Genomic DNA, 57,671 nt, shown 5'->3' with positions numbered 1-57,671 from the left:
AGCATTTTTCTTTATTTGAATATTAGCTATATCATTTTCTGGCATAACTATATATTTATCTTTAAAATCAGAACTTATATATGCATCACATACTTTTTCATAAAATAATTTAGCATCAGGAAAGCTCATCCTAAATTCACTATTATCTATAATTAGTATTAAATTACTTGAGTCCATTGACTTAATAGTTTTTTGGAAAAGTTCAAGATAATCTTCCGCATCATTTTTAGAAAATAGCCCTTCTCCCTTGATTATAAATTTATCATCTTTTACTCTCATACTGTATTTACATAATACATTTATTTTTTCTATTTTCATAATTTCCCCCTACTAATTAAAGATAAATTTTCTATTGTTAATTTCTTTTAAGTTGATAAAAAAATAAACTTTTATTATGTTCCATTTTTGTTTTTATTGAATCAAATTAAATCTTATCCACTAATCTTTACTACATATACTTAATTAATAATTTACTTTTAAAGAAATAATAACATATTTTCTTATAATTTTCCATCTTTTTTAATTTTCTACATACAAATTCTGATTAAAATTTCACATTATTATAAAAACTGCGAATTGGAATAATTTGTTATTTTATTATGTTTATAATTTTATTATTAATAAGGTATATGTTATAATTCTCTAAGGAAATAACTTATAAAATATATTTTAAAGGAGGATTTTATTAATGAAATGTTCTTACTGCAATAAAGAGTTAGACAAAGATAATATTTGTAACAATTTATTCTGTCCTAATTACAAAAGAAAAGTATATGAAAACACTTCTTTTTATAAAAATAATGATACTGAAAATGAATCTACTGAAAGTATAAATGATAATAGTAATGCTAAAATTAATATTGATTATTTAAATTCTGATATAAATGATGAAGAATTTACATCTTTTGTTGGAAAAAGAAAATCTTCATATTATATAGAATACTTTAATAGATATAAAATAAATAATAAATTTATTTCATGGAACTGGGCTGCATTTTTTTTCGGTTCATATTGGTTACTATATAGGAAGCTTTTTTTGATTTTCTTCCTATTTATTCTTATAACCACTAGCCTTGTAAGTCTTTTAGGACCACTTGCTGGTTTTACTGGAGTTATTATTTCTTTAGTTTTAGGCATGTTTGGAAACAATATTTATATTAGATTTGTTGAACATAAAATTTTTTCACTTCGAGACTTTTCTTCAAACATAACTAAAAACATATCTCCAAATTTAACTTATAATGATTATATTAAATTCCTTACTTCAAAAGGAGGAACTAATTCAGTTTTAGCATTTATGATAATACTATTTATTAACTTCTTAATGATAGCTTTATTATATTAGCTTAATAACTTATTCTATTTTATTTTAATAAAATAATACAACTTGCATTATTTAACTTTTTATAATTGCTTAAAATAAAAATACCATATGTTAGTGATTGAATCGTTTTAACATATGGTATTCAATTTATAATCTAAAATCAATACTAATTTTAACTCTGAATCTTACTAAGTTTAGTACTTAATTTATCTATATTTTTATATGTATTAGATATACCCTCTATATTATTATTAAGTTCACTAATATTAGCTGATATTTCTTCCATAGCCGACGCTGTAGTTTCAACATTTTCACTTATACTATCTATTTCTATTGCTGTTTTTGAAAATACAGTAACTAAGCCTTTAATTTGCTGATTTACATTATCAGAATGATTTAATACATTTCCTGTATTATTATTTATATTTTTAAATAAATCTTTTACTATATTTGTATGTTCATTACATATTTCTATTGATTTCTTTTCCTTTACTATTTCATCTGATACAGCATTAGTTCTTTCGGATATACTATTTAATATAGATATTATTTGGTTTGTTGATTCCTTAGAGTTTTCCGCTAGTTTTTTAACTTCATCTGCAACAACTGCAAAACCTTTACCATGCTCTCCTGCTCTCGCTGCTTCTATTGATGCATTAAGTGCTAAAAGATTTGTTTGCCCCGCTATTTCGCTTACCGTATCTATAATTTTTACTATCTTTGAATTTTCTTCATTTAAATTATTAATTAACGTTACAGTACTTATAATATTATCTTTTACTTTGGTCATTTCACTTGATAAATCATCAACTTTGCTAGCTCCTTGTAAAACAACATCCTTTGTAGAAGATGATAATTCCGACATAATTTCTACTGCACTTGTTACTTCTTCTAACCCTTGTTCTCCAATATGCATAAATGATTGGATATTATTCATCGTTTCAACTTCTCTTGTTGCTTTGTTTGCGACTTCATTTGAAGCAACTGATATTTGTTCTGATACTTCTGCTGTTGTATTAATTCCTTCACTAATAGTACAGCTCGCTTCATTTAAGGATTCTATTGTTTCACTAAGCTTACCTAATAAAAGCTCAGTCTTAGATTTTGCTTCATTGCTTTCTTTAATTTTTTCTTCTAATACAACATAAGTACGTTTTGTTATTATACATAATAATGTACATATAAATAATCCGCTTCCTATATAAAGAATTAAAAATATTAATTGATCATACCCTATATTAGAAAATATTGTTTCTTTGTTTTTTATGAAAAAATAGCTCATAAAAACGGCACTAGATATACATTGAAGAACTATTGGAATTGTCTCTTGATATAATATAATTAAAAAAATTGCTGAATAAAATATCATTAAATTAGATATTGTTGGTGATGTGCTCATTAATATTACACCAATTGTGGATATTGAAAATACCATGAAATACATTGATGCATTAATACATTTTTTCTTTATTAAAATAAACTGTATAATACTTAATACTATACCAGAACCTACTATTGCTACAACTGACATTATAGGCGCTTTTAAATAATAATCAAAAATACCTCTTAGAAATACTGAACTTAAAAATAGTACAAGCAAAATTTGATTTTTCATGTTGATAATTTTTTTATTATCCATTTACTTTTCCCCCTATGTAAAATTACTGTTCTTAGATTTTAAAATACTATTTGTAAATTTATGAATAAATTTTGATTTTTATACACTTAAAGTAATATCCCTTACGTGTATAATATTAACATATTTTATTATATTTGTATATGATTTTACATTTAATTATATTTTATTTACATAATTTATACATAAAATTACACAATACTTCAATTAATGTAAATTCTTAAAAAACAAACAAAGCCGATAAACAACAAGTATTTTTCTACTTATCCTTTATCAGCTATATTCATAATTATACAACTTTTATTCTAAATTTTTTTCGTTCTTTTTATATAAAATTTATATACTACTCTATATACTTTTTCTTTATCAATTACAACAAAGTTTAAAGTACTTTAGACAAAAAGTCTATTGTTCTTGGATTTTTAGGATTCTTAAATACTTCTTCCGGAGTGCCTTCTTCTACTATATTTCCATCATCCATAAAAAGTATTCTGTCCCCAACTTCTCTTGCAAATCCCATTTCATGAGTTACAACCACCATAGTCATACCTTCTTTTGCAAGATTTTTCATAACACTTAAAACTTCACCTACCATTTCTGGATCTAATGCTGATGTTGGTTCGTCAAATAGCATAACATCTGGTTCCATTGCCAATGCTCTTGCAATAGCTATTCTTTGTTTTTGTCCTCCAGATAATGATGCTGGATAGTCATTTGCTTTATCTTTAAGCCCTACTTTATCTAATAAATCCATTGCTTTATTTTCTGCTTTTTGCCTTGATAATTTTTTTATTTTCATAGGTGCCAATGCTATATTATTTATTACAGTTTTATGTGGAAATAAATTAAATTGTTGAAAAACCATCCCCATTTTTTCTCTTATCTTATTTATATCCACAACTTTTGATGTTATATCTTTCCCTTCAAATTCAACTACTCCAGAGCTTGGATCTTCTAATAAATTAAGACATCTTAAAAATGTACTTTTTCCAGATCCTGAAGGTCCAATTACAACAACCACTTCACCTTTTTTTATATGATAATCTATTCCTTTAAGAACTTCATGCTCTCCAAAACTTTTGTGTAAATCTTTAACGTATATCACTTACCTTCATTCTCCTTTCCACATATCCTAATGCCCTTGTTAGAGTAAATGTAATTATAAAGTATACAATTGCTGCTACTATTACAGGTTCTAAACCTAATGCTGTATTTCCTTTTACAGTATTCGCATTATACATAAGTTCAGCTACTCCAATTACTGAAACCATTGAAGATTCCTTAATTACTGATATAAATTCATTTCCTAAAGCAGGTAATATATTTTTAAATGCTTGAGGTATTATTATATTAAACATAGCTGTTTTTTGATTCATACCTAAACTTCTAGCTGCCTCCATTTGCCCCTTATCAACAGCTTCAATACCAGCTCTAATTATTTCAGAAACATATGCTGAAGAATTAAGTGCCAATGCTATTGCCCCTGTAGTTATATCAGATAAATCTATTCCTATTAATTTAGGTAGTCCAATATATATTATATATATTTGAACTAGAAGGGGAGTTCCCCTAACAAATTCTACATAAGCTGTACCTATAATTCTTAATATTTTAAATTTTGAACGTCTTAAAAATGTTAATCCTAGCCCCATAATCGTTCCAAAAAGTACTGCAAAGAATGCCAATACTATTGTAATTTCTGCCCCACTTAAAAAATATCCATAGTATTTTTCTAAAAATGTAAAATTCAAAATTTCTCCCCCCTAGTCATATTCTTTCTATTTCCACCCCTGGGTCCAATAAATTCCAAATGGAATTTATTGGACCCAGGGGTGGAAAAATAATTTACTCTACCATTTCATTTGCTTCTATTACAAATTTATCTATTTTACCTTCATCTTTTAATTTTTGTATTGTTTTATTTATTTCACTCTTTAAATCATCTGAACCCTTATTCATTGCTATTGCTGATCCACCTTCTGAATCTTCTAATATAACATCTGTTAAAGCTATATCTGAATTCTTTTCACAGTTAAATTCTGCAACTGGTAATTCAACTAATATTGCATCTACTTTATTGTTTTTTAAATCTAATACTAGATCAGTAACCTTTCCTAATGCCTTCTTTTCAGCATCTGGAAGTTTATCATTAGCTAGTCCTTCTTGAATTGATCCTTTTTGTACACCAATCTTCTTATCTTTTAAATCATCAATTGATTTTATATTTCCTTCTTCACCTTTTCTAACTATAAATCCATGTTGTGCTGTATAATATATATCTGAAAAATCTGCATTTTCCTTTCTTTCATCAGTAGGTGTCATACCTGCAAATACCATGTCTACTTTTCCAGCTTGAAGAGCTATAAGTAATCCATCAAAATCCATATCATTTATTTGTAGTTCTACACCTAAGTCTTCTGCTAATGATTTTGCTATACTAATATCAAATCCTACTATTTGATCTTTTCCATTTACCTGTTTATGAAATTCATATGGTGGATAATCTGCACTTGTTCCAACTACAAGTTTACCTTTTTGTTTTATTGATTCAAGCACTGAAGCTGTTTCTTTTCCATTTTTGCTTCCTGCTGTATTTTTATTTCCTGCACATCCAACTATGCTTATTGCCATTGCTCCAATTGCTACAACTAATCCTAATTTTTTTAATAAACCCTTATTCATTACTAATTCCCCCTAATTATTCACAGAACTTATTTACTTCTTGGTATAATTATACACCCAATACTTATATTTATGCAATAGCAAATGTATAATTATTTAATTTTTATTTATACTAATTAAATTTATCATTTACAATACACCATTTTAATTGTCTTTTATTTGATAATAAACAAAAATAAAGAGCTATAAGTTATTATTTTAATCTATAGCTCTACTTTACAATTATATATTATGTATTTTTATTCTTATTTTATTCATAAGCAATGACTATCATCATATCTACCTTGCATAAATAACTACAGTCACTAGCTTGTCTATTCTACTCTCTAACTTATTAATATTAAAATAGCAGCTACCATGTTTATTGGCAACTGCTATAATTTATCACTGCTTTATTGTTTCTTAATTAATGAAAGTCTGTGTAGTGCTCTTGTACACATAATATATTTTACTAATGGATCAATTTCATGATTTTCTATTACTATAACTCCATCAAATTCTAATCCTTTCGCTAAATATGCTGGAATTAAAACTTTCCCACCTTTATAAAGTATATCTTCTCTATCAAAACTTTGAATACTAACTTTTTCTTTAATAATATGAGAAAACTTAGCAAGGTCCTTATTTCCATTAAATATAATAGCTATATTTTCAAGTCCCTCATCTTCATAATCTTCAATTATTGAAAGAATAGTTTCTACAAATTCATCATCTGAAGATACTTCTTCCTCTATTACTTTTTCCCCATGTCTAACTAATGGAATTATTCTATTATCATCTAAAAACTTAGTTGCATATTCCATTATTTCTTGAGTAGATCTATAACTCTTATTTAATGCATACTCTTGTACTTGTACATGCATCTTTTCCTCATTAAATAAAGGTTGTAAATTCAACATAGCTGGTTCTTCATTATTATTTATTAATCTTTGATTAGAATCTCCAACTATTGTATAACTTTTGCATCCTGTAAGCCCTTTTATTATTTCAAATTGTATAACGCTATAATCTTGAGCTTCATCTATTACGATATGCTTAATTTCTTCTTTCATTCTTTTGCCATCTAATTTAATCATTAAATATAATATTCCACTTAAGTCCATGTATCCAAGTTGCTTAATATCTGTTATATTTTTATAAATATTTATTATATCTTCATGATTTATCCAAGAATCTAATTCTTTTCTTGAGTTAATTACACTTCTTACAATTTCTCTAATTTTCATTCTCTTTAGATACTCTAAATTATTCTTTTCTATTTCTAAATCATTACTTGATAAAGAAGCTAATTTTTCTTTCATTTCTTGATTTAGTTTATATACTTCTGCATCTCTTTTATCTTTTATTTTAGATATAAGAACTCTTTTTATTTTTTCACTTCTTCTAAATAACGGCATGTATTTATAATGTATATCAAATAATTCTTTAATCTCTTTAATTCCTACTATTTCTTCACCATTAAAAATTATTGGTTTAATATCAAAGTAATTTTGACTTAATTTATTAATTTCATGATTTAATAAATCTAAGAATTTTTTAGAACTTTTATATTGGTATTCTTCAAGAGCTGTTCTATTTCCGCTCATAGCTTCTTCTATATATTTACTAAAACTTTTTATATATAAATTATCTATTCCTAATTGTTTTATAGCAAAGTTTTCAAATGTCATTTGCTTTATTCCCTCTTCACCTAACGAAGGAAGAACTTGAGCAATATAATCCATAAATATATCATTTGGTCCAAAAATAAGAACTTTATCTCCAAATTGTTTTCTATAATTATAAAGAAGATAAGATATTCTATGTAATGCAATAGTTGTTTTTCCTGAGCCTGCAACTCCGTTTACAACTATAACTTTATTCTTATCACTTCTTATTATTTCATCTTGCTCAGATTGTATTGACATTACTATATCCTTAAGTTTATCTGATGAATTTTCAGTAAGAACCATTTGAAGTATTTCATCTTTAACATCTACTTCTGAATCAAATATACCTTTAAGCTCACCTTTTTTTATTATTATTTGTCTTCTAGAAAGTATATCTGTATCAATTTCACCTGTCGGACACGTATAACTAGATTTTCCTAATATACCTTTATAAAATAATGATGCAATAGGAGCTCTCCAGTCTACAATTATAGATTCATAAGTTTTTTCTACAGTCAAACCATATCTACCTATATAAAGTTCTTCTGGTAAATTTCCTTCTTCCATAAAAGTTACTTTACCGAAATAAGGTGCTTCCTTTAAACTAGTAAATTCTTTTAATCTTTTATCTATTGTCTTATAAGATTCTTCTTTTACATAATTTTCATGATCAAAGTAATCTATAACTTGGTCTTCATCATCTTTATATTCTTCAATAAATTTTTTTCTTGATTGAAGAATTTGACTAGTTATGTTTTTTCTTTTGTCTAGATAATTAAGTATTTCACTGCTTAAAATCTTTTCAACTTCTTCTAGTTTATTTTGTTCCATTAAAAAATCTAAATTTTGATTCAAATTAGTTTTCCCCTTTGCTTCTTAAAAATAATATCAACACTATTTGAAAACATAAGGTTCAGATAATCTAACTTATTTTTTAAGCTAAACTAATCTAAACCTTACTATTAAACACTAGGTTTTTTCTTTTAATTATTATTTAAAGATGTTATTAGTATTACAACATAACTTTCTTGATATAAATATTTTAACTTAAATATTTATTTCTCAGATTATTTTTCATCTTCTAATTGCTCTGCATCTTCAGATATTTCCCTAGTTAAATTATCTTGAATTTCAGTTGAATCATTAATTTCTTTATTTACATTTATTCCAACTGTTTTAAAAAACTCTGATTTTTCTTTTTCTTCATTTTCTTTTTTTATTTTCTCAAAATCTTCCTGTCTCTTTTTTTGTTTTTCCTTTTGTTCTTTATCTTTCAACTCTTTTTCTTTTAATTCTTTTTCTTTCTTTTCTTTCATTTCTGGATATTTTTCATAAACCATTTCCATGAATTCTTCACCAAAAAGAGTTTCTTTATCTAATAAAATATTTGAAATTTCATCTAATAGATCTCTATTATCTCTAAGTATTTTTCTAGCTTTTTCATGAGCTTCTCTTATTATCTTTAATGTTTCTTCATCTAACATTGTTGATGTTTCTTCACTACAATGTCTAACTGCTCTTCCATCTAGATATCTATTTTGCACTGATTCAAGTGCCATCATATCAAATCTATCACTCATACCATATATTGAAACCATGCTTCTAGCTGATTGAGTTGCTCTTTCAATGTCATTTGAAGCACCTGTTGAAACAACATTAAATACTTCTTCTTCAGCAGATCTACCACCTAACATAACTGTAATTTGGTTCATTAAATCTTCTTTAGAAATAAGATATTTTTCTTCTTCAGGAAGTTGCATAGTATAACCTAATGCTCCCATTGTTCTAGGAACTATTGTTATTTTATGAACAGGATCAGAGCCTTCTATTAATGCTGCCACAAGTGCATGACCTACCTCATGGAATGCTACTAATTCCTTTTCCTTCTTAGATAATATTCTATCTTTCTTTTCTTTACCTGCAATTATAACTTCTACTGCATCTCTTAAATCTTCTTGAAGTACAAGTTTTCTTCTATTTTTTACAGCTCTTAAAGCTGCTTCATTAACAATATTAGCAAGATCTGCTCCTACAGCACCTGGAGTTCCTTTTGCTATCTCATCAAGATCAACATCATCTCCTAGGTTAACATTCTTAGCATGAACTCTAAGAATAGCTTCTCTACCTTTAAAATCAGGTCTATCAACTATTACTCTTCTATCGAATCTACCTGGTCTAAGAAGAGCTTTATCTAATATTTCTGGCCTATTTGTAGCTGCAAGTATAACTATTCCCTTTGAAGAATCAAATCCATCCATTTCAGAAAGTAACTGATTTAATGTTTGTTCTCTTTCATCATTGCTTTGCATTTGATTATCTCTACTTTTACCAATAGCATCTATTTCATCTATAAAGATTATACATGGTGCTTTAGCTACTGCTTCTTTAAATAATTCTCTAACTCTTGAAGCTCCAACCCCAACAAACATTTCAACAAAACTTGAACCTGAAAGTGAGAAAAATGGAACTTTAGCTTCTCCTGCAACTGCCTTTGCAATAAGTGTTTTACCTGTTCCTGGAGGTCCTACAAGTAAAGCTCCTTTAGGTAATTTTGCACCTATTTCTGTATATCTCTTAGGACAGTTTAAGAAATCTATTACTTCTTTTAATGATTCTTTTGCTTCTTCTTGCCCTGCAACATCATCAAATGTTACTCCAATTTCATTTTCCACATAAACTTTGGCGTTACTTTTTCCAATTCCCATGATTCCGCCGCCGCCGCCCATGCCGCCGCCTCCCATTCTAGAGAATAAGAATTTCCACATAAAGAAGAAAAGTAACATTGGTAAAACCCAGCTAAGTGCAAAATCCATAATTGGACTTTGTTTTGGATTTTTGCCTGTAAATTTTATTTTAGGGTTTGCATCTCTTAATTTATTTATTAAATTTTCATCCTTAATATTAGCTGTATATAAAGTCTTTCCTTTAAATTCACTACTATCTGTTGGAGTAATTATTAAATTTTCTCCTGTTATAACTACCTGTGATATTTTACTTTGATCTATCATTTCATAAAATTCATCATATGATATTTGTTTTGTAGTTGCTGCTTCCCTAATATAGTTTGCAGTACTTATAAACATAAAAACTAGTAAAAAATATATTACCATTGTAATATATCCATTTTTCTTCTTTTTATTGTTGCCTTGCATTGTATCACCCTTTCCGTGTAATTTGCGAAAATATCTAAAAAGCTTATTTCCACATATTTTTCATCATATTGTTTATTGCTTGTTTTCTTTTTAAGGTTTCTTCAACATCTATAATAAATATATCTCCATTTTTAATCAAAACATCTCCATTTTTTATGTCACCCTTAGTCTTAGAACGCATAATATCTAGCATATCGCCATTGAATGATTCAAGTATGACATGGTTTTCTTCTATTCTATCAACTATATACTTATTCCCCATATTAATACCCTCACTTTTATTTTACCCATATATTAAAATTGAGCATTTCTTATATAAAATATTCATTTAAAATGTAACTTTAATTTAAATAAAATATCTTAACAACTAGTATACCATATTATTATAAAATAAGTACTATTAATTCAAGCGACCAAAGTCTTTAAAGGGCCAAACCTTAACTTGTGCCTTTCCTTTTATATCATCTCCATCTATGTACGGATTAATCCATCTTCTAGCATCATTTGATCTTGCTCTATTATCCCCTAAAAAGAAGTATTTTCCTTCTGGAACATCAAATGTTCCATCATAGTCTTCATTATTTTTAACATAATTTTCAACTAGCTCTTCTCCATTTACACTTACGACTCCATCCTTTATCTCTATATGATCTCCAGGAAGTCCTATAACTCTTTTTATCACTGTTTCTTGAAGTTCATTTGAGTAAAATACAACTATATCTTCATGTTCTATCTTATCTAAATTATAAATTTTAGTTACGAATAACTTATCACCTATATTTAATGTTGGAACCATTGATTCACTTGGAATATATACATTATAAACTAAAAATTTATTCACTAAAAATGCTATAACTACTGCTGTAAATATTGGCATTATCCATTCAGTAAAAAAATTTTCTTTTTTTATCTTATTACTTTTCTCCATAAACATATTCTCCTTTAAGGACACAAACAATTAGAGTCCCTTTATAATTAATTAGCAATTTATCAACTATTTATACACTTTGAAGTCACTTATAGGATATATTTTCACTTTAGCTTTTCCTTGTATTTTTTCGCTTTTTATATACGGATTTTTCCAGTATCTAGAATCATCTGAATTTGCTCTATTATCTCCTAAAAAGAAATATTCTCCTTCTGGAACATCAAATATTCCATCATAGTCTTCATTATTTTTAACATAATCTTCTGCTAATTGTTCTCCATTTACACTTACTATTCCATTTTTTATTTCTATATGATCTCCTGGAAGCCCTATAAGTCTTTTTATAAGAATCTCTTTAAGCTCATCAGAATCAAATATAACAATATCGCCTCTATTTAGATTTTCAGGATTATGAACTCTTGTTGCAACAAGTCTATCCTTAACTTCTAATGTAGGTATCATTGATCCACTTGTAATCCATACAGTATAAATTAAAAATTTCCATAATAATAAACCTATTACTACGGCACTTATAATGGTTAAACCCCATTCTTTTATAAAACTATTTTTACTGCTATCTTCCATATAAATTCCACCTTTCTGAAATTCCATATACTACTATACTTTTAAAATATAATAACTAACTACATTAATTTTATAAATATGCTATGTACTATTATAATTATTTTATTTTATCTTAATAGTATAACATAAAGTATTATATTGAAGCATTAAGGATTTATAACAAATTTATTACTTTAAAATAAGGCTAACAATGCGTTGATATATGCATAACAAAGTGGACTGAGTAAATATGAATTAAAAGAGGAAACTCGACTCCTTCATAGTCGCTGAGTAAGTTCGAGAAACATAGCCTAAAATAATAAAAAATCAACAAAATTCCTTGTAAAATAAAAAATGTGTATCAAAATTAATAAATCAATTTGATACACACTAAGATATATATATTATCTTGGGAAAGAATATTAATAAAAAGCTAATTCATAAAAAGATAATTATTAGATAACTTCATTTTGTATAAGATCTTCGTATGTTTCTCTTCTACATATAAGTCTTTCTTTATTATCTTTTACCATTACTACTGGTGGTTTTGGAATCCTATTATAATTATTAGACATTGAATACCCATATGCACCTGTTGTCATAACTGATAAAATATCATTTGACTGTGGTACTGAAATATTAACATCATTTAATAATATATCTCCTGATTCACAACATTTTCCACAAATAGTTACCGTTTCTTTTAGGTCTTTTTCAACTTTATTCGCTAACATACATTCATATTCAGCATGATATAAAGCTGGCCTTATATTATCTGACATACCACCATCTACTGATACATACTTTCTTACTCCAGGAATATTTTTTATTGATCCTACAGTATATAAAGTTATACCTGAATTTCCAACTATGCTTCTACCTGGCTCTATTATTAACGATGGCTTTGATTGACCTGTTCTAGAGCAAACCTCATCAACCTTATTTAGTATTGCTTCACAATACTCTTTAGTTGTTTTTGGTTTATCTCCTCTATTATAGTATATACCAAACCCACCACCTAAATCCAGTTCTTTTATTAAATAACCTGTATTTTGTTGAATCTTTTTTATTAAACCTAACATAATTTCTACTGCATCCTCATATGGTTCAATTTCAAATATTTGAGATCCTATATGACAATGTAGCCCTGATAGCTCAATATTAGGAAGATCTATTGATTTATTTATAGCATCTTCTATCATATTTCCAATAGGCGCAAAACCAAATTTTGAATCAACTTGACCAGTTTTTATATACTCATGAGTATGTGCTTCTATACCAGGTGTTATTCGCAAAAATATTTTTTGAACTTTATTATAACTTGCTGCGGTTCTATTTAAGGCTTCCATTTCATAATAGTTATCCACAACAAATCTTCCTACCCCCAGTTTAACTCCTAGCTCAATTTCATCTAATGTTTTATTATTTCCATGAAACATTACTTTATCTAAAGGAAAACCAGACTTGTGCGCTGTAAAAAGTTCCCCTCCAGACACAACATCTAATGATAAATTTTCTTCATTTATTATCTTACACATCTCAAGAGTTAAAAATGCTTTACCTGCATATGCAACTCTATTTGATGAATTATCACATTTAAAATATTTATAGTACTCATTACAATTTTGTCTTATTAGTCCCTCATCCATAACATATAATGGCGTACCATATTCCTTTACTAATTCAGTAGATTTAATGCCCCCAATTGTTAATTCATTGTCTTTAATTTTCATAGTTCCAAATAATTTCATCTTTCTACCTCCAAAAATTTGTCTAAAAACAAAAGTCACAGATATTAATCTGCGACAGGTAGAGTCTACTTACATTAGGATTTTTGTTGCTTACTGCTTATTGCTAAAGTCGTTAAATAGCATTTTTTAATACTATCATTATTATAACTAATATAAACTAAATCTAAAAATATAGATCTTAATTTAACTTTACTAATCATATCGCAACTATTTGACCTTGTAGCTCTCCACGTTTAGTGACAGTTATGTACATCTTTTATACATCCCCAGAAATAATCTCCTGCATAAAAAATTATCTCTTCGGCCATAATGCCTTTCTTTATAAATCATCACCTGCCGATTCCTTATAAATACTCATCATTAGAGCACCTCTACCATAGGTTGTTCTATATTTCATTATATTAAATTTTATTATTTTTGTTAAAGATATCATATCATAAATTTAATCTATTTCAACACTTTTTAACCCATATTTTTTAACTTTATCAATTCATTAAAAATTTTGTAATAATTATCAAATATTTTGCTAAATTCGTTAATTCTAAATCACGAATCTCATTTTATAGTATAAAAAAAGCGCCAAGGCTACTGTGGAACCGTCGATTTTTTTTAGCCATGCACCCTTTCCAAATGCAATGCAGGAATAATGGTGCGGCATATGATTATTTTAAAGCATAACTTTTTATTCGTTTCTATATTTGTCCATCAAATCTCCCATTATACTTGCGGATGATGGCGGAGTATAAGTTATAGCATTTGCTCCTGCTTCTATAGTTTCCCTTATTGACGCAATTGTCGGTCCACCAGTTGCAATAATCGGAAATTCAGGATATCTGCTTCTTATGTTTCTCACTATTTGAGCTGTATTTTTACCTCCAGAGACATTTAATATCGTTGCTCCCGCCTCTATTCTTTCAGTAATATTTTCATCTTCTGATACTACAGTTACTACAACTGGTATATCAATGGTAGCTCGTATCCTTCTTATTATTTCATTTGAAGTAGGTGCATTTACTACAACGCCCATTGCACCTTTAAACTCTGCATCCATGGCTAAATTTACAACTCTTTTGCCTTGTGTTATTCCACCACCAACTCCACAAAAAACTGGTACATCAGCGGCCATTACAAGTGCTTGTGTTATTAGTGGTTGAGGTGTAAATGGGTATACAGCAATAATTGCATCTGCATTAGTATTTCTAATTACAGCAACATCTGTACTAAATAACAATGATTTTATTCTTTTACCAAAAATTTTGATTCCACCACAATCTCGAATTACAGAAGGAACTTCAACTACATGATTTCTTAATGTCCCTTTTATTTCTGGAACTAATTTTGGCTCTTTTGACGCCATTTTTATTCCCCCTCTATTAAGAATTACAAAAGTTATAAATAAGATTACAATTTAAAACTATCTATTAATTTATATAAATTAAAGTAATCCTCTTTAAGCTAATCCTATATTAACTTTTTTATTAAATATATTATACTCTTTATCATATAATTTCTTAAAGATATTTTTACTACTTAAATTAAATAAATTTAATACTTTTTGTTTGTAGCTTTGAATTCCTTCCACATTTTATACGATATTCACAGTTTACTTAATAACTTATACACATTATCCACACATTTTATCCACACTTCGGTGGATATTGTTAATAAATATTTATTATTCATATTTTTTATCATTATATCTAAATTTTAATAATATGATATCGTATTAATTTTTACACATTTCTATATATAGTTACATTTTATTTGGTACATGCTATATATTGAGGTATCTATATTTTGCCCACTTTTACTTATCCACATATTTATCAACAGCCAATTATTTAATCCCCAAAATGTGTACACCTGTGTTTTAGCTAGACTTTACGGGGTTTTATCTATGTACATCAAAATATTTAATCCACAAAGTTATACACAGATTTCTTTCATTTATACAATTGAAAAAATTTAAGATTTTTGTTGTATTTTAAATTAAATTGATTATTTTCATTCGACATATTATAGTTTTACTAGTTAAATAAAAACCGTACGAGACATTTTTAGGATAAAAATATCCCTAAATGTCATATTGGACTTTAATCAAATATGACACTAGGAATACGTATCCATATATTTAAAACTATCCTATCATTATAAGTAACATTTTAATATTATAAATTTTATCTATTAGACAACTCATTTATTTCACCTGTTATTGCTTCTTTTACACTTTCCATAGGAAAATTTTCTCCTGGACATAAAGTATCATAAGTATCTCCATGTCCTTGTACACCAGAAATATTATATTTTATTATTAGATATGTCGATAACTTTTCTAATGCTTCAATTTCTTGTTCCGTTGGTTCTTCTTCTTCTAAATTTCCTTCTATACATATTCCAAGAGTATTTTTATTTTGACCTTTTATATGTGCTCCTATTGTTTCTTCTGGCCTTCCCCTATATATAGTTCCATCTTTTCTTATATAAAAGTGATATCCTATTCCTGACCATTTTTTAGCCATATGCATTTCATGTATTTTAGCTGGTGTTAAATTACTAGATGCTGCATGATGAAATACAAGCAATGTTGGTTTATTATTATATTCTAAATCTCCAGACCATTTATAATCTATTTCCCTTATACCTAATTCCTTATTTAAACTAGGCAATTTTCTTTGTAAAGTACTTATTCTAATCTTATTTCCTTCATAATAAGGATTATCATTTAAAAATCTTACATATCTGCTTTTTCCTAAATATCCTGTTACAACTGATAAAATCACTACTCCTATTAATAAAAATATAAGCTTATTTTTAAAACTTTCTTTGTTTATATTTCGCTCTATTTCCTTGGGTCTTATCTTATATTTTATTTGTGATTTATTTCTATGCCTGATCCTATACTTATTTTTATAATCGCTTTTTTCAGTTATGCTTGTCATAATATATCCACCCCTCTTTTTCATAGGTTACATAATATATTATAAATCATTTTTAATAATTTTCCAAATATTGGTTAAGTATTTTAATATTAAAATACTTATCCATACTTATTTATACTTCTATTGTATAAAATTAATTATAATTTAAATTCTTTTACTAATTCACTTAAATCCTTTTAATTATGTCACTTTATTTCCAAAATTATATATTTATCTAATATGCCACATCATTAACCATTTAATTACAATTTTATATTATTTTAGATATAGTTCACCACTTATTTTTAACAGTAATAGACACTAATTCAAAATTTATGTTAAGATATTTATATGAGCAATTTATTTAAGGAGTGAAAAATATGATTTCAGATAAGATGAAAAACTTAGTAGCAAATAATTCTGCTATAAGAGCTATGTTTGAAGAGGGGAAACGACTTGCAAGTATTTATGGCGAAGAAAAGGTCTTTGACTATAGTCTTGGAAATCCAAATGTTGAACCTCCTGAAAATATTAAAGATATTATAAACGAAATATTAAGTGAGGAATCTCCAAACCTTGTTCATGGATATATGAACAATTCAGGTTATGAAGATGTTAGAGATGAAATAAGCAAATTTTTAAATAATAAATATAAATTAGACCTTTCTAATGAAAATATTATTATGACTTGTGGTGCTGCTGGTGGCTTAAACATTATGTTAAAAACTCTATTAAATCCAGGAGATGAAGTTATTACTTTTGCTCCATATTTTGGTGAATATAAACATTATGCTAATAATTATGACGGAAATTTAGTTGTTGTTGAACCAGATACATCTACATTTGAACCTAATATGGATGCACTAAGAGAAAAAATCACAGCTAAAACTAAGGTTGTAATAATAAATACACCTAATAATCCAACTGGTGTTATCTATTCAGATGAAGCACTAAAAAAATTATCTTCTATACTTGAAGAAAAACAAAAAGAATTCAATACTAATATTTACTTAATTTCAGATGAACCCTATAGAGAAATAGTTTATGATAATGCTAAAGTTCCTTGTATATTGAAATATTACAAAAATTCATTTATTGGATATTCATATAGTAAATCTTTATCATTACCAGGAGAACGTATTGGATATGTTGTTATAAATAATAAAATGGAAGATTTCTCTGATGTAAAATCTTCATTAAATATAGCAAATAGAGTTCTTGGATTTGTTAATGCACCATCATTATTCCAAAGAGTTATTGCAAGATCTTTAGATGCTGAAGTTGATGTAAATATATATAAAAGAAACAGAGATCTTTTATATAATCATTTAACTAATTTAGGATTTGAATGTTTAAAACCTCAAGGAGCGTTTTACTTATTCCCTAAAACTCCAATTGAAGATGATAAAAAATTCTGTGAAGATGCTAAACAATTTAATTTATTATTAGTTCCTGGTTCAAGCTTTGGCTGTCCCGGCTATATAAGATTATCATACTGCATATCTTATGAGAAAATCAAAAACTCATTACCTGCATTTGATAAATTAATGGCATTATATAAATAAAAGTTTATATAATAATTTTTTCCACAAAAAAAGTGACTAACAAGCTGTAGTCACTTTTTTAATATTTTACTTTAAAATAATTCTGGCATTTCCATATTTTTTACGTGTATATTTCCTGGCACTTCATTTCCTTGTTCTACTTTAATATTATTAATATATATTGCTTCATTTCCATTTATATTTTCTGGAACTTTAACTGTATATCTGACTAATACATTATTTGAGGATATCTCATTTAATGCTTTAGTAAAATTCTTTTGATCAATACTGTCCATTTTTATTGCATCTTTACTTATGGTTCCATCATTATTAATTGTAAATATAGATACATCTCCTATGACTTCTAATCCATCAGCAATTTCAAGATTGATAGAATCTCTTTGTAAATAATTTTCAATATATGCGCCCATAGTAACATGAGCACCTTTAGGAAATTTTATATTGTTACTATTATTTATTATAGGTTTACCATTTTTTATACCATTATAAATGCCATGGGTTATTTCAGTATTATTAATCCCTAGTTTAATAATTATTTGAATTTTAGGATTAGTATAGTTCATTTTAAAAGAACTTGGTGTCTGATCTAGTATAATTTTCCCATCTCTTGATATTTCATATTTACATTTATCCATCTCATAATCATCTAAAGAAACACTGTACTCATCTGATGATACTATTTTTTTATCATTTGAATCTTTTGGCCACATATATTCTGAAACTAACTTTTCAATAGTTACCTTAGAGTTAAATCCTTCTTTGTTGCTTAATGTTGCTTTTACATCATTCTTTAATGGATCACCTCGAGAATCTTGAAGTATTAAATTAATTTCTCCATCCTTACTATCAGCTACAACATTAATATTACAAACTTTAGGATTCTTACTACTATTATAATTAATTTTTATATTTATTGGTTCTCCAGTAAGTTGTCTAAGTGGTTTTAATTTACCAACTAAATAATACTTTTCATCACTATATTCTATTTTCATATTATTTAAACTAATGTTTTGATCACTATATTCTATTTCTCCAAGCTTAACATCTTCAATCTTGCTTGGTGTATAATCATCATTTTTTCTTTCTAATGGTATATTTAATTCTATATTATCTTCTGTTAAAGCTTGAACTTTTTGTTCTTTTGCTACTAATAATGCTTCCAATGTTGGAACTACTGTATATTCTTTTATACGCTTAGCACCTTTTTCATCTTCTGCCTCTATCAAAATTATTATGTCCTTATTGATTCTGTTCTCAAAATAACTACTAGGAATTTTTAAATCAAAAGATGATCCTTGTGATTTTAACTTACTCGGTAAACTATTGTAATTACTTACATCTTCATATTTATCATCATTGTCTTTTTCGAGTTTTACTTTAATACTATTTATTTTAATCTTATCTCCATCAACATCTTTTACTACAGCTTTAAATTCTAATTCCTTATTACTAGGTATCTCATTTACATTTTCTAAAGCTGTAATTGTAGGTTTATGATTAGCACCTCTTTCAGCTTTTACTATTGTGTTTACAAAAAGCTTTAATTCTGATATTGGATATGGACAATTTTCTCTAGTATTTTCTCCAGTTCCTGAAAATGTTATATTTCCTTTAGAATAAGTGTAAAAGTTATTTCTAGGATCATATTTATTAGCAATATGTCCTGAATTAGTTCCTCCATATGGTGTATTTTCATCATTATTATTTTTATTATTATCAGTCAAAGTAAACCATGGAATTACATTTTCATCTTCTAAATTCAATTGTAGATATTGTCCATGAGTTCTTCTAACTCTTATATTTTCACCTAATTCAAAAGGATAGTTAGTTATTAATGATTTATTTACTCTATACACCTCAGTACTGTTACTATTATTAACATCCTCAGCTTTTCTTCTAGCCCATAAAGTACTTCCTATTGCTTCTTTGCTATCTCCATTCGGCTTATCTATATCATGAGGTATTTTATTCTTTCCATCAATATCTATTTCATCTTTATTGACCCATTGATCTTTATATCTAGATTGTCCAACATAATCTCTAAATTGTTTCATTATTTTCTTATCAGAATATTGCATTTGCTCTAATGTATACCATAAAGTATCATGAGTAAGCATTAATCCTTGTCCAACTTTTATATAGTCTTTAATTTGATCTAATGCATATTGATTTATTTTATCGCTATAACAATCTGAAAATCCTGCTATGACAATATCATACTTGCTTTCTTTAAGTGAATCTTCACCTGGACCTTTAAAATCTCCTTGATAAAAATCTTGATAGCTAATTACATCCACTTTAATATCGTAGTCTTTTAGCTCTTTTAATAAATTTTGAAAATCAGTATTTTGTTTTAAATTTAAATTTTTACTTTGATTATCACCTAATTCATTTCTACCATATGGTGACACTTGCAAAACATTTATAAGTCTTTTTTCTTTTTTCACTCTTCTAAATAGTACATTTCCATCATAATAAGAAACAATAGAATTACTATATCCATACACATTTTGCTTTACAACTTCTATTCTCCAATCTAAATAACCTATAAATTCAGGATAATCATTGTGAAAATTATATTCAAAACTATAACTTCCATCTACAAATTTAGCATTTTTAATAGTCTTTACTGCTTCTTCTTTTTTAAACAACCCATCTCCATTAATATCTAAATATAAATTTATAGTTGAATCTTCATCCAAAATTTCATTTAGCTTAATATCAAATTTCATTTTTCTTCTATCAGCATTACCTAATTCATCATTTTTATTATCACTAATTGGTTTTCCTGGTACATTTAAATTTGGCCTCTTTAAATTTGGATTTTCGGTGATTCTATCTATATATTTATTTATAACTTTTTCAAGTGTAATTTCGTTATCATAATAATCATTTACACTCATATATTTAATTAAATTATCGGTTGTTTGGTTCCAATATCCATTTCGTTCATTATAATGTCTATTTAATTTTACAGCATTTGTATTATACAAATAACTGTCTAAATAAACCAATTGACCTGAATCAATAAACTCTGTAATTTCCTTAGCCTTTAAATCAGTAATATCATTTTCTAGACCTTTATAGTCTCTAAACTGGTATTCATTTTCAATACACTTATTATCTACATAATTTCCAATAACTATAGCATCATACTTACCATTTAATTCATTAGTTTTACCAATAAATTCTGGCATAGTCATATGCTCTACTATTACATCATAACCCTGTTTTTGAGTTTTACTTATCCCCGTTTTATTTTCATTGTAATTAGGATTTAATTTAAAACTATCTGCTGGTTCTATCTCTAAAATTCTTATTTCTTTATCTGTTGCTTCGTTAAGTAATATTGTAATTTTAGGATTCTCTATATTGGTATGTGTAACTGGAATGCCATTTATATCTGTATATGATATATTACTTCCATCTTTAAGTAATGGAATTTCTCCATCCTTATTTGCCCTAACAGTAAATTCAATTGTTTGAGATGGTGCAGTATATTGATTATTTTTACTTTTTGTATATATTATTGGATTTATTTTTATTGTCCCGTTATTTTCCTCTTTAAGTTCAATTCCACTTACGGCAGTTATATTGTCCCCTAAATTAAGATTTAACTTAACATCATCAAATGAAGTTTTTATTATTGTATCCGCAATCTGTTGAAATACCTTATCTATAGCACCTTCATCACTTGCAAAAAAAGTACTACTTTCTCCAGAACTAATTCCACCAATTGATTCATGAATTTGTTTCATCTTTTTATTAGATGCACTATTTTCATCTCCAAGTCCATATCCTACAGAAAATATATTATAATTTTTATCCTTTATTAAATTACCTATAATTGTTGCATATTCTAAACAGTATCCATTTGAATCTGAATAACCTGTTCCTTGTAAATAAGCTCCATAATCAAATATACCAGTTGTTCCTGGATTTTTAGTATCTAATATTTTATAATAATCATTTCCTCTTCTATCACTACTAGAATAATATGTTGGTTCTCCATCCCCCATAAATATCACTGTCTTATTAGCTTCATTTTCTTCATTTAATAAATAAGCAGCTTTTCTTAATCCATCTCCAGTATTTGTTCCACCATCTGCTCTTAAATTCTCTATGGTATCTTTTAATTCATTTATATTATCATTATTTTTTCTATCTGAATCAGTTACTTGTACTAAACCTTCATCAATATATCCACTATTATTATAAGATACTATTCCAATCTTTAGATTCTTCACATCAGGAGTTTGTCCATCTATTTTTGTATCTGTTAATGAATCAATAAAGTTTTCTGCTGCTTTTTTCAATTCATCTATTTTAGTTGTAGAGACATAATGGTCTTCATACATATTATGTTCTGTACAATATTTTTCAGATCCAAATAAATGATCTATATATGGTTTTTCATTTTTATGTTCTTCTCCAGTTGTTTCTAACCATTTATTACAGTCACGACAATAATATTTTTTATCCCAACCTATGCTATGATTAATATAAGGTTTTTCATTCCTATGCTCTTCATTAGTTTTATCTACCCATTTACCACAATCTTCACAATAAAACTGATCATAATTTTTACACAATTGCTTTATTTCTTGTCCCATACTTCCAGAGGTATCCAAAGCCAAAACTATTTCTCTTTGCTTTGAGTCTTCATAATAAAATGGCTGGGGATTTATTTTATATTTAACTTTGAAATCTTCACCGACCTTAGGATTTGATGGCTCTAGCCCTTCATAAGTTATCTTAATCTCTGGTATTGTACTATAATTATTTACTGCATTTGCACTAATAGGCGCTATTGTACTTATTATGAATAATATTGTTAATAAAGCGCTCAATATTCTAATTTTTTTCTTTCTATTATCAGCCTTATTTTTTATATTATCTTTAAATTTAAATCTTCTCATAACATCACCTCTTTTACGCATTTATGTACCCTATCTACGCTTTTCAGTTAAAAGAGTATAAATAATAGTTTGCAGTTTTAATTTAAATTCTAATATAGAATTTTTTTCATTCATTCTACGCTTTACAACCTTTATTTAATTTTCTTTGTTCCTAAATGTGAATTTAACATTCACTGGATATTCTATTGGCTCATCTTTCTTATATGCCCTATCTCTAAATAGAATAATTTCTATTTGAGCACATGAGGCATCTGATGATACATTAATTGCCTTTAAATTATCAGTAAATAATTTTTTACTTTTCAAAACCTCTCCAGCCTCATTATTATTAGCTTTATATTCACTTATATAAAGATTATTGGTTTCATTTTTGCTTCCTTCTTTTTTTTCCGATTCTATCTTAAACTCACATCTTTCACCTGATTCATTTAACGAATCTATGATTAATAATTTCACATCTTTTTCTCCATCACATTCTATTCTACTTGCTTGCATACCAATTTTACTTAAATTCTCTTGTATTACTTGTCCATCAGATTGTAAGGTGGATTTAATGCCTACATCAGACATAATTCTATTATTAGTATTAAACATTTGAAATATCATGCCTAATATAACAAGCGTCAATGCCATAACTATTATAAGTTCTACCAAAGTAAATCCTTTTTTCTTTATCTTAAACATCAAATCCACCTCCAACTCTATTAATTACCTTATTATTTTCCATAACTTATTGCTTAAAAATTTATTAATATCATATTCTACATTTAAAAATGTTTTTTCCATACCATCATTATCTTTGTATGAAAATACAGCATTAAATAACTCTATGTTTTCTTCATATATTTTATCTATTACTGATTGATTATATTTTATTATCTTTTTTCCATTACCTTTAACAATTAAATTTCCTTCTGTAATTATATTTCCTTCTAACTCAACCTCACCATCAATAATAACGTCACCACTTGTAGCAATAAAAACATTTAGTTTTCCATCTTTAGCATCAATCTTATATGAACTAGCTTCATTTGATTTTGCTCCTTTACCCTTAATAACTATAATTTTGCTATCATCATTATTAAATATGGCTTTATTGTTTTTTGATTTTTCTTCATTTAATTTATAAGTTGTAGGTATATTATAAAGCTTCATTATAGTATCAACTGGATTTTCATTATTACCATTATTGTCATATAATTTTTTAAAGTAATCAGTTTCTCCTTTTGGTTCTTGGCGATTTAAATTATATACTTTTTTAGCATATTCTAACCTTTTACTTTTAACATTATTATCAACATCTATAGTATATGTTCCCTTTTTAACATGTGGATTATTGTTTTTATCTCTATATACTATTGCACCTACAGTATGAATATTATCTGGTAATTCTATTCCACCTGTATTTATCATTTCAAGCTTATCTTCCCAATAATCATTAAAGAACTTTTCCTTATCATTAAGATTTCCCATTCTATATTTGCTTACATCATATAACTCATTAGATTCGTTTGCATATGCTATATAATTTCCTTTTACTGCTGTTGATTCACCTGTTGTATATTCAGTATTCTCACCTTCTATATGGGCTACCCCCATAATATATGCGTTATCTGTTATTTGTATATTAGATTTTTTGTTTCCATTAACTATAATGCTACTAGAGGTTCTTTCTAACTTTCCTTCCTTTTCATTTCCATTAATATTTTTATCATTTAATCCATAGAAATCTTTAATTTTCATGTCAGTATTATAAGCTTTAATGGCTAAATCATTATCTACTACTACACTTCCATTGCTTATATCTAAACTAGAACTTCCACCCATTTCATTAGAATATTTTCCTTTTTCTATTTTTCCTGCATATACATTTAATGCATATAAACTTTTATCAATTTTTACATTAGAATTATCTTGAATAAAAAAAGTACTTGCAGTATATACGTCTCCATAAAAATTAACATCACTGTTATTAATATTTATTCCACCCTTATATTTATCATAAACTCTGCTAGTAATATACTCTCTGTTACCCTGAACAAATATATCTCCATCAATATTAAGATTTACTTTAGAATCATCATGGACTTCCATGTTACCGCCAACTATGATTTGATTATGCTTTACACTATCAGGATTAATAATAATTTTACTTTCTTTAAATGTAACATCATCATACTTAGGAACTGTTATTATATAAGTAGCTTGCAATACTCTAAGATTATTTTTAGCTATATCATTATTATTTTTACCTTTATCAACAAATCTTGACGTTACCTTTACTTGAAATTCCTTATTATTATTGTCTGAGTAATAACGAATTCCATCAAAATCATTTTTTATATCTGTAAGTGTTGAATCTTCTTCTGTTATTTTTTTAAGTTCTTCTATTTTTCCCTCTTCACATACAAAGAGTTTTGGTATAGACTTTTCATCATTAAACTCTACTGTATTAATTTTTGAAAAATCACTAACTAGTTCTTTCTCTACATCTTTTTCTTCTAATCTCATATCACTATAATAATTGTTACATATAGATTCACCTAAAATATTGTCCGGAATGCCTTCATCAGAATCTACTTCATCAGAATCTTTCTTTATAAACACTTTGAAGCATCTTTCAAATTCAGCTTTTTTAAGCATTTCTATCTCTTTATCAAAGTCTTCTTGTGCCTTTTTTCTTTCCTTGCTACAATTACATTTACCTTTATGATCTTTATGCTTATTATCTATTGCATTTAATGTATTAGCTAAATTATCTTCTTCTTCTTTATAATGCTTTGCATTAGGTCCTTCTCTATTATCCTTTACATTTAACTGTCTAGCCTTAAAATCTCCAAATTTTACTGCTTCATCAAATGTTTTAACGACAATATCATATGCAACATCTAATCCAGAATCCGCTAAATATAGATTTTCTATTTTCCTACTTTCTTTTATTCTCATCTTGTAGTCTCCAACTGTCATTGATAATAACGCTGTACCTACCGTAATTAAAATGGCAAAAATTATAACTACAGTAATTAAACTAGATCCTCGTGTCTTTTTTCTCATTTAATCACCGCCTAATTAAAGTTTATATTTTGACTAGCTTTTCTAATAAATTCAATTTCATCTTTATTTTTTATTTCTACAGTAACATCATATAATTCACCGCTCTTAATTCCATCAAATTCATCCGGTAAATTAGAAAAAGGTTTTACAACTCCACTTTCTGCTACTATTTTCACATCTAATTCTTCTTTTTTCTTTATAGATACATATACTGGATTCTCATCTTCATTAGATACATGAATCTTTATATCTTTATATTTTGCATAACTTGCTGTAGAATTATATTCCGAACAATTAAGAGTTAATTTAATTACTCCATCTTTCTTTAATTCCTGATTAGCAATTAAAGAATTATTATCAGTTTTTATTTTGACTATTTTCTTACTGTCTTTTGTAACAGTTTCTATATAAAATTCAGTAGAATTCTTTTCAATATTGTTTAACTTAATAGAATCATTATCATTTTCTATTGTAATTTTTGCTCCATCAGATTTTATATCAAACTTAAAATTATAAATTTTATATTTATATTCATTAGAAGAACCATCTTCTGAATTTTCTTCATCACTATTAGATGTGTAGTCTTTATCCAAAATAATATCTGTATTTCTTTCTATATTAACTATTGCTTTATACCCGCTTTCAAATTCATATTTAGCTATAAACTTATTTGCACTTTCTTTAGTTAAATTAATGTCACCTATCTTATAATTTCCGTCTATATTTTTTGGACCACTTTTAATATCCTCAAATATCTTTTGCCCATACAATGCAGCTTTCTGTTTTACTTCTCCATCTTTATTAGTATTCATAGCTGAAATTACAATTCCATATATTCCGACCATCATTATTCCAAAAAGTGCAAATGCTATTATTATTTCAATTAATGTGAACCCCTTATTTTTATTGATTATTTTTAACATAGGTATCTGATGTTTTTTACAAATATTTTTCATAAATCATCCTTACTTATTAGTTACACTTATATTTTTGTTATCACCATTTATCGTTACTCTTGCATTTTGTGAATCATCACTATCTATTTCTACATTAACTAATTTGTCAGTTTTATTTGTAACATTTATTCTTAATCCTGATTTATCATCTGAATTAACTCTATTTTCACTTAAAATCTTTATATTTATATTGTCTAAACTTGGTGTGAATTCTTGTCCTACTCCTACATAACTAGAAGGATAGCTTCCATTTGCTGTTTTATATTTATAATAGTATTTATCATCACTTTTTGTTATTATAAATTCTGCTTCTTCTACATCGTTATTATTTGCATATACATAGGTAGCTTTTGATTTATCATTGCTTTTTCCCATTATAATGCTTGGCAATTCTGAAGTTATTGATTTTACTGAAGCTAGGAAATCACTATCAGGCTTTTCAGCATCTGATATCACATTTCCAACTGAACCATCTAAACTAAATGGTGATAATTTACCGTAAGTATTATTTAAAGTCCAATTTAAATACTTCCCTAAATCATCATTTACCTTAGGCATAGCATATACTTCCAAACCTATTGTTCCTGTTATTTCATCTATAGTTTTTTGAGAAATAGTTATAGTATTAACTACTATCTTTCTTTCATAATTTCTAATAGAATTTAAAAAAGTATCTAATGCTACATATGATCCTGAAAAATTCAATTCAAGTTTTACTTGCTCCACATCTCTCTTGTTTTCATTTGAATTTCCATTATCACTTATTGAAGATTCCTTTGAATTTGATACTTCTGATGAATTACTTTTTGAACTTTCATTTTTGGATGAAGATTCATTGTTTTCAATAACATCATTAACCTCATCATTGTATTTTTCAGTCATTTGTGTAATTGTGCTTTCCTTTAGGTTTTCTTGGCTTTTCTCTGTTTTAGGTACTTCTGCTACCTCTATTTTATTAAATATAAATCCACCTTCAAGACCACTATCTTTTAATAATTTATCCAATTCTAAAATTAAATGTTCTTGACTTATAGTTGGATAAAATGAATCTGATTTATCTGACACTTTAGTATTTAAAATCTTTATTTCACTTTTTCTGTCCTCTAATGAATTTATAGTTTCCATGGTATTATTATATTTTTGTTCTAATTCATTTTTACTTTTTGTCTTCTCTGATATCTTTGAGGTTTGATTTAAGTATATAAATTGATAATAAATAAATCCTACAAATACAATAGCAAGCATACTTAACATCATCTTTTCTTTTTTACTTATTTTCATCTTAGATTAACCTCCTTCAATATACATTTAATATCAAAGGAATATTGTCCTTCTAATGATCCATCCACATCTATTGAATTAACAAATACTTGATTCATAATTGATAATTCTTTTAAATTGTGTTGAAATTCACCTACAGCATCCCTACTTGATGATACTCCTTGAATTATTAAAACATCATTATTAATTTGTAAAGTTTTAAATGAAATTTGAGATGGTATTGTTGAATTTATAGAAGTTAATACTAAATCAGATACATTATTTCTATTGTTTACTTTCCCTAATATATCATTTAAAGCTGAATCATATTTTGTTAGAATATTTATTTCATTATTTACTTTTTCAGCTTCTGCATATTTTTGTTTAATTTCTGGAGTATTTAATTTTTCATTATAATTTGATATGCTTCTATTTAACAGTAATATTCTTGTAGTATTAACAATCAACGTTATAATTATTAAAGCTCCAACTACTCCCATAGCTCCATAAATATAAATCATTGCACTCTTTTTTTCTTGCTTATTTCCTTGATAAGGACTAAAAAAGTTTACATCTCTCATCTTAAACCATCCCCCTATAACCTTATAAGTGAACCAATAACATTAATAAAGTTATCTATATTTTCATCAATCTCAATATTAGAGTCATTGATTATTTCTGGAATGTTTTTTATCTTTATTGTTTCTATTCCAATTTTAGATGTAATGTACTGCTCTAAATTCTTAATTCTAGATGTTCTACCGTATATAAATATTTTATTAATATCATCATCAAAATTTTTACTCTTATAAAATTGTATTATTTTTTCTATTTTATCTACCCATTCATCTAATGTATCTATAATTATTTGATTTTGAAATTTCAATTCTTCTTCTTTTAAATCTATATCCTCTGATTTAAACTTTTCAATTCCCTCTTTTGGAATATTCATATTTTCATACAAGATTTCATCAAGATATTTTCCGCCTGCCTTTATTATTCTTGTAAATTTTAATACTCCATTATTATATATGTTTACATCTAAACTATTTGATCCCATATCAATAAATACTACTGATTCTTCAACATTAAGTTTATGATTATTTATAACTTCAATATAATTAAGCAATTTATTTAATGCATTGTAATTAACATCTAGTGCAAGTGGTTTTAAATTTAAAGCAGTTAAGATATCATAGTATCCTCTAGCCATTTTTTCTGGATAAGCAATAGCTCTGATTTCTAATTTCTTTCCTTCATCAGAAAATTCTTCGCCAATCTTAGTAATTTGTAATACATAGTCATCTAAATTTATAGGTAAGTATTGTTGTATCTCATATCTTACAACAGTATCTAATTCTTCCTCTTTTACATCTGGAATAAGAATTTCTCTATTTATGATCAAAGACGAATTGTTTGTACATATTCCTTCCTTTGCATTTATTCCGTTCTCATTTAATGCTTTTTTCAAAATTGATACAAGTAATTCTTTCTTTTCTATGTTTCCATCTACAATAGCTTCTGCTGGTGTAGAAATGTCTATAAGCTTTTCAATTGATAATATTCCTTTATAATATGTTCCTTCTGCAATCTTTATATTAGTGCTTCCAATATCAAAAGCTACAACTTTTCTCTTTTTTTCTCTCTTAACTTTAATAGATTTACTCTTTTCATTTACCTTAATTAATTTATCCTTTAAATCATTTATGTCAAGATTCATAAAATCTTTTACCTTACTAAAATCAAAATTTATCTTTTTCATTAATTACAATTCACCCCTTATTAAAAGTGATATTTTAGTGTTTATATATGAATAAATAAAATGGACTAAGTAATTGAACTTAAGAATACTAAAATGAGTATAGTCCCATTTTAGCTTGCTCCCAATATAAAATCGTGACAAGCAGTAAATGTGACAATACTCATTAAGAATTCTAAAAGTCCAATTACAATGCCACTTTACCTATTTCATATATCAACACACAATTAAAATAACGACAAATATAGAAACTATAAAATCGAAGGTTTACATATTCTGTGAAATTATCTTTTTAAATTTTAATAAACATTGTTCCCCTCAACTATCAATTCTCCACTCTTCACTCTCAACTTAATTCCCATTATAGAGTAAAGTGTAAAGCCTAAAAATTAAGCTTTACACTTTGATGTAGATTATTTAATTATTTAACTTGAAAATCATCATCTTGTGTAGGATATACTTTTTTAGTACCTACTTTTATTACTATATTCCCATCTTCATCTACATCTGCTGTAAAATTAGTTCCTGATTTCACTTTAGATGGTGAATATGCATCTAATCTATCCTTAACAGCTTTAGCATTTCCATCTGTTCCAGAAAGATCTATACTTGTTACTCCATTTGTTAATGTCAACTTTTCATCAACTAATGCTCCAGCTACAGCAGTATGAACATTTTTAGCATTAGCTATATCTGCTTTAATGTTTGCATTTCCTTTTACAGTTCCCATCTTAGGAATAGCAATTGCTGCTAGTACTGCAATAATTGCAATAACGATGATAAGTTCTACTAATGTAAACCCCTTTTTCTTTTTCTTTGAAATTTGATTTGACATTGATTTGATTGATAATTTATTCATAGAAAATCCCCCTTATAAATTATTGATCTTGTTTTAAATTATTATTAATATTTAGTATAATGGCGAGTTGGCATTGAAATTTGCTTTTTAGAATCCTTAATAAAAGTTTGTTGAATTAATTGCTTGTCCAAATATTTCATTTGGAACACGCATTAATTAGACTAATCTTTATTCTAGTATTCTTAAAGTAAATTTCTCAGTCCAATGAGCTATATACTATAATATTAAAACACTTTAAAACTAACTAAATTATTAAATTTGATTATAAGTATCAAACATTGGAATCATTATTGAAATTATCATAAATCCGATTACAAGTCCCATCACAACTATTAAAGCTGGTTCCATTAAAGAAACTGTTGCTTGAATTGTTGCTTCCAATTCCTCATCATAAAAATCAGCGGTTTTATTTAAAATATCATCCAACAATCCTGTTTCTTCACCAATTTTAATCATTGAATACAACATTTGTGGAAAGACCCCAGTTTCTTTTAGTGAATAGTTTAAACTTTCTCCTCTTACCACTTTTTCTTTAACTTTTAATATTGCATCTTCAGCTATTTTATTATCAATAACTCCAATAACAATGTCTAAAGCTTGCACTAGTGGTAATCCACTTGAAAGTAATGTTGATAAAGTTCTTGTAAATCTAGATACTATAATCATTTCATTAAGTCTTCTAATGATTGGTAGTTTAATCTTCAATTTGCTTGCTGCAATTGAGCCTTGTTCTGTTTTTAAATAATATTTTATTGCAATAGTAATTCCTACTATTGCAAGTAAAATCATTGCCCAATGTTCTTTAAGTGATGTGCTTGACCAAAGTAAAAATCTAGTACTCCAAGGAAGCGATATTCCCGTTTGGTCAAAAATTCCTACAAATGTTGGCATAACGTATGTTAGTATAAATACAACAGCTGTAATTGCTACTAAACCTAAAATTATAGGGTATATCATCGCATTGTTAACTTTATTATTTACCTTATTTTCCTTTTCATAATGATTAGCCATTCTAAGCATTATGCTATCTAAGTTACCACTTGCTTCTCCTGCTGCAACTAAACTTACTAAAAGTCCTGGAAAAACTTCTGTATGTTTCCTCATTGCATTAGATAGTACTCCACCTTTTTCTACATCATCTTCAACTTCTTTTAACGTTTCTTTTAGCTTTGTATTTGTAGTTTGACTTGTTAATATATTTAAACAAGTAAGTATTGGTACACCCGCATCCAACATCGTATAAAATTGTCTACAAAATATTGAAAGATCTTTAAGTTTTACTTTATTATTAAATTTAAATTCAATTTGTTTACTTTCAATTATTTCTTCTACCATTAAGGGGTAATATCCATTGGATGAGATACATTCTATAACCTCTCCCTTAGAATCAGCTTCATGATTTCCATCAATTTTTTCTCCATCCGTATTCATTGCTCTATATTTAAAGTTAGGCACAGCTTATTCATCCCCTTTATAATAAAATAATCTTCTATAAGTTAAACTTCTTCTTTAATTTATGTTTATTTAAATTTTATTTAATCTTTATAAAATATATGATTTAATTAATCTTTCAATTAATCTTTCAATAAACTTATTGTTGCAAGTTCTGTTATAGTAGTTACCCCTTTAACAACTAATTCTCTACATTCCATCCCTAATGTTGACATTCCATTTTTTAATGAAATGTCTTTTAATATATCAGAATTAGCTCCAGCATTTATGGCTTCTCTATGACTTCTTGTCATTTCCATAACTTCATAAACACCAATTCTACCTGAATAACCTGTATTGTTGCAGTAGCCACACCCTGATGCCTTATATAATTTTAAATCTTCATTTTCATTTATACCTAATATTTCCTTTTCATATTTACTAGCCTCATAAAATACTTTGCACTTGTCACATACTTTTCTTACTAATCTTTGAGCTACTATTCCAACAACTGATGTAGAAACTAAATAAGGTTTTATTCCCATATCTATAAGTCTTATTATTGATGATGGTGCATCATTTGTATGAAGTGTACTTAATACTAAATGTCCTGTAATTGCTGCTTTTATAGCTATTTCAGCAGTTTCATTATCTCTTATTTCACCTATCATAACTATGTCTGGATCTTGCCTTAATATACTTCTAAGTCCACTTGCAAATGTAAGACCTGCTTTTGTATTTACATTAACTTGATTAACTCCTGGCAGAGTATATTCAACAGGATCTTCTACTGTAACTATATTTACATTATTAGAATTTAATTCACTTAAAATACTATATAGCGTTGTTGATTTTCCACTTCCTGTTGGCCCTGTAACTAATACTATTCCATATGGATTTGATATTATTTTATCTATTCTCTTTAAATTATCTTTGCTTATTCCAAGCTTGTCTTTACTAACATTGTAGTTAGATGTATTTAGTATTCTTATAACTACTTTTTCCCCATATACTACTGGTAATATAGACACTCTAAGATCTACATCTTTTTCTCCTATATTAACTATTATCCTACCATCTTGTGGTATTCTTTTTTCCGCTATATTAAGTCCTGCAAGAATTTTTATTCTTGTTATTAATGGACCTAAACTATCTATATTTAAAATATTTATTGGCTGTAATTGTCCATCTATTCTATATCTTATCCTTATTTCATTTTCAAATGGTTCTATATGTATATCTGATGCATTCATCTCTATTGAATTTTTGAACAGATATTCAACCATTTTTACAACTGGCGCATTTTTTACATCATCCATCTCTTCAATGTTTACAATATTTTTCTTTTTTGATTTAGAACTTTCTTTAGCTAGCTGTTGTGCAGCCATACTGACTTGTTGACTACTATAATATATTTCTATAAATTTTTTTATGTCATTCTTTTTAGATATGAAGGTCTCTATTTCAAAACCTGTTGAGATTGCAACATCATCTATTGCATATATATTAAGAGGATCTGACATAGCTACTTTTATTTTATTGTTATCAAACCCGAAGGGTATTAGTGAATATTTATTACATAAGTTTTTAGGTATTATAGCTATTGATTTATTATCAAAGTTTATTGTATTTAAATCTATCTTCTTTATTCCTGTTTGTTGTTCAATTGATTCTATTATGTCTTCTTCTGTGATAATATTACTATCTACTAATATTTCACCTAATTTTTTACCAAGAATTTTTTGAGATTTTAATGCTTCTTGCAATTGATAACTACTTATTTTACCTGCCTTTATAAGAATATTGCCTAATCTTTTCTTTTCTATAGCCATTAAATACTCACCACTCTCTTCCATTCTCTTATGGTTTATTTTTAGATAAAAAGTTACTTATTAATTTTATTTATATAACTCTAATTATCCTTAAGTAAACATTAATTATAGTATCTCCCCATAGCATGTACATAAGTGCTGCTACTGATAAACATGGACCAAATGCCATTGCATCCTTTGCACCTTTTAACTTTAGAGCCAAAATAATAATTGCAATTATTCCCCCTATTATGATTCCTAAAAATAAAGTCACAATTACTCCCTTTATTCCTAAAAACAAACCACAAACTAGTGTAATTTCTGCATCTCCAATGCCCATCCCCTTAGTTATGATTACTATAATTGCTAATGCTGCAAATCCAATTAATCCCCCTAAAACATAAGTTAAAATTGAATTTTTATTGACAAAAAAATTTATTGCCATAAATATTATGCTACATATTATTCCAAATATTATTGTAGAGGTATATATATCTTGAGTTTTATAATCTATCATTCCTATTACAATTAATAGTGAACTTAATATACTATATTTAAAAAATTCTAAGGTTAATCCATAATTAAAAAATATAACAATATATAAAATAGAATTAAGTATCTCTATTAAAGGATATCTTATTGATATTTTTTCCTTACAATATCTGCATTTACCTTTTAAAAATAAATAACTCAAAACTGGTATTAAGTCCATTGGTTTTAATTTATGATTACAACTTCCACAATGAGATGGTGGATAAGAAATTGATTGTTCTAGTGGAATTCTATAAATACATACATTTAAAAAACTACCAATTACTAACCCTATTATAATTACTAATATACAATTCAAAATTTACATACCCCCACTTCAATTACATTATATTACTTTTTTTCATATTTTTATATATAAAAAACCAACAAATTAATTAAACTAATTAATTTGTTGGCCGGGTGCACCACTGATTCCTAGTTCTCAAGGTGCCCAAATTAAGAGAACTATTCACAATCTCCAACGTTATATTATAAATGTAATAATATAAATTATATTGTAATATTTATTTTTACATGATAATTATACCAAACTAATAATAAAATTGGAATTTATTTTTATAAAAAAATAAGCCAATTTAAATTGGTAAATTACCAATTTAAATCAACTTATTTAATCTACTAAACTAAATAATATTATATTACTAATATACTAATGATATATAATTTATTCTTCAATTTTATTATGCTGCTGTAACATTGTTATCTACATCTTGTGGCATAATTAAATTCATGAATTCATCTTCTTTAAGAATAGTTTTGCTAGCTGGGATTTCAATGTTCTTTACTTCAGCTTTAGCGCTTGTAGTATTTACTTTTATGCTTACTTTTGCCATATCTTTTATTTGTAAGTTAATATTCATTTCTGATTTATAATCATTATCTGTGAAAACTTCTTTTGTAGATAATGTTGATCCTTCAATTAAAGCCTTAGCTTGATTTAATGTAGTATCAAATGATGGATCCTTCACAGCTGTTTGAATATTTTTTATCATTTCAGCATCAAATCCTAAATTTAATCCAGAGTTACTAGAATCTAAATTATTTGCCATTGCTTTTGCTGCTTTTGAAACTAAATCCATCATTTCTTCTGAATTCATATTCATAGAATATTCTCTTCCATTTTTAACCAAAGGTAATTCTACCTTACTATCTCCAAAAATCATTTTACCTAAGTTAGCTAAATAATCTGGTGATTTTGTCATTTCAGTTATTGCATTCATATCCATTCCTGAATCTATTCCTATATATTCATATGGTAAATCAACAAGACCTGTTGGTGCTGTTCCTCCATTTGCAGTGAATGTGTTCATATAATAACTCTTATTCATATAAGTTATGCCTTTATCCATATATAATTTTAATTCTGGAATATTAATTTTATTACTTGCATCATTAAATTTTAATTCTATATAAGCTTGATCTTGTCCTTTATTATAGCTTGTACCAGTAAAAGTTATCTTTTCTGATTCGCCTTGAGCTTCAACATTAACTTCACCCGTAAATTGTGAATTTGTTGCTTCCCATTTAGCTAAATTATTAATTTCCTTTGAATAACTCATAGCCTCACTACTACATCCTGTAATAGTAAAAACAGATAATGTTGTTGCCATAATAATTGATAATGTCTTTTTTAGTTTCATTTTTTTTCCCCCTATTTATACTTGTATTTAAAATTAATCCAATTTACAATATCTTAAGTTTAATATAAGACATAATAAAAATCGGATAATTTTCTTGCCTTTTAATAATTGCAATATTTACCTTTAATCAGTTTTATTTAAAATTAAGAAATAACACTATTTAATATCTTATTGTATTTATTATTCTATTATAACTCAATTTTTCTCATATATATATCAATATTTTCTTAAATTAACCTTAATTCTATAATTATTGTTATATATCCTCATTTTTACAGATAGAGCATGATATTAAATATGATATTACTCCCACAATTACTATTGTAATAATAGATGTAATTCCTACTATTGCTTTATTAGCTATAATAAAATTTAATATATTATCAGGAATAGTTCTTTCACTTAATATAGATGGTAATGCAAATATAAAAAATGCTGGAACCATATATACTAGCATTAGAATAGCTCTTCCCTTTTCCATTCCAAATTTATAATAAACAGAATACTGAATCATGCATATGATTGTAGTAATTATCCCTGCAAAACATATTAAAATAATTTCATATATATCAATTAAACCTCTATTATAAAAATGAAACATTGCAAAAACTTCTATTGCCCATACCATAATGTTTAATATTATTAAATATAAAAATCTTCCCATTATCATACTTGATGTTTTAGACGGAAACATATAATACATTTCTCTACTTTTTTTATTGCCTTCTGAACTAAATGGTAATACTGCAACAATAATTAAAACAAATAATAAGTAACTCATTGCATTAATTTTAGTCTCTGAATAAAACATTGATATAGCAAAGGCTATTAAAAATAATGAGTAATACTTTAAATTTCCTTTTATTATTCTAAAATCAAATTTCAAATAATTTATAGCATTCATTACTTCTACTCCTTTCCTTTATTTATATAAAATATAATCATTTCCTCAATAGATGGTTTTTCAATTAATAATTCATCATTTAAATCTTCTCTATCCTTATCATATATCAATCCTTTAAATCCAATACTTGATTCTTTATATCCTATTAATTTTTCTTTTATATCCGATGTTAAGTCTTCTATACCACCTTTTACTACTAAATGTTTTTCTAATATATTGTCTTTAGTATCATTAAATATCATCTTTCCTTTATTTATAAAAAATATATAATCAGCTATCTTTTCTAAATCACTTGTAATATGAGTAGAAAATAATACACTCTTTTCCCCATCCTCTATATATTCTTGTAGTAACTCTAAAATTTCATTTCTAATAACAGGATCAAGTCCACTTGTTGGTTCATCTAATATAAGCAATTTAGTTTTTCTTGCAAATATGCTAGCAAATGTTAATCTTATTTTCATACCTTTTGAAAAATCTTTAATTTTTTTATCCTTTGGCAATTCCCATAAATTTATATAATGATTAAATTTATCTATATTAAATGATGGATAAAAATCTTTCAACGTATTAATTACATCTTTCATCTTGAAGCAGCTTGGAAAATAACATTCGTCACCTATAAATCCAATCATATCTTTAAATTCAACTTCATTTCCTTTGTACTTCTTTCCAAATACACTTATTTCTCCACTATCTGCCCTTAGATGCTGCATAATGAGTTTTATAGTTGTGGTTTTTCCAGCACCATTTTGTCCTACATATCCTAATATATACCCCTTAGGTAAGCTTAAATTTATATCTTCTAAACTAAAATCTTTAAACTTTTTATTTAAATTTTTTATTTCAAGTGCATTCATTACTTATCATCCCCCATCAAATTTTCTAAAATAAGAATAAGTTCATTATTTGAAACATTTGCTAATCTTGCATTTTCAATTGCAGTAGTAAATGCTTCTTCTATTCGTTTTAAATACTGCTCTCTTACCATTTCGTTGTCTTTAGGAAGTACAAAGCTCCCCTTTCCTCTAATAGTTGCTATAAATCCTTCTTCTTCTAAATCTGAATATGCCCTAGTTGTTGTAATAACACTTATACCTAAATCTTTAGCCAATTGCCTTATTGATGGTAAAAATTCATTTTCAGCAATTCTACCAGACATTATCTGTTCCTTAATTTGTGTCTTTATCTGCTCATAAATAGGTAAATCAGATTTATTAGATAATAATATCTTCAATCAAATTTCCTCCTTAAAGTATATATATACTGTATATGTATTATTATATACAGTATGAACACTATAGTCAATACTTATCAAAAAAAATAAACCTTATTATAACTTAAGGTCTATTCCAAAATTAAAAATATTTATTTATGTACTTTATAATATCTATTCTAAATTTTATCTCATAGCTAACATATATAATTTAATAATATCTAAATACTTCTGTATAATAATTTCTAACCCTCATTCAAAATCAAATTTCACCTAATAACTTACTATTAATTGATTTTGTCTTCTTTCTGAAACAAAATATTCAGCACATCTTTAAACTATTATTTTCTTTCATGTGCCAATTCACCAACAGGTAATCCTATAACATCTGAAATTTCTTCTAATCTTAAACCCATTAATAATAATTTACTCGCAATTTCTAATGATTTTTCTTTTTTTCCACGCTCTTCCCCTCTTTTTTCTGCATTGCTAATCATACTAGCACTTTCATATAGAGAGCTTTCTTTCCACCATAAATCATTATTGCTTTCTTGTTTTTCAATTTTATTCATTATTTTTTTTATTGCTAAGTCCATTCCTATTACTTCTTTTAATGTTATCCTAGATTTTGTACTTTCCATTATAATTGACCACCTTTCAAATATATTCTGTGTAGCCCAAGCTAAATCTATTGTATTTATAAACTACATATAAACAATATAGTTTAACTTTATTTCTTAAATTCTATATCTATATCGTACATACGTTCGTATGTTTTTGCAAGTTGATTTATTAATGCAAAGATTAATTCTTCACATATTTTTCTAGTTTTATCTCACTTTTTCTTTGTTTTTCTAATCCACAAATTTTATTTTCTATTATTGTATTAATATGTTAAGTAATTTAATACATATTTTTCAAAACATTTTTTATACTTTTTGCACTTAAGTAATTTATTGTTAATATTGAATTTAAATTATCTTTGTGGGATAATTTACTTATATTTATATTTTGACCTTATTATTACATAACACAAGGAGGAAAAACTTATGAAATTAAATAAGTACTTATTTCCAATAATATTAGGTATATTATGCAATGTCTTTATCGCCTTTGGTACAGATAACTCTGTTATAGAATTATCCGTATCACTAATTACTTTGCTTATAATAATTTCTTATTTATACTACTGTGACAAATCTAAATCTAATGATAGTATTAATGATAACGATTTATCCAATGATAGGGAGACAGTATTTAAAAATGTACACTCTATGATTGAAACAATGGGATTTGATGTTGAACATCTTTTATGGATATCAAAACAAAGTAAAGAAGCATTTTCTCATTTAGTTGAAAAAAATAAAGTTATCTCTGATTTCTCTACTACTAACTTAGCATGTATTGAAACTGTTGAATCTGGCATACATGAAGTTGTTTCTAGTTGTGAAAAAATTGATGAAAGTATTTCAACTGTAGAAACTGAAACAAATGATACCTTTACAGTACTTGAAAAAAGTAAAACTTCTATTAGTAATATAATTTCATTATTATCAGAAATAAAAACAATTTCTGATGATTCTTTAGAAATCAATTCGAAATTACATGACTCTTCAAAAAGTATAATTAAATTTGTTGAATATATACATGATATTTCTAGTCAAACAAATTTGCTTGCTTTAAATGCATCAATTGAAGCTGCTCGTGCTGGTGAAGCGGGAAGAGGCTTTGCTGTTGTAGCTAATGAAATACGAAAACTTGCAGATGAAACAGATAAATTTGCAAGAGAAATAGATGATATAGTTAAAGATCTTCTTGGTAATATAACTGATACTAATTCTGCTACTGAGAATTCTAAAAAAACAATAAATGAACTTGATTGTATTTCAAATGAAACTATTAAAATTTTATCTGACAGTTATGTAGCTATGGGACATATTAAAAATTCTATTTTGAATTTAACAGATGTATCAAAATCAAATACTCAAATTGCATTTGATATCGAACAAGCTCTTACACATTTAACTCATACTATAGAGGATACAAATAAAGAAACTCTTAACTCAATAGATATGATTGAAAGACATGAAGATAAAACTGACCAATTACTTGATTATTGTGCTGCACTAAGTAGTGTATCTGAAAATTTACAATATCAAATGAGTCACCTTAAAGGAGAAAATGAAGTTATAGTTGGTATTAATCCATTCACATCTCCTGCTGATATAAAGAAGATGTATCTTCCTATCCTAGAAAGATTACTTAAAGAAATCAACTTAACTCCAAGAATGATAATTGTTAAAGATTATGATGCCCTTAGCGATCAAATCAAAAAGGGCACTATTGATATGGGTTGGTTTTCACCATTTGCTTATGTTATAGCTAAAAGCAAAGCAAATGTCACACCACTGGTAACCCCTAGGGTTAATGGAGAAACTTGCTATAATGGTTATATAATAGCTAATAAAAACTCTGGAATTAAAACTTTAGAAGATTTGAAAAATAAAAGCTTTGCTTATGTAGATAAAAACAGTGCTTCAGGTTACTTATATGCCAGACATATATTAAAAGCAAATAAAATTAATCCTGATAGATTATTTTCTGGTGTTTCTTTTGCTGGAAGCCATGACAATGTTATCAATGGAGTTTTAAATGGATCATTTGATGCTGGTGCAACTTATAATGAAGCTCTTGATAAGGCAAAAGAAAATGGTATTAATTTAAATGATTTAATTATAGTTTCTATGACTGATAACATCCAAAAAGATGCTATTGCAGTTAGTCCAGATATGGATTTAGACAGAGCAGAAGCTATTAAAAATGCTTTTGTACACTTCAATAATTTCCAAGGTATAACTACACCTGTTAATGGATTCATTGAAGCAAATGATAATGACTATAACTTAATTAGATCAGTTATGAAAGATTAATTCATGACTATCTATTTTTAATTAACCATTATACTTTAAAATATCAAAAACAAGAAAAGAGTAAATTTTGATTTTAGTCTATGTTTTAAATTAATGTTGATATATGCAATATGTAAAGTGGCATTGTAATTGAATTTTGAGAATACTTAATGAGTACTGTCCCATTTACTGCTTGTCTTAATTTTATATTAGGAACAAGCTAAAATGGGATTGTACTCATTTTAGCATTCCTAAGTTCAATTACTCAGTCCACCTTTATTTATGCATATATCAACATATTGCTAAAACATAACCTAATTAAAAAACTACTTTTTTCACATCTAAAAAATCTTATTTTATTTCTATAACATCATATCCTGCATCTTCTATTGCTTCTTTTATAACAGCATCATTTTCACTTGTTTCTACTGTAGCACATTTTTCTTGTAAACTTACTTCTACAGATGTAACATTAGCTAAGTTTTCTAATGCCTCTTTTACATGTCCTACACAATGGTTACAACTCATCCCTTCAATTATAATTGTCTTTTTCATAAATTTATTCCTCCTAAAATTATATATTTTATATTAAATTATTAATACTCTTAAACATATTTGATATTTTAGTATCATACGCTTCTACTTTGAATTTTCTTTGTTATATAAGCTTTATACTAAAATATCAACAATTAGTTTAAAGTCTATATTAATATTAAGCCTTAAAATTTCTTAATCTTAATGCATTTAATAATACTGATACTGAACTAAAGCTCATTGCTCCTGCAGCTATCATAGGATTTAGTAATGGACCGCCAAATACATGTAGTATTCCCATAGCTACTGGTATTCCTAATATATTGTAGCCAAATGCCCATGCTAGATTTTCTTTTATATTTCTAATGGTTGCTTTACTTAACTTTATTGCTGTAGGAACATCCATTAAATCACTTTTCATAAGAACTATATCTGCTGATTCAATTGCTACATCAGTTCCTGAACCAATTGCTATACCAATATCAGCTTTAGCAAGAGCTGGAGCATCATTTATCCCATCTCCAACCATTCCAACTTTATCTCCGTCTTTTTGTAATTTTGCTACTTCATTTGCTTTATCTTCTGGCAATACTTCTGCTAAAACTATATCTATTCCAACCTGCTTAGCTATTGCATTTGCAGTATTCTTATTATCACCTGTAATCATGGCAACTTTTATTCCCATTGAATGTAAAGTCTCTATAGCTTCTTTACTATTTTCTTTTACAGTATCAGCAACAGCTATTATACCCTTTAACTCAGAATTTATTGATATATACATAGGAGTTTTTCCCTCATTAGATAATCTTTCTGATTGTGCATCTAATGGAGATATATCTACATTTTTTTCTTGCATTAACTTCTTATTTCCCAGGAAAATATTTTTTTCGTCAATTAATACCTCTATACCATGACCTGGGATTGCATTAAATTTATTAATTTCTTTTAATTTTAATTTTCTATCTTCAGCTTCTTTTACAATTGCTTCTCCAAGTGGATGCTCTGACCCCTTTTCAGCGCTTGCTGCTAAGCTTAATATTTCATTCTCAGTTATATTATTAACTAAAATATCTGTAACCTTAGGTTTTCCTTCAGTTATAGTTCCTGTTTTATCAAATACTATTGTGTTTAGTTTATATGTTGTCTCTAAAGCTTCTCCACCTTTTATTAAAACTCCATTTTCTGCACCTTTCCCTGTTCCAACCATAATTGCTGTTGGTGTTGCAAGACCCAATGCACAAGGACATGCTATTACTAATACAGATATAAATATAGTTAATGCAAATATCATTGATTCTCCTACTAAAAGCCATGCAATTGCTGAAATTATAGCTAAACCTATAACTATTGGTACAAAATATGCTGAAATAACATCTGCTAATTTTGCTATAGGTGCTTTAGATCCTTGAGCTTCTTCAACTAATTTAACAATTTGAGCTAATGCAGTGTCTTTTCCAACCTTAGTTGCTTTATATTTAATAAATCCAGTTTTATTTATACTTGCACCAATTACTGTGCTTCCATATTCTTTTTCCACAGGAATACTTTCTCCAGTAAGCATAGATTCATCAATTGATGTACTTCCCTCTATTACTTCTCCATCTACTGGTAACTTTTCTCCTGGTTTTACTAAAACAACGTCTCCAACAATAACTTCTTCAATTGGGACAATAGTTTCTACTCCATTTCTTATAACAGTAGCATTTTTAGGAGCCAATCCCATTAATGCTTTTATTGCTTGAGATGTTTTTCCTTTTGATACAGCCTCTAGATACTTTCCAAGTGTTATTAATGTTAATATTACGGCTGCTGACTCAAAGTACAAATGCATAGCATATTCACTATTACCTTGATTTATCTTAACTATTGCAAATATACCATATAAAAATGCTGCTAAAGTTCCTATTGATATTAATGAATCCATATTAGGACTTAATTTAAAAAGATTCTTTATTCCTACTTTATAAAACTTATAACCAACTAACATAACTGGAAGAGTTAATGCTATTTGTATTAAAGCAAAATTTAATGGATTAATCATAGGATCAATTATACTTGGAAGATGCATTCCAACCATATGTCCCATACTAATTATTAGTAATGGAACTGTTAGTATCACAGAAATTATAAATCTATTTAATAATTCTTTAGCTGGATTACTTTCTTTCTTATCTTCTTTAGCTTTATCTTCTTTTTCAAGTTTATAACCTGCTTTTTCTATAGCAGCTTTTATATCAGAATATCCTGCTACATCTTCATCAACAACTATAGTTAACTTTTCAGTGGCAAAATTAACATTTGATTCCTGAACGCCTTGCAACTTTTTAGTTACTCTTTCAACTCTATTAGCACATGCCGAACACGTCATTCCCTCTACTTTTAAGTCATAAGTTTTTATATTTTTCTTAACACTATATCCAGTTTTTACGACTTTTTCTTCTATATCTTTATCTTGTAATTTATTTTCATCAAATTCAACACTAAGAGTTTCAGTTGCAAAATTAACATTTGATTTTTCTACTCCATCTAATTTCCCAACAACTCTCTCCACCCTATTGGCACAAGCTGAACATGTCATTCCATTAATCTTAAATGATTTTTTTTGCATATATTATTCCTCTCTTTTTATAAATACTTTATTTTAAATATATGTTTATATATGCAATAGGTAAAATGACATTGTAATTGGACTTTGAGAATTCTTAATGAGTATTGTCACATTTACTGCTTGTCGCAATTTTACATTGGGAGCAAGCTAAAATGGGACTATACTCATTTTAGTATTCCTAAGTTCAATTACTCAGTTCAATTTTACTTATGCATATATAAACACGTTTAAAATATCTTTCTACTTAGAAAGTATTTTTTCTAATACTTTATTCATTTCTTCTATTTTTTCATCTGGATTATTATTTAAACATGCTTCTTTAACACAATGACGTAAATGTCCTTGTAATATCATTAAATCAGCTTTCTTAAGCAATGATTGTGCAGCTAATATTTGATTTGCTACATCTATACAATACCTATCATCTTCTATCATTTTTATTATTCCTTCAATTTGTCCCTTTGCTGTTTTTAAAGATTGTAATGCTTTTTTTCTTTCTTCACTCATGCTTTATCCTCCCACCCCCGGGTAGGGGGTCTGTATTTATATCTAATTATAGACTTGTTTATAAATTTGTCAAGAAAATAATCCTACATTGTACTTTTCTAATTTTCGTCTTAAAAATTATCTCCTATTATATTTTTCACTAGATTTTATATTTATATTTTATAATTTTTTATACAAAAATCCCCTTATAAACTTAGAATTCTAAATTTATAAGGGGATTATTCTTATAATTTCTATAACTTATGTCTTTTCTTAATCAATATTGATAATGCTTCTTCTGATAAATTAGCAAAATATTTTGCACAATTTAATATTGCATTTTCATCTACCGAAAATTTAGGATTATGATGTGCAATTGACTTACCTATTCCAAAAATTATAAATGCACCTGGAATAGTTTCTTGATAATAAGCAAAATCTTCTCCTTCTAATCCCATTGAATTTTCACTTACTTTATATCCCATTCTTCTTCCTATTTGTGATGCAATATTTACCCATTCTTTTTCATTATTTGTAGCTGGATGTCCTTGATGCCATATAAATTCAGCTTTTCCTCCAAATGATTCTGCCATTCCATTAATAATACTACTCATTCTTTTAGGAATTAGATCTCTTGTTTCTTTATCTAATGTTCTAACTGTTCCCTCCATATAAGCATAGTCAGGTATTATATTCCATTAATTTCCACTTTCTATATGAGTTATGCTTAAAAGTGCATCATTAATTGGGTTTACATTCCTACTTATAATAGTCTGCAAAGCACTTATAATATTTGATGATATTATAATTGGATCAATACTTTTTTCTGGTTTTGCTGCATGGCTACCAACACCAAATATTTTAATTTCAAATCTATCCACCGCTGCTGTCATTGCTCCAGACTTTATCCCCATTATTCCAACGTCTAAATTAGGAACATTATGTAACCCAAAAATAGCCTCTACATTTTCTAGAGCACCTGTATTAATTATTTTTTTAGCTCCATTTGAACTTTCTTCACTAGGTTCAAATATAAATCTAACTGTTCCAATTAAATCTCTTTGGCTTTTCTTTATTAAATAAGCTGCACCTAAAATTGCTGCCATATGAAAATCATGACCACATGCATGCATTTTACCATTATTTTTAGATTTATAAGACAAAACATTTTCTTCATTTATAGGTAAAGCATCTATATCGCACCTTATTGCAACTATTGGTCCATTAGGATTCCCTTTTACTTCAGCTATAAGGCCTGTCTTTAAATCAGTATGTAAAACATCTATGTCTACTTCTTTTAGTAATTTTTTTATCATATCTGTAGTTTCAAACTCTTCATTTGATAGTTCTGGATTTTGATGTAAAATATGATACAAGTTTATAAGTTCTTCTTCTAAATTATCTGTTTTCTCTAACAGCTTATCATTAATCATTATTAATCCCCCCGTAATATACCTTAAATTATAACATCCATTTTATTTATGTAAATATATACTAATGTATATATTAATTTGTAATTATAATATTTTATATATTGCCAATCGATAATAATTATTATATAATATTTAATATATTCGGAGGTGAATATTATGATTAATGTAGGTGAATTAGCTCCTAATTTTTCTCTTCAAGGATGTGATGAAAAAATTCACAGTTTAAATGATTATAAAGGCAAAAAAGTAATTTTATATTTTTATCCAAAAGATAACACACCTGGATGCACAACTGAAGCTTGTGATTTCAGAGATAATTATAATATTATTGAAAATAATAATACTGTAGTTATAGGAATAAGTAAGGATAATTTAAATTCACATAATAGATTTATAAGCAAATTTAATTTACCATTTATCTTATTAAGTGATGAAGAAAAAACAGTTTGCAGTTTATATGATGTTATAAAAGAGAAAAATATGTTTGGAAAAAAAGTTCTTGGTATTGAACGAAGCACTTTTATAATCGATGAGAATGGAATACTTATTAAAGAATTTAGAAAAGTTAAAGTTAAAGGACATATTGAAGAAGTATTATCCAATATATAATAGCCTTTAGATAATTTTGTGCTATTTTATAAAATAAATTTTTAAAAACTAATTTTTGATACAAATAACTAAATTTAAAAAGAAAAATACCTTGAACTACTTTTGTTCAAGGTATTTTTTGTTTATAAACTAATATTTTTTATTTATTTAGGTAAATTGCTTAGCTCCTCAGCATAATCAATATACCATGATTTTACGTTTCCAAATGTCCCAACTATATCCATATGATCTGTATTTATGATTGTTGGCATAACATTCCATTGTCCTACTTTAGGTTGGCCATTAAACTTTTCTATTACATCATTTGAACCTAACCTAGGTCCAGCTTGACTTAATGCATTTACAACACCATCATTATCAAACCATTTTTTATCTATAATAGGAAGTCCTTCTTCATCACGTGTATACCTTCCCATTAAAGTTGCTGTTCCATAAAATAACGGATTCATAGGTCCAACTATAGGCATGGAATGACTAGAAATTAATGATTCTCTAGTTGCTTGAGTTGTCCAAGAAAAATAATATACATCTGGTTGAGCTTTTACCCACTTATTTAGCTTTTCTGCTCCAACTGTTGATAAATCATATGGTCCTATATCTGTTGTTTCTGACCATATATTACTTGATAAAACTTTCTTTACATAATTTCTAGATGATTCTCCATCTTCTTTTTGCAATCCAAATTGATCTAATTTAAAATCATATATAGAACTAAATAAATCATTTTTACCAGTTATTGTTCCTAATACGCCAAATGCAGTGTTTATTAATTCTTTTCCTGGAATTGCATCTGATAATGTTGTTCCATCATTAGGTGTTGATATTGTAGTAACACTTCTTATCCAATGCTTATTTCCCATAAATAATGGTGAGCAATTTTCTTGATTATAGTTTTGTTCTTCTTCGCTACCTTCACTTAATAGTTGAGTAAGAGTACGTACTGTTTGTCCACCCATGCTATGACCTATAAGATGAATTTTATTAGTATCACTTACATCTTTATATATTCCTTCAAAAGTTCTTCCATATCTTTCATGACCATATTTTTGGGCATGCGCCTCTCCATAATCTACTGTTCCCCCAACTATATAAGCATATAACTCACAAGCTCTATCCCAGTTACTTGAAACAGGACCTACTGTTGCTGTATAAGTTTGATGTCCTTCATCCCTTAATTTTTCTTGAATATCAACAATACCTCCCCAGTATTTGTAACCTAGTAATTCATCTCTTCCAAATCCCATAAATCCATGTACTAATACTATAGGATAATCATTTCCTTCTTGAATAACTTCACTTGTAACTTCTGGATATTGTAATGGTTCTTGTTCTGTAATTTCATTTTTAACTTCAACATTTGCTTTATTATAAAAATCTTCACTATTAGGCAATTCTATTGTATCTGGTACATCTATACCTTCAGATTCAATCTCCGTCTTTGATTCTTCTAAGATTTCTTTAACTTCATTTAGCTGATCTTCTTCTTTTTTATTCTTTGATTCACGATTTAAACTTTCATCATTTAAATTTTCTTTATTATTTTCTATAGTTGTTTCATTTTTTGTGTTATTTTCAATTTCATTCAAAATAAAATTATTAGATGAATCACTATCTTCTATAGTAATTGAATTCGTTGGTTCAACAGCCATAACAGGTGCTGAAAAACTTGTAAAAGCAACTGAAATTGCTAAAGCAGTAATTCCTAAAATTTTTATTAAAGATCTCTTCATTACACTTCACCTCATTAAAATCAAATTTAAGTATTTTAAAAGCAAATACATTACTTTAAGAATTTAGAGAGAATCTAACATTTCTCTAATTTTTTAATTTTTAATTATTTTCTGGCAATGAACTTAATTGCTTGCAAGGATTTAAATACCATCCTTGAACATTAGCAAAACGTCCTATTATATCTTCATGATCTACATTTATAAGTGTAGCATTGCATTCCATTTTCCTATTTCAGGATTTCCATTGTAATCAATTATTACATCATTAGATCCTAATTTAGGACCATTTTCACTTATACAGTTTACATAACCATCATTTGGCCACCATTTTTTATTAATTATTGGTTTACCATTTTCTTGTTAAATAACTGCGTGGAACTAATAAATATTTACATTTAAAAGTTAAGTATTAAAATACTTTTATAGCAAGACTTGTCTACATTACTTTTATATTAAATGTAAAGTTATTAATTAATTCTTATTTATTAAATATATTAAAATTTTAAATATATCTCTTGTTATAAATAAGCTGAATTTTTATTTTCATAATCATTTTTTGTTATTAAAACTTATAGGCTAATCGGAATTTTTATTTATAAGAACTTCTTCTAGTGTTTATTGGTTTGACAGTTTAATTTAATTCTTTAGTTAGAAATGTTTTAACTCATAATAAGCGCTACTAATCTTTAATTATTGTTTTTTATTTATTGGTATTATTATTTAAACTTTTATAAAATAACTCTAACACTTTAAACTCTAAATCTCTTTTGTTAGTAATATTTTTTTAAAGTCCCCCCTTTCAAAAACTATTAACTATTTATATGTTAAAATTGACAATTAATATAAATATATTAAAATAACATACTTATTTAAACGTTTACTCAAAGTTTTATAAATGTTATTAATATATTTACTAACTACGCATTTAATGGTTAAGTAAAATAGTTAATTTATTTTTAAGAATAGATATATTAAATTAAAAAATATATTTAATCACTTTAAAATAATAAGATTTTTATTTATAAATATTACTTAACTAATTAAAACTTTTATGTATTATAAAACTAGTATTTTTAATTAATGTTAATATTTCCTATATTACCTATTTAAGTTTATTATATACTATTTTTCTATATTTTCAATATTTTTTGGTTTTTTTACAATTTTTTATAATTATGTTATTTTATTTAACACATATTTACTTTTTTAATCATGTATATAACTATTTTTTATCATTTTTTTATCTATAATCTTTTTATTTTTAATATTTCTAAATTCAATTACGCCTTCCACTTTACTTATATATATATCAACCCACTGCTAAATCATAGGAATATTTAAATATAATTTTAATATTAGTAAGCAAGCTAAGCAAAAATATATGTCATTAATTAGCTTGCAATGGCCTATTTAATTCGACTCAAACTTCCAGTAATTCATCAACTATATTAGAAAGTATAACCGAAACTGTTAATAACATGGATGTTGTTGCCGAATCTGCTGAAATTCAAGCTAACTTAGCATGTAAATTAATTAATTTAGTAGATAAATTCAAGTTATAAGTATAAAATTTAAATATTCATATATTTTATATTCAAGATTTTTTATAAAGTATATTTAGTATTTATTTTTCTATAAAAATAACCTCTGCTATGTTTCCTTCTGGAAAATTATCTCTAAAGCCTTCAAAATCTCTTCCGCCCCAGATTTTATCATAATATAAATTTTCAAATTTAATTGGATACACTTCTCTCATCTCATTAAATATCTTGAATATTATAAAATACACCTATTTATTATTCTTATTTTCATAATATCTTTAATGATAAAATAATCAAAGGTACAATATTTCCTATATAAGAGGAAATATTGTACCTTTTTATTGTATTCTTGTGTAATTTTATATCACTTCATTATTGTTATTTGACCTTAAATTTTTTAATTAATCATTAGTTCAGTTGATTGATTAAACTTTTCATGATTAATATATATTTTTACTGAAATATCTTTCTCCTCTATCTGGTAATAAAGTTACGATATTACCACTATCTATTTTACTTGCTAGTTTAAGAGCTGCTGCTACTGCTGCTCCAGAAGATGTTCCAACAATTAAGCCTTCTTTTAAAGCAAGTTGTTTTACAATATGAAATGCTTCTTCATCATTAACCTTTATAACATCATCAACATAAGTCATATCCATAGTTTCAGGAATGAAGTTGTTTCCTATACCCTCTATATTGTAGCAGGCCTCTTCTCCTCCTCCCATAGTTGATCCTTCTGGATCTACTAGAACTCCTTTTATATTAGAATTCTTTTCTTTTAAATACTTTAATATACCAGTATACGTTCCTCCACTACCTGCACCACAAAGGAAACAGTCTATTTTTCCATCTAAATCTTTATATATTTCAGGTGCAGTAGTTTCATAATGGGCTAATGGATTAGATTTATTCTCAAATTGTTTTAAGGTTATAGAATTTTTTATTGTTTTTAAAAGTTCATTAGCCTTTTCAACAGCTCCTAACATCCCATCTTCTCTAGGAGTATTTATTATTTCTGCCCCAAGGGCTTTCATTAATGTCTGCTTTTCTACAGAAAACTTTTCTGGTACAACAAATATAATTCTATACCCCTTATTTATGGCTGCTAATGCTATACCAAGCCCTGTGTTACCTGCTGTAGCTTCTATTATTGTATAACCCTCTCTAAGCAATCCCTTCTTCTCAGCATCTTCTATCATATATATACCTATTCTATCTTTAACACTTCCACCAGGGTTTAAAAATTCTAATTTAGCAAATACATTTACGCCAGATTTTATTCCCATATTATTTAGTTTCATAATAGGTGTATTTCCTATATGACTTCTAATATCATCTATATATTTCACTACTAATCCCCTCTTTTAATATCAATTTAATATATTCCTTTGCTGCAAATAATGAATGATCTCTATAATTTCCACATTGAAACTTGTTCGTTGCTGGTATTTCTTCTGTATCCAATATTTTATTTAACGAATAATTTAATGCTTCTATTACTTCTGTCACTTGAGGAGTTCCCCATGCAATCATATAAAATCCAGTTCTGCATCCCATAGGAGATATATCTATTATTCCATCTAATTTTTCTCTCATATATCCAGCTAATAAATGTTCTAATGTGTGCAATGCTCCCGTTGGCATCTCTTTTTCATTTGGTTGTAAAAATCTTAAATCGAATTTAGAAACTATATCTCCATTATTACCCTCTTCTGAACCACATTTTCTTACATATGGCGCTTTTACTTTTGTGTGATCTAATTCAAAACTTTCTACTTTAACCATTAATTTTTCCCCCATTCTAATGCTTTTTCTAAATCCTCAATAATATCTTGCGCACTTTCTATCCCAACTGAAAGTCTTATCAAATTATCAACAATACCTACCTTTTGTCTTATTTCATATGGTATTGCTCCATGAGTCATACTTGCTGGGTGGCATACTAAAGATTCCACTCCGCCTAAACTTTCTCCAAAAGTTATAAATGTTAATTTTTCAAAGAACTTTTTATAATCATATCCATCATTTAATACAAAAGATATCATTCCACCATATCCTTTTGCTTGTTTTGATTGAATATTATATCCCGGATGTTCTTCAAATCCTGGATAATAAACTTTATTAATTTCTGGTCTATTTTTCAAAAATTCTGCTATAGATTTAGCATTTGAATTATGCCTATCCATTCTAACTGCAAGAGTTTTTATACCTCTTATAAGCAAGAATGAATCAAATGGTGATAGTATACCCCCTGTAGAATTTTGTATAAAATGAATTTTTTCTTTTAATTCTTCATTATTTACTACTACTAATCCAGCAATTAAATCGCTATGTCCGCCTAGATATTTAGTTCCGCTATGAATAACTATATCTGCTCCTAATGTTAGTGGTTTTTGCAAATATGGTGTCATAAAGGTATTATCCACTATTGTAAATAGATTATTATCTTTAGCTATTTTAGCTACCTCTTTAATATCTGTTATGCCCATTAATGGATTTGTTGGCGTTTCTATATATATTGCTTTTACTGTATCATCAATAGCTTCTTTAATTTGCTTTAAATCTGTTGTGTTTACTATCTTATATCCTATATTAAAATTCTTAAAAATTTTATCCAATACTCTAAAACTTCCACCATATAAATTATCTGAAATTATTATATTATCTCCTGATCTAAAAAGAGAAAATATCGCTGTTATGGCTGCCATTCCCGAAGAAAATGCAAATCCACTAGTTCCTTCTTCTAGATCAGCTATAAGTTTCTCAAGAGCTTCTCTTGTTGGATTACCAGTTCTAGAATATTCATATCCTTTATTAACTCCGATACCTGATTGTTTATAGGTAGATGTTTGATATATAGGCACATTTACTGCTCCTGTAAACTTATCTCCATCAATTCCTCCATGGATTAAAACTGATTCAAAATTCATAATACTTGTCCCCTCTCTTATAATTTTTTAGCACTTGCTATAAATATTTTTGTTTCTGTGTATTCTCCTTTACTTGAATACCCTTTGCAATATAAATCTGTATTTTCTATTTCTAAATTTTTAAAATTATATTTACTTAACCAATTAGTTATTTGATCATTTGAAAATCCTAACCATTCATCATACATTTCTTCTTTCGCCCATTCCCCATCATGTTCTGTTACATCTGAAATTATTATACTTCCACCCTTTTTTAATACTCTATAAATTTCTGATATAGCCTTTTCTATATTAACTACATGATGTAATGCCATATTTATAAATACAACATCCACTGATTCATCAAATAATACAATATTCTCCAAATCCGATTTAATTGGATATATATTGGTTATATTTTTTTTAGAAATTTCTTTTTTTAATTCCTTTAACATATTATTTGATTGATCCAATGAAAATATTAAATGTGCTTTTTCTGTTAAGGCTAAAGATATAAAACCTGTACCACATCCTAAATCTGCAACAATTTTATTCTCTATTGATACTTTAGATAAAACTTTATACTTTAACTTTTCCTCAAAATATTCACTTCGTATTACATTCCAGCTGTCTGCTATAGAATCAAAATAATTTAATGACTTCATAATTAATTCCTCCTGTTTTACAAATCTTCATTCTTAAATATTTCTAATTTCTTATACTATTTGTTCTGTGTAGATTATCTAAGATTTAGCTAAATATTAATATTACTTTAAACAAAATTTATTTAAATTCTAGAATTGTTTAATAAGCTTATGTATTAAATACGTATTATACAGTTTTACAATTTACATTTTTTTATAAACAAAAAAAACCCTACCTCATTTAGAGGCAGAATTTTTATTCCGCGGTTCCACTCTAATTATTATATAAAAAATATAATATCTTATTTTTGGTACAAATATACCTCAACGCTATAACGTGCGTACACGCTGCCTCCTACTAAAAACGTATTTTTTCGGGACAGTGCTCAAAGATGCATTCTCACAAGTTACAACTAAAGTCTTTTTCAGCCTAGAAGACTATTCTCTGAAAGTTTCCCTCATGATACTATTTCTTTTCTTAACATATAACAATATAATATTTTATTATAAAACTTATTATTCTTATAGGATTACTCTGCTTTATATTTAATAATATATGCCTATTATTTTAATTTGTCAATATATTTTTTAATATAAATTAAAAAATAAAAATAGGTAAATTCTAGTTTAATTATTAATAAACTCTAAAATTTACCCCTTATTTAAATATACTATTTATTTCTAATTCTGTTAAATATCTATAATTACCCTTTTTTAAAGATTCATCTAACATCAATCCACCAATAGATACTCTTTTTAAGTAGATTACATAGCATCCTACTGCTTTTAACATTCGTTTAACCTGATGCTTACGTCCTTCTGAAATAGTAAGATATCCTGAAACAACACCTTGGCAATCTTTATTTTCTAAATAACTAATAGGAATTTCGCCTTTAAATTCTTTATATAATCCTGATTTATAGACATCTATTTTTGAAGGTTTAGTTAATATCTCACATTGTCCAATAAAAATCCCTTCTTCCAGTTGTTTTTTATTTTCTTCATCCAAAGAACCTAATGCCCAAAAGAAATAGGTTTTTTCAACATGTTTTCCTGGATACATTACTTTATGTTCAAATTCACCATCATTAGTAAGTAACAATAACCCTTCAGTATCTTTATCCAGTCTTCCCACATGGAATACTCCACTCATATCTTCATCAAAATAATCAAATACTGTTTTATGTACATTATCTTTTGTTGCAGTAATGCATCCAGCTGGTTTGTTAAACATATAATAGACTTTTCCTCTGTGGACAACTTTTTTATCAAGATACTCTATAATATCACTATATTCATTAATATCTACTGCGGGTTCAGTTATAACCTCACCATTTACTTTTACCATTCCATCATTAATGTAAGTTCTAACAGTTTTTCTTCTACCAACAGATGATTCTGCCAAAAATTTATCTAATCTCATATTTTATAAATTCTCTTTCTTTGTAAATTATTCTGATATTTTTAAATAATAATTGTTTAATTTATATAAATATAATACCATTGATATTTTACTTTAAAAAGCTTCACTTAAATTTTGTGATGATAATATTATTTCTCATACAAACAAAAAGGAGTTTACCATATTAAAGATATGAATAAGTAAAAAAAAATACCTAAAATTTGTGATTATCAAATATACCTACTAAGATATGTTATTCTTATAATCATATAGCAATAAAAAATATATCATAATAAAAGAGAGCAATTAAAGTAAAAATATACTTTCTCACTCTCTTCTAGAAATATATAATTAAAATATATTAGACATTATTCTTATCTTATAATTAATAAATGCTAATATTATAATTTCATATAATTACATACTTTTTTATATTGAACCTTTGTATCAACATCTATGGTACACCCCATATCATCAACTGGAATTGATAAAATATCTAACTCAAAACTTTTCCATAGCTCTCTAAGTCCGCCATCTGACTCAAATCTTAATATATCAGGTATATATGTTTTTGAAACAAGTGGAGGATGTTTGCGATGACCTTCTACTGTAGGAAATACAATTTTAGATTTAGTTTCATAGCCTTCCATTACTTTAATGAGCTTTAAAAAAGTATGTGGATCTATAGCTGGCATATCTCCTGGGAGTAAAAAGAAAGCATCACAATCTCCTATTTTATTTAATCCAATTTTTATTGAATCAAGCATTTCTGTGGTGTCATAATAATTATTATAGACTACATGCATATTATTAGGATATCCATAAAGCTTTAATACTTCTTCTATTTCACTTCCACGATGTCCCAGAACTAATACAATATCTTTTACTCCAGCTTTAATCATACTATCTATGCTATGCTCTATCATAGTTTTATTATTTATTTTTAATAATGGTTTAAATTCACCCATTCTGCGTGACATTCCAGCCGCAAGAATTAAGCCATTTATTTTCATATCACACCTCACTAAGTAAATTTTTCAAATAAACTAAATCTATTTATATACCCTTATCATTTAAGAAATCCTTTATTAAATTAATACATACCCTTTTTCTATATTCTGCTGAAACTCTACCCTTTGTAGGTATGATTTTTTGTTTATATGCATCAATGAAATCTTCTTTTATCTTACTTGCCTCCAGTAATGTTTTACCTATCATCATTTTCTCTAATTCTTTAAATCTTAATACTGTACCTGACACTGCTCCAAAAGCAATTGCAACATCTTTTATTCTTTCATCATCAATTTTTATTATTCCAGCAAATGAAACACGAGATATAGCTAATGCATTTCTAGCTCCTATTTTTTTATAGTAATAATTTTCTAGACCAACTTTAGGCAATAGGATTTCTACAATCAATTCATCTTTTCCTAAATCTAGCTCTTTTCTTCCTTTATAGAAATCATCAATTTTAACTATTCTAGTATTTGAAGCAGATACTAATACCAGTTTTGCATCTGCAACATATTCAATCAATACAGAATCTGCCTTTGCTGAACCATTTCCTATATTACCTGCCATAGTTCCAGCATTTCTTATCGCAGGAGCAGCAATTTTTGAAACAGCTTGTTTCATAATTTCAGGAACAATATCAGATTCTAATACCTCAGTAAAAGTACATGATCCTCCTATTCTAATATAATCTTCATCTTCAACAATGCATTTCATTTCAGGAATTTTATTTAAAAATAGATAATTAACATCCTCTTTTCCTTCAATCATTAAATCCGTCCCTCCGCCATAAGGAACAACCTCATAATTAGAACGAATATCTAAAGCTTCTTTTAAAGATCTAGGCATAAAACCATTTACCATAGTCCTCTTCCCTCCTCTGCTGAGATTTTAATTGCCTTTACAATAGCATTATATCCTGTGCAACGACACAGATTTCCAGAAATACCCTCTCTAATTTGTTCTATTGTAGGATTTGGAGTCTTAGATAATATAGCTTCTGTAGCTAGGACCATTCCAGGAATACAATATCCACATTGTACTGCTGACACATCAGCATAAGCTTTATCTATTACTTTAAAACGTTCTGTTTCTCTAAAACCTTCTATAGTAACAATTTCACTTCCTTCACATCTGCCCATGGCTACCATACAAGAATTAATTAGTTCACCATCCATAAGAATAGAGCATGCTCCACATTCACCTTCTTTGCAACCACATTTTACTCCCTTTAAATGATAATAATCTCTAAGCACATCTAATAATCTATCAGTAGCTTTTCCATCATATACTACCTCATTACCATTTAGTTTGAATGTTATATT

General features: G+C 26.8%; 45 protein-coding genes, 3 pseudogenes, 2 riboswitches and 1 other annotated feature (2 of these 51 cut by a window edge). Of the genes and pseudogenes, 4 read left to right on the top strand and 44 right to left on the bottom strand.

Going from position 1 to position 57,671, the window contains the following annotated elements; translation table 11 throughout:
- Nucleotides 1-318 carry the 5' portion of a hypothetical protein gene (locus tag RYM86_RS04860; RefSeq protein ID WP_315078253.1) on the bottom strand. The gene continues 54 nt to the left of window position 1, outside the view, so the window shows 318 of its 372 coding nt (coding positions 1-318); the start codon lies at nt 316-318; the stop codon falls past the left edge of the window.
- 370 nt (nt 319-688) lie between these two features.
- Here RYM86_RS04860 and RYM86_RS04855 point away from each other — a divergent pair, with 370 nt between their 5' ends.
- Complete coding sequence (locus tag RYM86_RS04855; protein ID WP_315078251.1) at nt 689-1,345, top strand: DUF2628 domain-containing protein; 657 nt, start codon at nt 689-691, stop codon at nt 1,343-1,345.
- Between the two features lie 151 nt (nt 1,346-1,496).
- Here the strand turns inward: RYM86_RS04855 and RYM86_RS04850 are convergent, their stop codons facing one another.
- The 12 genes from RYM86_RS04850 to RYM86_RS04795 form a co-directional block, all read right to left on the bottom strand.
- Complete coding sequence (locus tag RYM86_RS04850) at nt 1,497-2,963, bottom strand: methyl-accepting chemotaxis protein (RefSeq protein ID WP_315078250.1); 1,467 nt, start codon at nt 2,961-2,963, stop codon at nt 1,497-1,499.
- Nucleotides 2,964-3,342: 379 nt separating this feature from the next.
- Entirely contained in the window at nt 3,343-4,065 is a 723-nt protein-coding gene (locus tag RYM86_RS04845; RefSeq protein ID WP_315078248.1) for an amino acid ABC transporter ATP-binding protein, read from the bottom strand.
- The gene (locus tag RYM86_RS04840; protein ID WP_315078246.1) at nt 4,052-4,711 is read right to left on the bottom strand and encodes an amino acid ABC transporter permease; all 660 of its coding nucleotides are present in this window, start codon (nt 4,709-4,711) and stop codon (nt 4,052-4,054) included. Before RYM86_RS04840 ends, RYM86_RS04845 begins: the two co-directional genes overlap by 14 nt.
- A gap of 94 nt (nt 4,712-4,805) precedes the next feature.
- Entirely contained in the window at nt 4,806-5,642 is an 837-nt protein-coding gene (locus RYM86_RS04835) for an ABC transporter substrate-binding protein (protein ID WP_315078243.1), read from the bottom strand.
- Nucleotides 5,643-6,034: 392 nt separating this feature from the next.
- Nucleotides 6,035-8,146: a UvrD-helicase domain-containing protein gene (locus RYM86_RS04830; protein WP_315078240.1), complete on the bottom strand. Its 2,112-nt coding sequence runs from the start codon at nt 8,144-8,146 to the stop codon at nt 6,035-6,037.
- 212 nt (nt 8,147-8,358) lie between these two features.
- A complete protein-coding gene (ftsH, locus tag RYM86_RS04825; protein WP_315078236.1) occupies nt 8,359-10,443 on the bottom strand; it encodes an ATP-dependent zinc metalloprotease FtsH in 2,085 nt (694 codons plus the stop codon).
- 43 nt (nt 10,444-10,486) lie between these two features.
- Entirely contained in the window at nt 10,487-10,705 is a 219-nt protein-coding gene (locus RYM86_RS04820; RefSeq protein ID WP_315078235.1) for a DUF3006 domain-containing protein, read from the bottom strand.
- Between the two features lie 138 nt (nt 10,706-10,843).
- A complete protein-coding gene (lepB, locus tag RYM86_RS04815; RefSeq protein ID WP_315078233.1) occupies nt 10,844-11,371 on the bottom strand; it encodes a signal peptidase I in 528 nt (175 codons plus the stop codon).
- A 66-nt stretch (nt 11,372-11,437) separates the two neighbouring features.
- Nucleotides 11,438-11,956, bottom strand: coding sequence for a signal peptidase I (lepB, locus tag RYM86_RS04810; protein WP_315078230.1), 519 nt, complete (start codon nt 11,954-11,956; stop codon nt 11,438-11,440).
- A gap of 434 nt (nt 11,957-12,390) precedes the next feature.
- Nucleotides 12,391-13,686: a diaminopimelate decarboxylase gene (gene lysA, locus RYM86_RS04805; protein ID WP_315078229.1), complete on the bottom strand. Its 1,296-nt coding sequence runs from the start codon at nt 13,684-13,686 to the stop codon at nt 12,391-12,393.
- 212 nt (nt 13,687-13,898) lie between these two features.
- Nucleotides 13,899-14,068, bottom strand: a riboswitch (Lysine riboswitch).
- 300 nt (nt 14,069-14,368) lie between these two features.
- Nucleotides 14,369-15,043, bottom strand: coding sequence for a hydrolase (locus tag RYM86_RS04800; RefSeq protein ID WP_315078228.1), 675 nt, complete (start codon nt 15,041-15,043; stop codon nt 14,369-14,371).
- Between the two features lie 820 nt (nt 15,044-15,863).
- Nucleotides 15,864-16,625: a peptidoglycan recognition family protein gene (locus tag RYM86_RS04795; RefSeq protein ID WP_315078226.1), complete on the bottom strand. Its 762-nt coding sequence runs from the start codon at nt 16,623-16,625 to the stop codon at nt 15,864-15,866.
- A gap of 359 nt (nt 16,626-16,984) precedes the next feature.
- On the opposite strand from RYM86_RS04795, the gene RYM86_RS04790 reads away from it, so the two are divergent.
- The gene (locus RYM86_RS04790) at nt 16,985-18,169 is read left to right on the top strand and encodes a pyridoxal phosphate-dependent aminotransferase (RefSeq protein WP_315078225.1); all 1,185 of its coding nucleotides are present in this window, start codon (nt 16,985-16,987) and stop codon (nt 18,167-18,169) included.
- Nucleotides 18,170-18,240: 71 nt separating this feature from the next.
- Here RYM86_RS04790 and RYM86_RS04785 read toward each other — a convergent pair whose 3' ends face one another.
- From RYM86_RS04785 to RYM86_RS04710, 16 genes are all read right to left on the bottom strand, one after another.
- The gene (locus RYM86_RS04785) at nt 18,241-23,088 is read right to left on the bottom strand and encodes a DUF5057 domain-containing protein (protein WP_315078224.1); all 4,848 of its coding nucleotides are present in this window, start codon (nt 23,086-23,088) and stop codon (nt 18,241-18,243) included.
- A gap of 135 nt (nt 23,089-23,223) precedes the next feature.
- Nucleotides 23,224-23,772, bottom strand: a complete 549-nt coding sequence (locus RYM86_RS04780; RefSeq protein WP_315078223.1) for a prepilin-type N-terminal cleavage/methylation domain-containing protein — start codon at nt 23,770-23,772, stop codon at nt 23,224-23,226.
- Nucleotides 23,773-23,796: 24 nt separating this feature from the next.
- Nucleotides 23,797-26,142 carry a hypothetical protein gene (locus RYM86_RS04775; RefSeq protein WP_315078222.1) on the bottom strand — a complete coding sequence of 782 codons (2,346 nt, stop codon included), beginning with the start codon at nt 26,140-26,142 and terminating at the stop codon, nt 23,797-23,799.
- Between the two features lie 11 nt (nt 26,143-26,153).
- A complete protein-coding gene (locus RYM86_RS04770; protein ID WP_315078220.1) occupies nt 26,154-27,098 on the bottom strand; it encodes a prepilin-type N-terminal cleavage/methylation domain-containing protein in 945 nt (314 codons plus the stop codon).
- A 9-nt stretch (nt 27,099-27,107) separates the two neighbouring features.
- Nucleotides 27,108-28,379, bottom strand: a complete 1,272-nt coding sequence (locus tag RYM86_RS04765) for a pilus assembly protein PilO (protein ID WP_315078219.1) — start codon at nt 28,377-28,379, stop codon at nt 27,108-27,110.
- Entirely contained in the window at nt 28,376-28,939 is a 564-nt protein-coding gene (locus RYM86_RS04760) for a PilN domain-containing protein (RefSeq protein WP_315078218.1), read from the bottom strand. The genes RYM86_RS04765 and RYM86_RS04760 overlap by 4 nt, the downstream gene beginning before the upstream one ends.
- Before the next feature lie 14 nt (nt 28,940-28,953).
- Nucleotides 28,954-30,120 (bottom strand): pilus assembly protein PilM, encoded by a 1,167-nt coding sequence (gene pilM / locus RYM86_RS04755; RefSeq protein ID WP_315078215.1) that lies wholly within the window; start codon nt 30,118-30,120, stop codon nt 28,954-28,956.
- Nucleotides 30,121-30,538: 418 nt separating this feature from the next.
- Complete coding sequence (locus RYM86_RS04750) at nt 30,539-30,976, bottom strand: prepilin-type N-terminal cleavage/methylation domain-containing protein (protein WP_315078213.1); 438 nt, start codon at nt 30,974-30,976, stop codon at nt 30,539-30,541.
- A 252-nt stretch (nt 30,977-31,228) separates the two neighbouring features.
- Nucleotides 31,229-32,431, bottom strand: coding sequence for a type II secretion system F family protein (locus tag RYM86_RS04745; protein ID WP_315078211.1), 1,203 nt, complete (start codon nt 32,429-32,431; stop codon nt 31,229-31,231).
- A 119-nt stretch (nt 32,432-32,550) separates the two neighbouring features.
- On the bottom strand, nt 32,551-34,239 hold the full coding sequence (locus RYM86_RS04740) for an ATPase, T2SS/T4P/T4SS family (protein WP_315078330.1): 1,689 nt from the start codon (nt 34,237-34,239) through the stop codon (nt 32,551-32,553).
- A 70-nt stretch (nt 34,240-34,309) separates the two neighbouring features.
- The gene (locus tag RYM86_RS04735; RefSeq protein WP_315078208.1) at nt 34,310-35,068 is read right to left on the bottom strand and encodes a prepilin peptidase; all 759 of its coding nucleotides are present in this window, start codon (nt 35,066-35,068) and stop codon (nt 34,310-34,312) included.
- A gap of 86 nt (nt 35,069-35,154) precedes the next feature.
- Nucleotides 35,155-35,238, bottom strand: a riboswitch (cyclic di-GMP riboswitch).
- 212 nt (nt 35,239-35,450) lie between these two features.
- A complete protein-coding gene (locus RYM86_RS04730; protein WP_315078206.1) occupies nt 35,451-36,410 on the bottom strand; it encodes a hypothetical protein in 960 nt (319 codons plus the stop codon).
- 256 nt (nt 36,411-36,666) lie between these two features.
- Nucleotides 36,667-37,314, bottom strand: coding sequence for an ABC-2 transporter permease (locus RYM86_RS04725; protein ID WP_315078204.1), 648 nt, complete (start codon nt 37,312-37,314; stop codon nt 36,667-36,669).
- Between the two features lie 5 nt (nt 37,315-37,319).
- Nucleotides 37,320-38,174: an ABC transporter ATP-binding protein gene (locus RYM86_RS04720; protein ID WP_315078203.1), complete on the bottom strand. Its 855-nt coding sequence runs from the start codon at nt 38,172-38,174 to the stop codon at nt 37,320-37,322.
- Nucleotides 38,174-38,551, bottom strand: a complete 378-nt coding sequence (locus RYM86_RS04715; protein ID WP_252236500.1) for a GntR family transcriptional regulator — start codon at nt 38,549-38,551, stop codon at nt 38,174-38,176. Before RYM86_RS04715 ends, RYM86_RS04720 begins: the two co-directional genes overlap by 1 nt.
- Before the next feature lie 320 nt (nt 38,552-38,871).
- The gene (locus tag RYM86_RS04710; protein WP_315078199.1) at nt 38,872-39,171 is read right to left on the bottom strand and encodes a hypothetical protein; all 300 of its coding nucleotides are present in this window, start codon (nt 39,169-39,171) and stop codon (nt 38,872-38,874) included.
- 408 nt (nt 39,172-39,579) lie between these two features.
- Between RYM86_RS04710 and phnD the strand changes: the two genes are divergently transcribed.
- The gene (gene phnD, locus RYM86_RS04705; RefSeq protein ID WP_315078198.1) at nt 39,580-41,460 is read left to right on the top strand and encodes a phosphate/phosphite/phosphonate ABC transporter substrate-binding protein; all 1,881 of its coding nucleotides are present in this window, start codon (nt 39,580-39,582) and stop codon (nt 41,458-41,460) included.
- Between the two features lie 330 nt (nt 41,461-41,790).
- On the opposite strand, the gene RYM86_RS04700 is transcribed toward phnD, so the two are convergent.
- The 4 genes and pseudogenes from RYM86_RS04700 to RYM86_RS04685 all read right to left on the bottom strand — a co-directional run bounded on the left by RYM86_RS04700 (nt 41,791) and on the right by RYM86_RS04685 (nt 46,500).
- Nucleotides 41,791-41,994: a cation transporter gene (locus RYM86_RS04700; RefSeq protein ID WP_315078196.1), complete on the bottom strand. Its 204-nt coding sequence runs from the start codon at nt 41,992-41,994 to the stop codon at nt 41,791-41,793.
- 157 nt (nt 41,995-42,151) lie between these two features.
- A complete protein-coding gene (locus RYM86_RS04695; RefSeq protein WP_315078195.1) occupies nt 42,152-44,581 on the bottom strand; it encodes a heavy metal translocating P-type ATPase in 2,430 nt (809 codons plus the stop codon).
- 240 nt (nt 44,582-44,821) lie between these two features.
- Nucleotides 44,822-45,088 carry a metal-sensing transcriptional repressor gene (locus tag RYM86_RS04690; RefSeq protein ID WP_003374771.1) on the bottom strand — a complete coding sequence of 89 codons (267 nt, stop codon included), beginning with the start codon at nt 45,086-45,088 and terminating at the stop codon, nt 44,822-44,824.
- 233 nt (nt 45,089-45,321) lie between these two features.
- A pseudogene (locus tag RYM86_RS04685) lies at nt 45,322-46,500 on the bottom strand (amidohydrolase).
- 156 nt (nt 46,501-46,656) lie between these two features.
- Here RYM86_RS04685 and bcp point away from each other — a divergent pair.
- A complete protein-coding gene (bcp, locus tag RYM86_RS04680) occupies nt 46,657-47,109 on the top strand; it encodes a thioredoxin-dependent thiol peroxidase (RefSeq protein WP_315078192.1) in 453 nt (150 codons plus the stop codon).
- 143 nt (nt 47,110-47,252) lie between these two features.
- Here the strand turns inward: bcp and RYM86_RS04675 are convergent, their stop codons facing one another.
- From RYM86_RS04675 to RYM86_RS04625, 11 genes and pseudogenes are all read right to left on the bottom strand, one after another.
- Nucleotides 47,253-48,839: a lipase gene (locus RYM86_RS04675; protein ID WP_315078190.1), complete on the bottom strand. Its 1,587-nt coding sequence runs from the start codon at nt 48,837-48,839 to the stop codon at nt 47,253-47,255.
- A 100-nt stretch (nt 48,840-48,939) separates the two neighbouring features.
- Nucleotides 48,940-49,193: pseudogene (locus tag RYM86_RS04670) on the bottom strand (lipase); the annotation flags it as partial.
- Between the two features lie 1,291 nt (nt 49,194-50,484).
- A pseudogene (locus RYM86_RS04665) lies at nt 50,485-50,586 on the bottom strand (mannose-6-phosphate isomerase); the annotation flags it as partial.
- A gap of 234 nt (nt 50,587-50,820) precedes the next feature.
- The gene (locus RYM86_RS04660) at nt 50,821-51,729 is read right to left on the bottom strand and encodes a cysteine synthase family protein (protein ID WP_315078189.1); all 909 of its coding nucleotides are present in this window, start codon (nt 51,727-51,729) and stop codon (nt 50,821-50,823) included.
- The gene (locus RYM86_RS04655) at nt 51,713-52,165 is read right to left on the bottom strand and encodes an S-ribosylhomocysteine lyase (RefSeq protein WP_315078187.1); all 453 of its coding nucleotides are present in this window, start codon (nt 52,163-52,165) and stop codon (nt 51,713-51,715) included. Before RYM86_RS04655 ends, RYM86_RS04660 begins: the two co-directional genes overlap by 17 nt.
- Nucleotides 52,165-53,310 carry a PLP-dependent aspartate aminotransferase family protein gene (locus RYM86_RS04650; protein WP_315078186.1) on the bottom strand — a complete coding sequence of 382 codons (1,146 nt, stop codon included), beginning with the start codon at nt 53,308-53,310 and terminating at the stop codon, nt 52,165-52,167. The genes RYM86_RS04655 and RYM86_RS04650 overlap by 1 nt, the downstream gene beginning before the upstream one ends.
- 17 nt (nt 53,311-53,327) lie before the next feature.
- Entirely contained in the window at nt 53,328-53,954 is a 627-nt protein-coding gene (locus RYM86_RS04645) for a class I SAM-dependent methyltransferase (RefSeq protein WP_315078185.1), read from the bottom strand.
- A gap of 219 nt (nt 53,955-54,173) precedes the next feature.
- Nucleotides 54,174-54,422: a binding site (T-box leader), on the bottom strand.
- A 169-nt stretch (nt 54,423-54,591) separates the two neighbouring features.
- On the bottom strand, nt 54,592-55,356 hold the full coding sequence (locus RYM86_RS04640) for a pseudouridine synthase (protein ID WP_315078184.1): 765 nt from the start codon (nt 55,354-55,356) through the stop codon (nt 54,592-54,594).
- 380 nt (nt 55,357-55,736) lie between these two features.
- A complete protein-coding gene (locus tag RYM86_RS04635; protein ID WP_315078182.1) occupies nt 55,737-56,348 on the bottom strand; it encodes a nucleotidyltransferase family protein in 612 nt (203 codons plus the stop codon).
- A gap of 43 nt (nt 56,349-56,391) precedes the next feature.
- Entirely contained in the window at nt 56,392-57,210 is an 819-nt protein-coding gene (locus RYM86_RS04630; protein WP_315078180.1) for an FAD binding domain-containing protein, read from the bottom strand.
- Nucleotides 57,204-57,671: the 3' portion of a 2Fe-2S iron-sulfur cluster-binding protein gene (locus tag RYM86_RS04625; RefSeq protein WP_315078179.1), read on the bottom strand. The gene runs 9 nt beyond the window's last position; 468 of the gene's 477 nt are visible here — the last part of the coding sequence; the start codon falls outside the window, past its right edge; it ends in the stop codon at nt 57,204-57,206. Before RYM86_RS04625 ends, RYM86_RS04630 begins: the two co-directional genes overlap by 7 nt.

Source organism: uncultured Clostridium sp. (assembly GCF_963527835.1).
GTDB lineage: Bacteria > Bacillota > Clostridia > Clostridiales > Clostridiaceae > Clostridium.
This window is presented reverse-complemented; position numbering and strand designations above follow the sequence as displayed.

Bases quoted from the DNA above. Each gene is read 5' to 3' on its own strand.
- RYM86_RS04790 (WP_315078225.1), top strand. From the start codon at position 16,985: ATGATTTCAGATAAGATGAAAAACTTAGTAGCAAATAATTCTGCTATA.
- RYM86_RS04775 (WP_315078222.1), bottom strand. From the start codon at position 26,142: ATGAGAAAAAAGACACGAGGATCTAGTTTAATTACTGTAGTTATAATT.
- ftsH (WP_315078236.1), bottom strand. From the start codon at position 10,443: ATGCAAGGCAACAATAAAAAGAAGAAAAATGGATATATTACAATGGTA.
- RYM86_RS04765 (WP_315078219.1), bottom strand. From the start codon at position 28,379: ATGAAAATAAGTAAAAAAGAAAAGATGATGTTAAGTATGCTTGCTATT.
- RYM86_RS04720 (WP_315078203.1), bottom strand. From the start codon at position 38,174: ATGAATGCACTTGAAATAAAAAATTTAAATAAAAAGTTTAAAGATTTT.
- RYM86_RS04635 (WP_315078182.1), bottom strand. From the start codon at position 56,348: ATGAAAATAAATGGCTTAATTCTTGCGGCTGGAATGTCACGCAGAATG.
- RYM86_RS04725 (WP_315078204.1), bottom strand. From the start codon at position 37,314: ATGAATGCTATAAATTATTTGAAATTTGATTTTAGAATAATAAAAGGA.
- RYM86_RS04820 (WP_315078235.1), bottom strand. From the start codon at position 10,705: ATGGGGAATAAGTATATAGTTGATAGAATAGAAGAAAACCATGTCATA.
- RYM86_RS04645 (WP_315078185.1), bottom strand. From the start codon at position 53,954: ATGAAGTCATTAAATTATTTTGATTCTATAGCAGACAGCTGGAATGTA.
- RYM86_RS04655 (WP_315078187.1), bottom strand. From the start codon at position 52,165: ATGGTTAAAGTAGAAAGTTTTGAATTAGATCACACAAAAGTAAAAGCG.
- RYM86_RS04730 (WP_315078206.1), bottom strand. From the start codon at position 36,410: ATGAAACTAAAAAAGACATTATCAATTATTATGGCAACAACATTATCT.
- RYM86_RS04640 (WP_315078184.1), bottom strand. From the start codon at position 55,356: ATGAGATTAGATAAATTTTTGGCAGAATCATCTGTTGGTAGAAGAAAA.
- RYM86_RS04760 (WP_315078218.1), bottom strand. From the start codon at position 28,939: ATGAGAGATGTAAACTTTTTTAGTCCTTATCAAGGAAATAAGCAAGAA.
- RYM86_RS04630 (WP_315078180.1), bottom strand. From the start codon at position 57,210: ATGGTAAATGGTTTTATGCCTAGATCTTTAAAAGAAGCTTTAGATATT.
- RYM86_RS04710 (WP_315078199.1), bottom strand. From the start codon at position 39,171: ATGGAAAGTACAAAATCTAGGATAACATTAAAAGAAGTAATAGGAATG.
- RYM86_RS04750 (WP_315078213.1), bottom strand. From the start codon at position 30,976: ATGAATAAATTATCAATCAAATCAATGTCAAATCAAATTTCAAAGAAA.
- lepB (WP_315078230.1), bottom strand. From the start codon at position 11,956: ATGGAAGATAGCAGTAAAAATAGTTTTATAAAAGAATGGGGTTTAACC.
- RYM86_RS04855 (WP_315078251.1), top strand. From the start codon at position 689: ATGAAATGTTCTTACTGCAATAAAGAGTTAGACAAAGATAATATTTGT.
- RYM86_RS04690 (WP_003374771.1), bottom strand. From the start codon at position 45,088: ATGAGTGAAGAAAGAAAAAAAGCATTACAATCTTTAAAAACAGCAAAG.
- RYM86_RS04785 (WP_315078224.1), bottom strand. From the start codon at position 23,088: ATGAGAAGATTTAAATTTAAAGATAATATAAAAAATAAGGCTGATAAT.
- RYM86_RS04835 (WP_315078243.1), bottom strand. From the start codon at position 5,642: ATGAATAAGGGTTTATTAAAAAAATTAGGATTAGTTGTAGCAATTGGA.
- RYM86_RS04770 (WP_315078220.1), bottom strand. From the start codon at position 27,098: ATGAAAAATATTTGTAAAAAACATCAGATACCTATGTTAAAAATAATC.
- phnD (WP_315078198.1), top strand. From the start codon at position 39,580: ATGAAATTAAATAAGTACTTATTTCCAATAATATTAGGTATATTATGC.
- RYM86_RS04675 (WP_315078190.1), bottom strand. From the start codon at position 48,839: ATGAAGAGATCTTTAATAAAAATTTTAGGAATTACTGCTTTAGCAATT.
- RYM86_RS04700 (WP_315078196.1), bottom strand. From the start codon at position 41,994: ATGAAAAAGACAATTATAATTGAAGGGATGAGTTGTAACCATTGTGTA.
- lepB (WP_315078233.1), bottom strand. From the start codon at position 11,371: ATGGAGAAAAGTAATAAGATAAAAAAAGAAAATTTTTTTACTGAATGG.
- RYM86_RS04795 (WP_315078226.1), bottom strand. From the start codon at position 16,625: ATGACAAGCATAACTGAAAAAAGCGATTATAAAAATAAGTATAGGATC.
- RYM86_RS04740 (WP_315078330.1), bottom strand. From the start codon at position 34,239: ATGGCTATAGAAAAGAAAAGATTAGGCAATATTCTTATAAAGGCAGGT.
- RYM86_RS04650 (WP_315078186.1), bottom strand. From the start codon at position 53,310: ATGAATTTTGAATCAGTTTTAATCCATGGAGGAATTGATGGAGATAAG.
- lysA (WP_315078229.1), bottom strand. From the start codon at position 13,686: ATGAAATTATTTGGAACTATGAAAATTAAAGACAATGAATTAACAATT.
- RYM86_RS04780 (WP_315078223.1), bottom strand. From the start codon at position 23,772: ATGTTTAAGATAAAGAAAAAAGGATTTACTTTGGTAGAACTTATAATA.
- RYM86_RS04695 (WP_315078195.1), bottom strand. From the start codon at position 44,581: ATGCAAAAAAAATCATTTAAGATTAATGGAATGACATGTTCAGCTTGT.
- RYM86_RS04800 (WP_315078228.1), bottom strand. From the start codon at position 15,043: ATGGCGTCAAAAGAGCCAAAATTAGTTCCAGAAATAAAAGGGACATTA.
- RYM86_RS04850 (WP_315078250.1), bottom strand. From the start codon at position 2,963: ATGGATAATAAAAAAATTATCAACATGAAAAATCAAATTTTGCTTGTA.
- pilM (WP_315078215.1), bottom strand. From the start codon at position 30,120: ATGAAAAAGATAAATTTTGATTTTAGTAAGGTAAAAGATTTTATGAAT.
- bcp (WP_315078192.1), top strand. From the start codon at position 46,657: ATGATTAATGTAGGTGAATTAGCTCCTAATTTTTCTCTTCAAGGATGT.